The sequence below is a fragment of the Morganella sp. Je.2.23 genome, assembly GCF_051129855.1.
In the GTDB taxonomy this organism is placed as follows: Bacteria; Pseudomonadota; Gammaproteobacteria; order Enterobacterales; family Enterobacteriaceae; genus Morganella; species Morganella sibonii.
In genome coordinates this window covers 1-57,671 of record NZ_JBCPSQ010000007.1, presented here as the reverse complement: position 1 = coordinate 57,671, position 57,671 = coordinate 1, and the positions used below count along the sequence as shown (strand labels likewise).

Here is a 57,671-nt window from a genome sequence, read left to right as displayed (position 1 = left end):
GCAGTAACACCACCAAAGCCCGGATACCCAATCTGGGAATCGGGGAAGATTACCGCCTTGTGGATAATATGCAGTTCGATTGGCTTATTATTGACGACCCCGGCACCCATTTAACCCCGGAAAATCGTGATAATGCCCCCGCACTGAATAACAGTGATTACGCCTGGCGTCTGGCAGTAGGTACCCGTCAGGAAAATATGGATCTGTTACTGGCTTATGCCTATCGTGACCGGGGAAACTATTTTGCCGGTAAACGCCACAGCGAAAACTATAATGACGAAATGTCTGACAGCGATATCGGTATTCTGCAAACATCCGACAAAACCTATGACCCGTATATGCCGTTTGTGTCCCGTATTTATCGCAAAGGTAATGAAGTTCCCAATACATCGGCAAAAACGGAATCCTGGCTGATAAAAAATACCTGGTATCTGAATGATGACCACGCACTGCAACTCAGCTGGCGCGATACCCGCTCTGATTTCGGCGATATTATGCCTTCCCGGCTGGGCTGGATCCGCGCTGAGGATAATATTATTCCGCAGTGGCCGCTGGCTGACCTGCATGCACAGGCCGGCTATCTTCATCTGAAATCACAACCGGCACATCTTGCCTATATTGATGCAGATATCCGCCTGTGGACCACCCTGACCACCAGTAATACCAACTCCGGCGGCGGCTGGCCGCGCTACCCGAAAAATATGGACTACGGCTATAAACAGGGGGATATCAGCACCATCAACCCGGCAATCGATGGAACACTGATTAACACCGCTGCCCTGAATGTACAGAATCAGCGCTACGGGCTGGATTTCAGCAATAAGTTTGCTTTTACCCCGGAACTGTCGGTGACTCTGGCCGCCAATATGCAGTTTGAGCATCTGGACAGTAATACCAGCCTGGAAAACTATAAACTCTTTATGTTCGCTGTTCCCGCCCGTAAAGGCCGCCGCTTTGAATATCAGCAATCCGTCAGTCTGGACTGGCAGCCGGTCTCCTGGCTGTCACTCAGTGCCGGCGGCAGACAAACCGTATACTGGAGTGTCGATGATCTCTCCAATGAGTGTGCCGCCCGTAAAGACCCTTACTGTAAACAAGACTATGAAGTTACCGGTTATTACCTGAACTATTTCCGGAATATGACGGAAACAGAATCACAGGTTTATAAAAAACGGCAGCAGGGTATATGGCTCGAACTGACCCCGGAAGAAAGGGAAACAATACGGGGGAAAACGATTTGGCCAGTACGTTACAGAGATAACCCGGGTAATAAAGCAGGGCGCATGATGGTACACCAAAAAAAATTCTGGCCGGTAGATACCAGTGACGGACGCCTGAAACAGAAAGACCGGCCGGATATCGATACCGCATTGCGGGGTATTGATCCCTATACCGGGCAGGAAACCTATCTCTATGAATATGATAACCTCCCTATTTCGCACGGTGACAGAGAGGAACAACCCGTTACCCACACCTGGAAAGAAAAGCCCCGCCGCCAGGCCAGCGCCTGGACACCGATGCTGTCTGCCTCGGTTCATCTGACCGATGATCTGCGTCTGTATGGCCGCTATGCGGAAACCGTACGTATGCCGAGCCTGTTTGAGGATACTGTCGGGTTCTCCGGTTCCTCTGTCCCGCATATCGGTTACCGTTATAAACCGGAACATGCGGTAACCCGGGAATACGGTGTGGTTTTTAACGGAAAATCACTGCTCCGCGCCGGCCGTCATGCAGATATCCGGCTGAATTACTTCCATACAGATATCCTCAATGTGTTTGATCGTGATAACTATTTCCGTTTTTCACAGATGGATAAACAGATCCTGAAAGGGATTGAAATCCAGGCCCGCTATGATCATGGCTGGATCTTCAGTGATCTGGGTGTGACCTATAACCTCGCCAATAAAGTCTGTGATGAAACATCCCATGCCTTTATGGACCCGACAGGTCTGAAAGATATCCCGTCATGCATTGACGGAGGTTATCCGGGCGGGTTCCTGCGTACCCAAATTCAGCCGCATTATTCTGTAACCTTTAACCTCGGCGGGCGTTTATTGCAGGAGTCATTAGAAATCGGCAGCCGCTGGCTCTACCACAGTGCGGTGGAAAACAGCCAGGAGAAACGTCTGATGGGTATTGTTCCGGGAAAATACAGCGATTTTAATAACTACCCGATGCGCTGGAATTCGGTACTGACCGTGGATGCCTACGCCAAATATAAAATCACCCCGGATATTGCTCTGGAGTTGACGGCCACCAACCTGACCAATGAATATTATCTCGACCCGCTTACCCGTTCGATGATGCCGGCACCGGGCCGGGCCGTAAAATTCAATATCTCTGCGAGGTTCTGATTTATGTACGGCGTAACAACATTACCTCATCCGCCGTTCGTGTTTGACCGGAAAAAATGCGGAGCATGGCAGCAGACGACATCGTCTGCCGCAATCGGTATTTGTTTCTCCGTCGCCGGGCTGCTCATCATGAGCAGCCCCCGGGTGACCTCCCCGCAACTGCATCAGCTTGATAACCGGGGACAAACCCCGGTGGCTTCCATTGTCATTCAGATGAATGCAGCACCGGCATATCAGGAAACAGAACCGGAAGCGGAACAATTACCACCCCCGCAGGAATCACCGTCACAGGCAGAACTGGCAACCGCCCGCCGGAAAGCGCCGGTGAAAACAGCAAAGCCGCCGTCAGAAAGCCCGGCAGTAAAAGCGGTAAACAAAAAAACGGAGAAAACAGAAGCGGTCACTACAGAATCCACAGCAGATACCGGGGAGGATAAAGCAACACTTCAGCAATCCGGCGGACAGGCAGTATCCCCGACAAATTCTGCCACCGCAGGAGCCGATAACCGGAAAGCACAGGAGGATTACTTTAACCTGCTGCGGCAAAAAATTGAGGAGCAAAAACATTACCCCCGCCGGGCCCGCAGTGCCGGACAACGGGGGATCAGCACCATCTCATTTTCACTCGACGATAACGGAAAACCTTTTGCACCGGCGGTTACCTGCTCTTCCGGTTATGAATTACTGGATAACGCCGCAATGGATGCCGTCATCAGGGTTGCTGCTATTGGTGATCCTCCCCCGGGTGCAAAGCGGAGGGTGACATTTTCATTACGTTTCCAGCTGAACAAGGGTTTTTAGTGACAACGGCGTTTAACGGCTGAATATATTTACGGCAATGATTATTTCTTGTGCATATAAAGTTAATAGGTATACTGGTCTACCTACTATTAATTGCAAGAGATTTTCCGGATGAAAGACACCGACATAACACAGACCCGGCTCAGTGCCAGAGATCGCTTACTGGAAGCCGCAGGCATCTTGTTTTACAACGAGGGCATTGCGGCAACCGGTATTGATACGATCACCAAAAAGGCCGGTGTCGCCAAAAAAAGTCTGTATAACAATTTCAGCTCCAAAGCTGAGTTGGTGACCACTTACATCCGGCTGCGGCATGAGGAATGGCTGGCGTTATATGACACCCGCCGGCAACAGGCAACAACCCCGGAAGAGCGGATCCTCGCGGTATTTGATGCTTATCACGACCATGCTGAGTTTGCCTATGAACGGGGATTTCGGGGATGTGGCCTGCTGAACGCAGCCGCTGAGTTTCCGGCCGGTAGTGAGGAACGCCGCGAAGTGTGTGCTCACAAATCTGAAGTAGCTGATATTATCCGGAAAAATCTTTATCAGCTGCTGCCGGATGACACCGCGAAAGCAGAACAGCTGACAACACACCTGACATTCCTGCTGGAAGGTGCAATTGTGCTTGCCGGACTGGAAGAGCACGGTGAACGGGTATTACAGGCTGCTGCTATGGCAAAAACCATGCTGGAGGCACTGTGATTCAGACACCCAAAGGCCACTTTACCGGCATTGCCGTCATTATCCTGGCCTCCTTCCTATGGGGAACCACCGGGGTTTCTGCCACCTTCGCACCAGATGTCAGTGCTATTGCTATCGGTGCTGCCGCCATGGGTTTCGGCGGATTGCTCCAGGCCGCGATTGCCATCACACCGATCCGCCGCAGCCTCGGCGCTTTCCGGCAGCAGTGGCATTTATTGTTATTAGGTGCCGTTGCTGTTGCTGTTTATCCGCTCGCCTTTTATGGCTCAATGCGACTGGCCGGGGTGACTATCGGGACAGTGGTATCTATCGGAACAGCACCGGTTTTATCGGCAATCATTGAAATTATCATGGACGGTGCCCGCATGACACTGCGCTGGCTGAGCGGCGCCGTACTCGGTCTGACAGGTATTGCGCTTCTTTCTCTTTCCGGCGGCACGGAACAGATTGCCGCCGCAGACACATCCGCGACTCTGACCGGTGTCATACTGGGGTTACTCGCCGCCTTTACTTATGCCCTCTATTCCTGGGCCGCACGCCGCCTGATGCAGCGCAACATTCCGTCACGGGCAGCAATGGGCGGTATTTTCGGGATCGGGGGGTTACTGCTGATGCCGGTGTTGGCACTTTACGGCGCGCCATTCCTGGATTCGTGGCAAAACGCCGCGGTCGGCATTTATATGGCTTGCGTGCCGATGTTTATGGGTTATGTCTGTTTCGGCTATGCGCTGGCGCGTATTCCCGCCAGCACCGCCACCACAATTACACTACTGGAACCGGTTATCGCTGCCGTACTCGCCGCTCTGATTGTCGGCGAACAACTCACTGCCGCGGGTTGGGCCGGGGTTGCACTGATTTTCACCTGTCTGGTCTGTATTACACTGCCTGCACGACGTAAGGCACAGGCGGTGAATGTGGCAATCGTTAAACCGGATCAGTGTTAATTTTCAGCTTACTTCCCGATACAGAAACTCGAGAAAATACGCCCCAGCAGATCGTCGGAGGTGAATTCCCCGGTGATTTCGCTCAGTGCCTGCTGGGCGAGACGCAGTTCTTCTGCCAGTAATTCGCCGGAGCGGGCAACCACTAACTGCTCGTGGCCGGAGATCAGATGCTCTGCGGCGGTGTTCAATGCCTGTAAATGACGGCGGCGGGCGAGGAATCCGCCTTCGGTGTTGCCTTCAAATCCCATGGTGGTTTTCAGATGATCGCGCAGCAAATCAATACCGTGACCTTCGCGGGCAGAGAGTTTAATCAGCGTATCGCCGTTCCGCTCTGTGATACCGGTAGTTTCCCCGGTGATATCCGTTTTATTGCGGATAATGGTGACCGGAATACCGGCCGGTAAGCGGGACATAAATTCCGGCCAGATTTGCTCAGGCGTCTGTTCATCAACTGTGGTGCCGTCCACCATAAACAGGACACGGTCCGCCTGTGCAATTTCCTGCCAGGCACGTTCGATACCGATCCGCTCCACTTCATCCCCGGCTTCGCGCAGACCGGCAGTATCGATAATATGCAGCGGCATACCGTCGATATGAATATGTTCACGCAACACATCACGGGTGGTCCCGGCAATATCAGTCACAATCGCGGCTTCGCGTCCGGCCAGTGCATTCAGCAGACTGGATTTTCCGGCATTCGGCCGGCCGGCAATCACCACTTTCATCCCTTCACGCAACAGGCTGCCCTGACGTGCCTGAGAGCGTACCCGTTCCAGATCAGCAATCACAGTATCAAGTTTGGCTTCAATCACGCCATCAGAGAGAAAATCAATTTCCTCATCCGGGAAGTCGATCGCGGCTTCCACATAGATCCGCAGATTAGTGAGTGCTTCCACCATCTGATGCACCTCACCGGAGAAAGCGCCCTGCAATGAATTCATGGCAGAACGGGCGGCCTGTTCCGAACTGGCATCAATCAGGTCGGCGATGGCTTCCGCCTGCGCCAGATCCAGCTTGTCATTAAGGAATGCGCGCTCGGAAAACTCACCGGGATTGGCGATACGGATATTATTGATAAGAAGAATACGTTTTAACAATAAATCGAGGATAACCGGCCCGCCGTGCCCCTGGAGTTCCAGCACATCCTCACCGGTAAAGGAGTTCGGGCCGGGGAAGAAAATCGCAATCCCCTGATCCAGCACCTTGCCGGTTTCATCACGGAAAGGCAGATAATCGGCATAACGCGCTTTCGGGAGTTTCCCCAGTACAATCTGAGCCACCTGTGCCGCCTGCGGGCCGGACACACGCAGAATACCGACTCCGCCACGTCCCGGCGGGGTTGCCTGTGCCACAATGGTATCGGTGCTCTGGATTTCAGCGTTATTCATGACCATCTCTCTCTTTCTCACCGTGTGATAAACAATAAAGGCGGTCAATATGACCGCCTTTAAATAATACTATAAGACCGGCAGAGATTCCCCGCCGGTCACGGGCTTATTTTTTGTCGCGGCTGTGAAGACCGCGTTTTTCCAGACCGCGATAGATAATCTGCTGCTGGAGGATAGTCACCAGGTTACTGACGATATAGTACAGAACCAGACCTGACGGGAACCACAGGAAGAAGACTGTGAAGATCACCGGCATGAAAGTGAAAATCTTCTGCTGTAACGGGTCAGTGACCGCTGTCGGAGACAGTTTCTGGATCACAAACATCGTTGCACCCATCAGAATCGGCAGGATGTAGTACGGGTCCTGTGCGGATAAGTCATGGATCCAGCCGATAAACGGTGCGTGACGCAGTTCCACCGAGCCCATCAGCATGTAATACAGCGCCAGGAAGATAGGCATCTGGATAATCAGCGGTAAGCAGCCACCCAGCGGGTTCACTTTCTCTTCTTTGTACAGCGCCATCATTTCCTGACTCATGCGCTGTTTGTCATCACCGATACGCTCACGCATTGCTTTCAGCTTCGGCTGAAGCATACGCATTTTCGCCATAGAGGTGTATTGCGCACGGGTCAGCGGATACATGATACCGCGGACAATAAAGGTGATAACGATGATGGAGAAGCCCCAGTTACCGATGAAGCTGTGGATAAACTTCAGTAACTTGAACAGCGGCTGGGAAATAAACCATAACCAACCGTAATCCACGGTTAAGTCCAGGTGTGGTGCCACGGCTTCCATTTCGTTCTGCAGTTCCGGTCCGACCCACAGTGTTGCGTTATATTTCGCTTCGCTGTTTGCCCCGATACGGATTGCATCACTCTTATAACCGATAAATGCATCGCCGGTTTTAGCGCTGTACAGCGTATAGAAGTTATTGGTGGTCCCTTTCTCAGGAACCCACGCTGTCGCAAAATACTGCTGTAACATCGCCACCCAGCCAACATTGGTGTTGATGTTCAGTGGTTTATCTTCGATATCACTGAAGCTGTATTTTTTGTAGTTGGTTTCTTCGGATGAGTACGCCGCACCACGGTAGGTATGCAGCGCAAAGTTGCTGCTGCCGTTGTTAAGACGTTCCGGTAAATTCACAGACTGTTTTAACTGACCGAAAAACGCCATTTCCAGCGGAGCTGAGGTGTCGTTTTTGATGGTGTAATCAACACTGATGGCATAGTCTTTGCGCTTCAGGGTGTAGGTTTTCACATACGTGACACCATCCTGAACAAAAGTCAGAGGAACACGCAGTTCATCCTGACCTTCCGGCAGCACAAAAGTATCGCTTTCAGTGGTATACAGCGGGCGTTCTTTGTAATTATTCGGGTTATCCGGACCATTCGCACCGGTTAAACCACTGATTGCCTGGTAAGCAAATTCAGGAGTTGTTTCCAGTAAACGGAACGGATCTGCGGATTTTAAGGTTGCCGGGTAAGCCAAAAGGTCAGCTTCATCAATATCACCGCCGCGCAGATTGATGTTCAGTGACAGCACATCTGTTTTGACCGTAATATATTTGTTCTGCCCGCTGCTTTCACCACTTGGCGTTGTCGTCTGCTGCGTTGCCTGAACAGCCGCGTTAAGTGCTTGTGTCTTATCACTTTCCCACGTCTGCCATGCAAAGAAGGATACGAGTAGCAAAGCGATGAATAGAAGATTACGTTGCGAATCCATCGTTAATGTTCTCTGTTATCATCATTTTTAGGTGGGACAGGATCATCACCACCTTCGTGTAAAGGGTGGCATTTTAATACGCGTTTCACCGTTAACCAACCGCCTTTTATCATACCAAACCTGCGCAATGCCTCAATTCCGTATTGCGAACAGGTTGGTGTGAAGCGGCAACGTGGTCCCAGCAGCGGACTTATCACCAGCTGGTAACCTCTGATTAACAGGATCAGGAAGCGTGCGCCAAGCGACTGTGACGACGCCATAACTTACCCAATGCTTCCGTAATCTCGCGATTACTCAACTCCGATACCCCTTTTCTTACCAGAAGCACGAAATCCATATCGGGCAACTCATGTTGGTGCAGACGAAAGTATTCACGCGCTAACCGTTTAATGCGGTTGCGCTCATGAGCCCGTTTCACGTTTTTTTTAGCGACGGTAAGACCAATGCGGGGATGTTCCAGCTCATTACGGCGTCCCAGAAGTGTTATTTCAGGAGTACTTGCCCGTTGTGGTTGCCGGAAGACAAAGTTGAAATGCTTGGGAGTTAACAAACGTAACTCCCTCGGAAAAGCGAGCTTAACCACGTCAGATGGTTAGCTTTATTACTTAGAAACGGTCAGACGAGCGCGGCCTTTAGCACGACGGCGAGCCAGAACCTGACGACCATTTTTAGTGGCCATACGAGCGCGGAAACCATGGGAACGGTTACGCTTCAGTACGGACGGTTGAAAAGTGCGTTTCATAGCGGTTTCTACCTAAACTTTAAATTATTACTGATTCAGTAAACGCATCGGCAAACAGTAAATTCAGCGTCGGATTCACATCTTTCTGCTGAAAGGGCCATCACGGAAAGTGGCTGACCTCTGCGCCTTATCGCAACATCAATATGGAAAGATGCGAGATTGTAATAAAATCCGGGCCTGTCCGTCAATCAAAGATGGCGCGATAACACAGATTTCTGCACATAATTGCATTTACCCATAACCTGCCTGTACACATTACTGCATCAAGACACAGATAACACGCACAGGGTGCAAGATTATACGGACTCCCCGGCAAAGCGCAAGGATCGATCAGCGATCTGTGAATATTCGATCGATACCCCGATCCGGACCACTGATTTTCTGCCTGAGGATAATTCACCAAAACTTATCCCCAAACGGGATCTTCCCGCTGTATTCTCCCGCCGGGATTCGTTATACTCCGGCCTGAATCCCGCTCCGGACGGGCTGACAGCCCCTGTGGATAAAAACCCGGAAAACTGTGTAAAAGGATGAGGATCTTGTCCCGCTTTTGCGATATGATCCGTCGTCACGATCATTTTCACCCGTGCGGTGATCGCCGGTGCAGGGAATGATCGTCCATAACACAGCCTCATTTTTGTACACTGAAGTGTCCGTTGAAACATGCAGAGGACAATACGTCTGTATGTGCTGTGTCTGCGTGAAAAATCTTATTCTGTTTCTTTGACTGGTCTTGTTTAGGGGAGTTCACCGTGTCTCTTTCGCTTTGGCAGCAATGTCTTGCCCGTTTGCAGGATGAATTACCTGCCACAGAATTCAGTATGTGGATACGCCCCCTTCAGGCTGAGCTGAGTGATGACACTCTGGCGCTCTATGCCCCTAACCGGTTTGTGCTCGACTGGGTACGGGAGAAGTACATTAATAACATTAATGCGCTCCTATCTGATTTCTGCGGTAACGATATCCCGCAGCTGCGTTTTGAGGTCGGTAATAAACCGGTCAGCGCGATCAGCAGCACACCGGAAAGAAGTATTCCCCCGTCACGGACGATGAAACAGCCGCCTTCGCGGGAAAAAGCGCCCGCACTGCGCCCGAGCTGGCATGACAACAGCGCGGAGCCGGATGTGGCTTACCGTTCCAACGTTAACCCGAAACACACCTTTGACAGCTTTGTTGAAGGTAAATCAAACCAGCTGGCGCGCGCAGCCGCCCGTCAGGTGGCAGATAACCCGGGTGGCGCATATAACCCGCTGTTTTTATACGGCGGAACCGGTCTGGGTAAAACCCACTTATTACATGCCGTCGGCAACAGCATTATGGAAAATAAAGCCAACGCCAAAGTGGTCTATATGCACTCAGAACGTTTTGTGCAGGATATGGTCAAAGCCTTACAGAACAATGCGATTGAAGAGTTCAAACGCTACTACCGTTCTGTCGATGCCTTACTGATTGATGATATTCAGTTCTTTGCTAACAAAGAGCGTTCTCAGGAAGAATTTTTTCATACCTTCAATGCGTTACTCGAAGGTAATCAGCAGATAATCCTGACCTCCGACCGCTACCCGAAAGAAATTAACGGGGTGGAAGATCGCCTGAAGTCGCGGTTCGGCTGGGGATTAACCGTTGCTATTGAACCGCCGGAACTGGAAACGCGGGTCGCGATCCTGATGAAAAAAGCTGATGAAAACAACATCCGCCTGCCGGATGAAGTGGCTTTCTTTATCGCGAAACGTCTGCGCTCCAACGTCCGTGAACTGGAAGGTGCACTGAACCGGGTCATTGCCAACGCCAACTTTACCGGGCGGGCGATTACCATCGATTTTGTGCGTGAAGCGCTGCGCGATCTGCTGGCACTCCAGGAGAAACTGGTCACTATCGATAATATTCAGAAAACCGTTGCTGAGTATTATAAAATCAAAGTGGCTGATCTGCTCTCCAAACGCCGTTCGCGCTCTGTCGCCCGGCCGCGCCAGATGGCGATGGCTCTGGCAAAAGAGCTGACAAACCATAGTTTGCCAGAAATCGGGGATGCTTTTGGCGGCCGTGACCATACGACCGTTCTGCACGCCTGCCGTAAAATCGAGCAGCTGCGTGAGGAAAGCCACGACATCAAAGAAGATTTTTCTAACTTAATCCGGACATTATCATCATAGCGCTATGAAATTTATCATTGAACGTGAGCAATTGTTAAAACCCTTACAACAGGTCAGCAGTCCGTTGGGCGGTCGCCCGACCCTACCGATTCTGGGTAACTTACTGCTGAAAGTCTCTGATGGCGTACTGCATCTCACAGGGACAGACCTTGAGATGGAAATGATGGCAGCGGTTCCGCTGGATCAGCCGCATGAAAACGGTGAAACCACGGTACCGGCACGGAAGTTCCTGGATATCTGGCGGGGTCTGCCGGATGGCGCGCAAATCAGCGTCGAGCTGGATGGTGATCGTCTTCTGGTCCGTTCCGGCCGCAGCCGCTTCTCGCTGTCCACCTTACCGGCCTCGGATTTCCCGAATCTGGATGACTGGCAGAGTGATGTCACTTTCTCCCTGTCACAGGCGACATTAAAGCGCCTGATTGAATCCACACAGTTTTCCATGGCGCATCAGGATGTCCGCTATTACTTAAACGGTATGCTGTTTGAAACCAGCGGTTCAATTCTGCGCACCGTCGCCACTGACGGGCACCGCCTGGCGGTCTGCTCACTGGATATCGGGCAGGAACTGCCGGACCATTCGGTGATCGTACCGCGTAAAGGTGTTATCGAACTGATGCGTCTGCTGGACGGCGGCGATGCGCTGCTGAAACTGGAAATCGGCAGCAATAATATCCGCGCCCATGTCGGCGGGTTTATTTTCACCTCCAAACTGGTGGATGGCCGCTTCCCGGACTACCGCCGTGTCCTGCCGAAGAACCCGGACAAAACGCTGACGGCAAATTGTGATATGCTGAAGCAGGCTTTTTCGCGGGCGGCAATTTTGTCGAACGAGAAATTCCGCGGTGTGCGGATTTACCTGAACAACAATCAGCTCAGAATTACCGCCAATAACCCGGAACAGGAAGAAGCCGAAGAAATCGTGGATGTCACTTACGACGGAACGGATATGGAAATCGGTTTCAATGTCAGCTATGTCCTTGATGTTCTTAACACACTGAAATGTGAAGATGTCTCTGTGAAACTGACTGATGCCACATCCAGCGTACAGATTGAAGATGACGCCAGTGATGCAGCCGCTTACGTTGTGATGCCGATGCGCCTGTAACACGATGATCCTCTCGCGTTTACTTATCCGTGATTTTCGCAATATCGAAAATGCGGATTTACCGCTGGCTGCCGGGTTTAACTTTCTGGTCGGCCCGAACGGCAGCGGTAAAACCAGCGTTCTGGAAGCCATTTACACACTCGGCCACGGCCGGGCATTCCGTTCAGTGCAGGCGGGGCGTGTTATACGCCACGATAATGAAGAATTTATTCTGCACGGGAAACTCGGGCAGGAACAGACGGACCGGGCCACCAGCGTCGGCCTGAGTAAAAACCGCCAGGGTGACAGCAAGGTCCGAATTGACGGCACCGACGGCCATAAAATTGCCGAACTGGCAAAATTACTGCCGATGCAGCTTATCACCCCGGAAGGCTTTACACTGCTCAACGGCGGACCAAAATTCCGCCGCGCCTTTATTGACTGGGGCTGTTTCCACAATGAGCCGCAATTTTTTGCGATGTGGAGCGATTTAAAACGCCTGGTGAAACAACGCAATGCCGCGCTTCGCCAGGTATCGAATTATGGTCAGATCCGCCACTGGGATCAGCAGCTGATTCCGGTTGCTGAACAGATCAGTCAGTGGCGGGAGCATTACGTGACAGCGATTGCGCAGGATATTGAGCAAACCTGTCAGCAGTTTTTACCTGAATTTTCGCTGAGTGTCTCTTTCCAGCGCGGATGGGATAAAGAGACCGATTATTCAGAGCTTCTGCAGCGCCAGTTTGAACGGGATCGCGCACTGACCTACACCGCCTCCGGCCCGCATAAAGCGGATTTACGGATCAGGGCGGATGGGGTGCCGGTGGAAGATTTACTTTCACGTGGTCAGTTAAAACTGCTGATGTGCGCACTGCGGTTAGCACAGGGTGAATATTTCACCCGTCAGAGCGGGCAGCAATGCCTGTATCTGCTTGATGATTTTGCCTCCGAACTGGATGCCGGGCGCCGCCGTTTACTGGCTCACCGGCTGAAAGCCACACAGGCTCAGGTTTTTGTCAGTGCCATCACCCCTGAACAGGTCAGTGATATGACAGATGAAAACAGTCGCCTGTTTGTCGTGGAAAAAGGTAAAATACAGGTTCAATAATCAGGATTAGATGAGCGGGAAACGTTGATGTCGAATACCTATGACTCCTCAAGTATCAAAGTATTAAAAGGGCTGGACGCGGTGCGTAAACGCCCGGGAATGTACATTGGTGATACCGATGACGGAACCGGTTTACACCACATGGTCTTCGAGGTTGTTGACAACGCTATCGACGAAGCCCTCGCCGGTTACTGTAAAGACATCGTTGTGACCATTCACAATGACAATTCAGTCTCCGTACAGGATGACGGCCGCGGTATCCCGACCGGGATCCATGAAGAAGAAGGCGTCTCCGCCGCAGAAGTTATCATGACTGTTCTGCATGCCGGCGGGAAGTTCGATGATAACTCCTATAAAGTCTCGGGCGGCCTGCACGGCGTCGGGGTCTCTGTTGTTAACGCCCTGTCTGAAAAACTGGAACTGGTTATCCGCCGTGACGGCAAAGTCCACGAGCAGATCTACCGCCACGGTGAGCCTCAGGATCGCCTGACCATTGTCGGCGAAACCGATAAAACCGGGACACGCGTGCGTTTCTGGCCGAGCATGAACACCTTCAAAGGCGAGACTGAATTCCAGTACGATATTCTGGCAAAACGCCTGCGTGAACTCTCCTTCCTGAACTCCGGTGTGTCGATCCGTCTGGTCGACAAACGCGACGGCAAAGAAGACCATTTCCATTACGAAGGCGGTATCAAAGCATTCGTGGAATATTTAAGCCGCGCCAAAACCTCGATTCATAACAACGTTTTCTATTTCTCCACCGAGAAAGACGATATCGGCGTGGAAGTCTCCATGCAGTGGAATGACTCTTTCCAGGAAAACGTATACTGCTTCACCAACAACATTCCGCAGCGTGACGGTGGTGCTCACCTCGCCGGTTTCCGTGCTGCTATGACCCGTACTCTCAACAGTTATATTGAGAAAGAAGGGCTGAATAAAAAATCCAAAGTCAGCACGACCGGGGATGATGCGCGTGAAGGTCTGGTGGCGGTTATTTCCGTCAAAGTACCGGACCCGAAATTCTCCTCACAGACTAAAGACAAGCTGGTCTCTTCCGAAGTGAAAACCGCGGTTGAAACACTGATGAACGAAAAGCTGTCTGAATATCTGGATGAAAACCCGAACGACACCAAAATCATTGTCGGCAAAATTATTGATGCCGCGCGTGCCCGTGAAGCTGCACGCCGTGCCCGTGAAATGACCCGCCGTAAAGGCGCGCTGGATTTAGCCGGTCTGCCGGGTAAACTGGCGGACTGCCAGGAACGTGACCCTGCATTCTCCGAACTGTACTTAGTGGAAGGGGACTCAGCGGGCGGCTCTGCAAAACAGGGGCGTAACCGTAAGAACCAGGCCATCTTACCGCTGAAAGGTAAAATCCTGAACGTTGAGAAGGCGCGTTTTGATAAAATGCTGGCTTCTCAGGAAGTGGCCACCCTGATCACCGCGCTCGGCTGCGGTATCGGCCGTGACGAATACAACCCGGACAAACTGCGCTATCACAGCATCATCATCATGACCGATGCCGACGTCGATGGTTCACACATCCGAACCCTGTTACTGACCTTCTTCTACCGTCAGATGCCGGAAATCATTGAGCGCGGTTATGTGTATATCGCACAGCCGCCGCTGTATAAAGTGAAAAAAGGCAAGCAGGAACAGTATATTAAAGATGACGAAGCGATGGAGCAGTATCAGGTCTCTATCGCACTGGATGGCGCAGCACTGTATGTAAATGAAACCGCCGCACCGATTCAGGGCGAACATCTGGAAAAACTGCTGCACGAGTACAACGGCGCACATAAAATTATCCGCCGTTTAGAGCGTCTCTATCCGCTGCCGCTGTTAAACAGCCTGGTCTATCAGCCGAAACTGGAAGAATCCGCGCTGCTGAACAAAGATGAGGTGGAAGCCTGGGCGAAGAGCCTGACAGAGCGCCTGACCCGTCATGAAGAGCACGGCAGTACCTACAGCTATCACATTGCGGAAAACAAAGAGCGTCAGCTGTTTGAGCCGGTACTGACTATCCGTACTCACGGTGTTGATACTGACTACAACCTGGATTTCGATTTTGTTCACGGCAGCGAGTACGCCCGTATCTCCAAACTGGGTGAGCTGATCCGCGGTCTGATTGAAGAAGGTGCTTATGTTGTCCGTGGTGAGCGTCGTCAGAACGTCAGTAACTTTGAGCAGGCACTCGACTGGCTGATGAAAGAATCACGCCGTGGTCTGGCAGTACAGCGCTATAAAGGACTGGGTGAAATGAACCCGGATCAGCTGTGGGAAACCACCATGAACCCGGAAACCCGCCGTATGCTGCAGGTCACCGTTAAAGATGCGATTGCAACGGATCAGTTATTCACCACACTGATGGGTGATGATGTTGAACCGCGCCGCGCCTTTATCGAAGAGAATGCCCTGAAAGCGGCAAACATCGACGTATAATTTTTTCCTCTCTCTGAGACCTGATAAAGCCCGGATTTCCGGGCTTTATTTTTTCCGGCGATCCGCCCGCAGCCCCTCACCCCGCAAAGTCAGCGATATGCTTCAGGTTCGTGGTAATAATACCGACCATTCCCGAGACCAGTAACTGAATCGCCAGCGTGACCAGAATAATGCCGGAGATCCGCGCCAGTGTATCCATCACACCGGGAGATAAACGCCCGTGCAGCGGCCCTGTTGCCAGAAAAGTCAGGGCAATAGTGGGCAGCATCAGGAGGATCACTACGGAAAGCTGAATCAGGCCGGACAGTGAATCACTGTGTCCCGCCAGCGAAATCCCGACCGCTATTGTTCCGCCGCCCATCGAGAGCGGAAAAAGCAGCGGTACCATCGCCAGCCGCATGATATCTTTCGGCGGCGTGACACTGACCGGAATATCACTGTGCTCCTCTTTAACACCGCGGATAAGCATCGGCCATCCCTGCGCCAGCAACGCAATACCGCCGGTGACAGTCAGTGCATCCGCACTCAGCCCCAGCGCCGTCAGCAGCCAGTTCCCCAGCCAGATAACCACCAGCATGACCAGTGTGTATCCGGCCGCAATTTTCCAGGCAATTTGCCACAGTATCCCCCGATCAATCCGGCCGAGAATAATCGTGGCGGCGGTGATCGTCGCCGGGGGACTGAACAGCGATACAAACGTCACATAGTTAAGAAGAATATTGTCGAGCCATTCATTCATCTTTCCGGCTCCGTGTCCGCAGATAACCGGCAGCCAGACAAAGAACCAGCGCCGCGGCAATCACACTGACAGCGATCATCCCGCTGCTCAGCAGTGTCACAACAAAACCAGCCAGTACCGCGGTGACCAGGATAATCCCGGTCCCGGTAATGAATTTTGAAGCGCGGATAACACTGCTCTGACGCCACGCCACCACCAGTACCATCAGATAGCACAGGAGAAACGTAAAACTGGCGACATTTGCCAGGTCGCCGAGATTCAGGAACAACGCCAGCAACAGTGTCAGCAGAATAAGCAGGATATTCACAGTCGTTCCCTGACGGTATATTGTTTTGCCCCAGGCAGCCGGCAGAATTCCGGTACTGCACATTCTGTCAGTAATATTGAATGCGGAGAACAGCGTGGCATTTATCGCCGATGTTGTCGCCAGCAGTGCGGCGGCGGCAACAATCACAAAACCGGCTTTTCCCCATACAGGATAAGCCACCTGAGCCACCGCGGTATCGGCATAACGGACCAGCGCAGACGGAGAAAGGTTGCCGAGTAATACCAGTGCCAGGCTGATATAAAGCGCAATCGTGAACAGAATGGCTATCATAAATGCCTTCGGCATTACCCGGCCGGGATTTGCCACTTTGTCAGAGGCATTCGCCATCATACCGAACCCGGCATAGGCGAAAAAGGTCAGTCCGACGGCGGAAAAAAGCGTATCACCGGAGAACGGGGTTATATTCAGCAGTGTTGTGTCCACCGTAAATATTCCCGTTGCCACCAGTGCAATAATAATTACCAGTTTGGTGCCCACCAGAAGGACTTCAATTTTGCCGACAGCATGACTGCCGGTGATATTCATCAGGGCGACCACGATGATAATAAACGCCGTATACACTTCCGGTAATAAGGCAGATTCATTGCCCTGATGAAAAAGCTGAACAGCATAGGCCCCGAATGCTCTGGCCACCATTGCAACCGTCAGGATAAGCGTGACGAGATACAAAAAAGATAAAGCGATCGTCAGTACCGCAGGAAAAGACAGCCGGAAGAAATCAATAATGCCGCCCGGAGAGGGATAGCAGGCGGATAACCTGGCATACGCATAACCGGCAAATAACGCGACCACGCCGCCGCAGGCAAATGCAATCCATGTTGCAGACTGCATAATCAGCGCTGTCTGCCCCAGCAGAGCAAAAATCCCTGCTCCCACCATCGCGCCGATCCCCAGCGCAATAACCTGTAATAGTGTTAACGGTTTTTCTGATGATACTGACGTCATACCCTGCTCCCGAAACAAAACCCGTGCTGCCGCTGATATTTATTTATATCTGACAAAGCCCGGAAATCCGGGCTTTGTCGTTATCCGCGGGATCACCGGTAAAGGTTATATCCCAGCGCGGCGGCAACCGAGGCCACCATTTTCTGGCCTCTGACACTGTTTCCGTCATCATCCAGCGGCGGTGAAAATGCCGCGATTCCCATCACGCCCGGTACGACAGCCAGAATCCCGCCGCCGACACCACTTTTACCCGGCAATCCGACGGTGTATGCCCAGTCACCCGAGCGGCCGTACAGCCCTTCCATCGTCATTTCCGCCAGGATAAACGGCGTATGGGCCGGGTTCAGCACCTGCTCACCGGTTACCGGGTTTTTACCGTGTCCGGCCAGTGTCGCACCCATCGTGGCCAGCTCTTTGGTGGTCAGCAGCATAGAGCACTGGCGGGTATACACATCACACGCCTCCATCGGATCACAATAGAGATTTTGTGCCGCGTAAAGCAGCCAGGATATACCACGGTTATGGAAATTAGTGGTCTGCTCCGACTGATTCAGTTCATCCGACAATGCAATCGCATCTGATCCGAGGCGGCGCTGCATCGTCAGTATCCGCTGCCAGCGTTCTTCGGCCGATTTTGCGGTTACCGCACTGACAGTCGCGATTGCGCCGGCGTTCACCAGCGGCGACAACGGTTTGTCATTATGCAGCTCCAGCGCCATCACCGAGTTAAACGGCAGGCCGGTCGGGTCAGCACCGATCTGGTTCTGCACCGCCTCCGGACCAATATCCTCCAGCGCCAGCGCCAGTGTGCAGACTTTGGAAATCGACTCGATGGCAAAACGGTAATCAGCGTCACCACTGCTGATCACATCGCCCTGCACAGTGACTACCGCAACCGCTGCCAGGCCGGACGGGATATTTGCCAGAAACGGAATATAATCCGCATTAGCACCGCCGGGAGCCTGATGAAACTGCTGAAAGGCATTGGTTACCGCCTGTTTGATAGCTGTTAAATCCGTCATGATACTTTTCCTTTGTTTTCCCATGTAAACGGTGCGAAATCACTGTCCGGATCACGCCAGCCCGGTTTACGGATCTGATAAACAACAAACGGAAGAAGAACGAACAGAACGGTCAGTCCGATCAGCGCCCCCACATACACTTCCGGGCTGCCGACCGCAATCTGTGCCGGCGGGATAAAGCTGAACAGAAACGCCGTTAATGAACCGAGAAGCCCCATGCCGCCGAGAATAATCATCCCCGCATTACCGCCCGGGATACGGTACGGACGGGCACGCTGCGGCTGACTGAAGCGCAGATAAATCGCGGCACTGAACATCAGCATATACATAATCAGATAGAGAATGACGGTCAGCTGACTGAGGATCTGATAAGCCGCCTGTACGGACGGAAGCACCACAAACAGCACAGCCAGCAGAGAGACGAGCACCGCCTGCACCAGCAGGATATGTGTCGCCATCCCGTTCTTGTTAGTATGCTGGAACCAGTGCGGCAGATAGCCCGCTTTCGCCACTTCCAGAAGACCGGAAGACGGCCCGGCAACCCAGGTCACGACACTCGCCAGCACGCCGATAGCCAGCATGACGGCAACAATCGGCCCCATCCACGGAATATGCGCCCATTTGAACATATCATCGTAAGCCACCAGCAGGCTCTGGGTCAGACTGATATCTGACTGAGGAATGATAAAGGCGATCGCCAGTGTGCCGAGCACAAAGATAGCGACAGTACCCGCCGCTGCCAGAATAATGGCTTTCGGGTAGTTTTTGGTCGGGTTATCAATGTCTTTCACATGGATAGCGTTCATTTCCATCCCGGCGTAGAACAGGAAAATACTGGCCGCCAGCACAATATTATCGAAGTTTGAGAAATCCGGCAGAACCTGATCCCATGCCAGGTCAATCTGCGGCGTCTGGCCGCTGAACAGGTAGGAGAAACCGAGCACAATCAGAATGATCGCCGGAACAATCGTCCCGATAATGCCGCCCCATTTTGATACCCGGGCAAATGCGCCGACCCCTTTAAAAGCAATAAAGGTTGCCAGCCAGTAGATAAACAGCACAACACCAAGCACAAAGAATTTATTTGCCGCCAGCGCTTCATCAAATGCCTGATGAGGGTTGATAAAGGCGAGTGACACCGCCCCGAATGTCAGCCCGGTCGGGAACCAGACCGTCACCTCAATCCACAGCATCGCCATCGCCAGAAACGCCAGACGCGGCCCGAATGCTTCGCCGACCCAGCGGAACACCCCGCCCTTCTCTGACCAGCCGGTGGCCAGTTCAGCCGCGACCAGTGATACCGGGATCAGGAAGAACACTGCCGCAAACAGATAATAGAAAATCGCACTGAGACCGTATTCCGCTTCGGCAGGCAAACCGCGCAGACTCACCACCGCCACAATATTCATGACGATAAGTGTGCCGACAGTCAGTTTTGCTGCACCGGAAGACGGTTTTTTGGTTGAAGTATCAGTCATAAAGCACCCCGGAGGATAATGAGTGAGAGCCTCCGGCTGCGGATACCAGCCGGAGGTCGTTGTTAATTAACCGTGATGGAAGGTTGCTTTGGCCGTGGAATTCACCACCGGATTTTGTCTGAAATGATCGATAGCCCGCTTAATATCATCCAGCAGCAGTGCGGCCAGATCACGGCTGACACCGTGGCGGATCATAATACGCTGAACAACGGTTTTCTCTCTGTCCGCCGGGAGCGGATAAGAGGCTATCAGCCAGCCGCGTGTGCGGATGCGGTCGGAAAGATCGTACAGATTGAACTGCGTCACGCCAGGTTTCAGCTTGTAAGCCACCGCCGGCAGAGCGCCGCGGCCGTCATACACCAGATCGAAAATGCCCAGCTTGTTCAGTTCATCCGCAAGCCATTGCGCAGTATCTGCACACGCCTGCTGAATTTTGGTATAACCGGCGCGTCCCAGACGCAGGAAGTTATAATACTGTGCAATGATTTGCCCGCCGGGACGGGAAAAATTCAGTGCAAATGTCGGCATATTACCGCCGAGATAATCGACATTGAAAACCAGCTCTTCCGGCAGGTCTTCTTTGCTGCGCCAGACCACCCAGCCCACACCCAGTGGTGACAGACCGTATTTGTGACCGGAGCTGTTAATGGATTTCACCCGCTCAATCCGGAAATCCCACACCAGTTCCGGCTGAATGAACGGAGCAATAAACCCGCCGCTGGCACCGTCAACATGCAGAGGAATATCCAGACCGGTATCCCGCTGTATTGCATCCAGCTCTTTTGCCAGTTCCGCAACCGGTTCATAAATCCCGGTAAACGTCACACCCAGCGTCGCCACCACACCAATGGTATTTTCATCACAATACTTACGCAGATCAGACGGCTGCATACCAAGTGCATCGCCTTCCAGCGGGATTTGCCGGAGTTCCACGTCAAAATAACGGGCAAATTTTTCCCAGCATACCTGTACAGGGCCGGTCACCAGATTCGGCTTACCGGTATCTTTCCCCTGTTTTTCGCGGTTTTTACGCCAGCGCCATTTCATAGCCAGTCCGCCAAGCATCGCAGCTTCGCTGGAACCGGTGGTAGAGCAGCCGATAGTTTCCTGAGCCTGCGGGGAATTCCACAGGTCGGCAATAATATGCACACAACGGCTTTCAATTTCAGCCGTTTGCGGATATTCATCTTTGTCGATCATGTTTTTATCGACACTGTCCGTCATCAGCTGTTTGACTTCATCCTCAACCCAGGTTGTACAGAATGTCGCCAGGTTCTGACGGGAATTACCATCCAGCAGTAGTTCATCCCGGACCACGCTGTAAATAATTCGCGGGTCACTGCTGTCTTCCGGCATTTTGTATTTAGGGAGTTTTGCATCCGAGTCTGTTGATGCGTAAATATCAATAAATTCTGAACTATTATTACCTTTCACAGCATGAAGAGACATACAACCTCCTTCTCAGACTACTTATTGATAGTTAAAATAAACTAATGATGCTATACGGTTGTTCATGGCTGATTGCGGTAAAAAAAGATAATATCAGCTAAAACCATGTGATTACCGAAGCAACCTACGCATATTAGCTTATAAAACACACAACACTCAAATCCATAAAACAGGTCAGAAATTATAATTTCTTATATAATTCATTTTTATTATGATAAACACAAATAAATCACCCTGATAAAAAACACCACAAACACAGAAGAAATGTTTATTTATTTTGTTACCGTTTTGTGAAACACAGACGTGTATATATAAGAACTGAACAGGATAAAATTAACGGAAGAAGAATGAATGACAGGAAAAACCGGGCAGTGCGGAGGATCATAAATCGGTGTCTTTTTTTCTTACCCGAATCAAGCCATTTTTACATCACCGGAAACCACAGACAAAAAATCAGGAAAGGTACAGATACAGCGGGACATTTAAAACATACCGCTAAATATAAACGCTAAGTCAGGCGGTTTCTCTGATGACCCGAATATTAATTTTAAGAAAAAATAACTATCCGTGATAAAACGGTATCCGGCATATACAACAAATTATGTATACCGTTTTAACAATAAAATAAAAAAGGATCAGGAGCGGAATGTTACCGGATTATTTTATGCAAATAACAAACAATAAACCCGGATACACCACGAATCCCGGCAATATAGACCTGATGTATATTTTGCGGTCACAGGAAACACCGGTATCCCTCTGTTTAACCGGTTCAGGCAGTCAGAAGATACAGATACTGATAAAAAACCAAATTACAAACAAAAAAAATGACTCATGTGGAAAAATCAGCACATGAGTCCATTATTTTACATCTAACTAAAATATTATCGTTATTTCAATAAAATATTCAGCATTCTGCGTAATGGCTCTGCGGCTCCCCACAGAAGCTGATCACCCACAGTAAATGCCGAGATATAATCCGGCCCCATATTCAGTTTACGGATGCGCCCGACCGGCGTTTTCAGAGTGCCGGTAACCGCCGCCGGCGTCAGCTCACGCACGGAGATATCACGATCATTCGGTACAACCCGTACCCACTCGTTATGGGCAGCCAGTAAAGACTCAATCTCTGCAACCGGCAGATCTTTTTTCAGTTTCAGGGTGAATGCCTGGCTGTGGCAGCGCAGTGCCCCGATACGGACGCACAAACCATCCACCGGGATAATATTCTGACCGCGTGACAGGATTTTGTTGGTTTCCGCCTGACCTTTCCACTCTTCACGGCTCTGGCCGTTATCCAGCTGCTTATCAATCCACGGGATCAGGCTTCCGGCCAGCGGTACGCCGAACTGTTCCGCCGGTAATGCACCGCTGCGGGTAAATTCAGTCACTTTGCGTTCAATATCCAGGATTGCGGAAGCCGGGTCCTGCAACTCTTTCACCACATGCGCATTCAGTGCACCCATCTGTACCAGCAGCTCGCGCATATGACGGGCACCGGCACCGGATGCAGCCTGGTAGGTTGCCACAGAAGCCCACTCCACCAGATCCGCCTCAAACAAACCGCCCAGAGACATCAGCATCAGACTGACTGTACAGTTACCGCCGACAAATGTTTTAATGCCGCGGTTCAGTCCCTCTTCTATATGCTTACCGTTAACCGGGTCGAGAATAATAATAGCGTCATCATTCATCCGCAGTGCTGATGCCGCATCAATCCAGTAACCGTCCCAGCCGCTCTCACGCAGCTTAGGATAGACATCATTGGTGTAATCACCGCCCTGGCAGCTGATAATAATATCCAGTGCACGCAGAGCATCAATATCAAAAGCGTCCTGTAACGTACTGCGGTGTCCGCCGAATGACGGCGCTTCCCCGCCGCTCTGCGAGGTTGAGAAAAATACCGGACGGATACCGTCAAAATCCCGCTCTTCTGTCATGCGCTGCATCAGCACAGACCCCACCATCCCGCGCCAGCCGACAAATCCCACATTTTTCATCGTGATGTTTCCTTTTATTCTCATCTGAACTGCGTTTGCAATACTCTTAACCTGACAAAATATGAATAACGGTGCAAGTGAATTTATTGATGATCCCCCGCTGTTCAGAAGCCGGACTTATATCAGGCAGCGGGTTCTCATCCGACCGCCGGTGCTTTATGCTGGAGATAACACCACAATGATCAGAACAGGGCGGAATCATCATGTATTACGGTTTTGATATGGGCGGGACAAAAATTGAGCTTGCCGTTTTTAATGAAGCACTGGAGCCGGTCTGGCAAAAACGCATCGCGACTCCCAAAGAGAGCTATGCCGCGCTGCTTGAAGCATTCCGGCAACTGACAGAACAGGCGGATACCGAACTCAGCTGTAAAGGAAAAATCGGTATCGGTGTTCCGGGTATTGTGAATCATGAAAAAGGAACCGTATTTACCACCAATGTGCCCGCCGCGCAGTATCAGCCTCTGCGCCATGACCTGGAAACGATACTGCAGCGTCCGGTAAAAATTGAAAATGACGCCAACTGCTTTGCACTTTCCGAAGCCTGGGACCCGGCATTCCGCCACTACCCGACGGTGCTGGGTCTGATCCTCGGTACCGGTGTCGGCGGCGGCTTTGTGATTAACGGCACGGTGTTGCCGGGGAAAAATGGGATTGCTGGTGAAATCGGCCACATCAATATGACCCTGGAAGGGGATAAACTTCTCGGGCATCAGGTTCCGGAGACTCTCTGCGGCTGCGGAAAAACCGGTTGCTTTGAAACCTATCTTTCCGGCCCGGGATTTGAGCGGATTTTTACGGCATTTTACGGCGAAAAACTCAGTGCGGTTGATATTATCACCCGTTACTACGACGGTGATCATCATGCAAAACTGCACGTTGAACGCTACATGTCACTGCTCGCGCACTATCTGGGGAATGTACTGAGTGTTTTTGATCCTGATTTACTCGTGATCGGCGGCGGATTATCGCAATTTGAGGAAATTTACCGCCTGCTGCCGGAATACCTGCCGCAGTACCTCTACGGTGTTGCCTCACTGCCCGCCATTCATAAGGCCCGTTACGGGGATTCCGGCGGTGCCAGAGGAGCAGCCTGTCTGAATTTTTCCGGCTGACCGGCATATATTTACCGCCTGCGGATACAGGCGGTAAATATTAAAAATAATATAGGCTAACTCTTATCTTATTTATCCCGGAAAAAGGTTAGATTATCTGTATTAAAAGCCGGCTGAATCTGCAACGTACCGTATTTGTACATAGAATATCATTCTGTTTTCTCTGTATTATATCAGTCCGTGTTAAATTACGTATTCTTGTGATTATTATATATCATAGGTGAGTGGATAATGAATTTCATCAATCATACTATTTTTCCGGCACTGAATTTTGACTGTCATAACCCGCATCATGATAAATTTCATGTTGTTGCATCACGTATCACTTATGATATCCGGATAAATACCCGTAATGGTCAGAGTCAGCTTATTATTTCTCCCGAACAATCCCCGCTGAATTATACAGATATCAGCTACAGTGAAATGATTGATGCCAGCATTGAATATGAAAATGATTTGGCACCCTATAAACCAAAAACGGATATTGTCATTAACGCCACTGCGTTTGTGCCGGAAAATAATCCGGTTCCGGTTTTTGATGTGGGGATTCAGATAGGAAAATATCAGAAAGCCCTGCGTATATTCGGTCCCCGTAACTGGGTAAAAGAGGGCAATGAATGGTTTCTGACAGAGCCGGAGCCCATCAGTTATCTTAATATCCGCTATGAGCATGCCTCCGGTGGTACATACAGTACCGGTGATACTGTTTTTACTTCTCCGGCAAATCCGATTGGTATGGGCTGGTATCCGGCAGAATTTCTCGCGGGGAGTGATAAAACACAGTTACCGGCGCATCAGATAGAATCCCCGGATATCCCGGCACAGCATATCAGTCAGATACTCAGGCCGGACGGTTTCGGCTTTTTTGGCCGGACCTGGCAGGGGCGTGCGGAATACGCCGGCGATTACCATCAGAACCCGCCGTCACAGATGCCGGATAATATCAATTACTGGTGTGGCGCACACCCGACGCTGCAGATACCCCATCTTAAAGCCGGTAATAAACTCCCGCTGAAACTGTTTGGTCTGGTATCAGCGACCGAGATTGAGCGCCAGCATGTCCTGTTTTATGTTCCGGTGGAAAATCTGTTTGTTTTTATCGGCTCCGGCCTCGGGTTTTCTATCCCGAAAAATTTACAGCTCGACACCATTGTTGTGGATATGAACCTGAGAAAAGTGTTCTGCACTTACCGCATTGCCTTGCCGGACTCTCTGAACATCACAGAGGTGACGCTGCGCTACATTCCGGATCATCCGGCCATATGACCGGTACACATTGCACGTAAAAAGCGGCGCTATTGTCTCCGCTAAAAATTACGGTTAAGTAATGATTTTACATTTCCGAAACTGAGATTTATTTATATTAAAATCACCTATCAGATATAAACAACAAATAACATAAAACATGTTGCCACATCAATAAAAAAGAATAACCGTAATATTGATGCAACAATTAAGTATCTCTTAAATTATTTCATTTCAATGACAAAAAATAATTTTTAAAAATAAAAAGTCATATATTTCCCGGTCATTTGAGAATATATTACCGCAAAAATAAAATAACCTATTCCGTGCTGTCTTCTTACAGTGCGGAGGACTCTTTTTAATTGTTTCACATTATCCCGGGGTTATCATGAAAAACAACATGCCTGTCACACAGCATGAGTATTCGCTTAACGATAATGCAATATTAATGTCAACCACTGACACTCAAAGCCATATAACCTATGCAAACTCTGCATTTATTACAGCAAGCGGATTTGAGGAAGGGCAGCTTACCGGACAACCTCATAATATTATCCGTCATCCGGATATGCCACCGGCTGCCTTTGCTGATATGTGGTATACCCTGCAACAGGGTGACAGCTGGACAGGTATTATCAAGAACCGTTGTCGTAACGGCGACCATTACTGGGTAAGAGCAAATGTCACCCCGGTATGGCACGATAAAAAATTAACCGGCTATATTTCCGTCCGTACAGTACCATCCCGCGATGAAATAAAAAAAAGCGCATCACTTTACAGCCGGTTAAAGAATAATAAACTAAACGGATACCGTCTTTTTAAAGGCGTTATTATCCGCAAAGGCAAACTGGCATTTTTATCATTAATGAAATGGCTGCCGGTCGGAAAGCGGATCAATTATTCCTTATTAAGCGTCATGTTATTAACGCTGGCGCTGTTATTTTCACCGTTAAATCCGTTTATTCAGGCGGGTGGCGTAGTGACTCTGTTTATTCTGTTATCGCTTTACCTTCAGTCACACGTTTCTCAGCCGGTTAAATTACTGCTGTCACAGATGAAAAAAGTGGTTTCCGGCCGTAAACCGGCACCCGTACACATGGACAGAGTGGATGAAATCGGCCTGCTGATGCGCATGGTGAATCAGTCAGGGCTTAACCTGAATTCGCTGGTGGATGACGTCAGTACCCAGGTTGCCGGGATCAAAGCTATCAACCAGCGGGTTTCACAGGAAACCACCGCGCTGCATACCCGCTCAGAAGAAGCATCCGCCCATTTGCAGCAAACTGCCGTTGCTATTGAGGAGATCAGCAGTGCGGTGCAGCAGACGGCCGAAAGTGTCTATCTGACTATGAATATCGCCGGTAATGCGAGTAACAGTGCGACACAAAGCAACGAAACCATGCAGAAAACCATCGATATGATGCATACCATTTCTGCGGACAATAATCATATTGTCGATATCATCGGTGTGATTGACCGTATTGCTTTTCAGACTAATATTCTGGCTCTGAATGCCTCGGTGGAAGCCGCCCGTGCCGGAGATGCCGGACGGGGATTTTCTGTGGTGGCTGCAGAGGTACGCAACCTCGCACTGCATTCCGCCTCTGCCGCCAAAGAGATCAAAACCCTGATTGAGAAAAATGCGGCCAATGTCCGTACAGGTGTGACAATCGCAGAGCAGACTGAAACCCAGCTCGGGGAAATGGTCACCGATGTGCTGAAAATGTCATCCATGATCAATGAAATCGGCCTTGCCACCAAAGAACAGACTCAGGCGCTGGAGCTTATCAATGAATCTGTCGCCCGTATCGGCACCATGACCGGCAACAATACTGAAATGGTCAATAATGTTACCGGCGCCACCTCTGAACTGACGCGGCGGGCCTCACGGCTGCAGCAGGCAATACAGGTCTTCGGTAATCATGCCTGAGCAGATGCGGCAAACCGCGCTGCCCGTTTGCCGGTATTTAATACCGGTTTGCTGTGCGGCTGAGCAGAGGCATGATCTGTCAGGCGGAAATCCCGTGTCCGTGACTGTAAATCCGCAACCTGAACCTTAAGTGCATCAGAAGAACCGGCAAGCTCATCGGCGATCATCACACTGCCCTGAGTTGCCTGTTCCAGCTCGGAAAGGGCCGTTGCTATCTGCTCAATCCCCTGCTGCTGCTGCTGTGTGGAAACAGAGATCTGCGCCATCAGGCCGTTTACCCGCTCCGCCCCCTCAACAATCTTATTCATATTCACTTCGGCGCGGTGAACAATCTCCTCGCCCTGCTTCACATTATCTGTTGTTAATGAAATCAGTGATTTAATATTTTTTGCGGATTCCGAACTGCGGTGAGCCAGATTTCTGACTTCACCGGCAACCACAGTAAACCCTCTGCCGTGCTCACCGGCACGGGCCGCTTCCACTGCCGCATTCAGGGCCAGAATATTGGTCTGGAAGGCAATGGAATCAATAAGGGTGATGATTTCAGTCATCTTATTGGTGCACTCATTAATAGAATGCATATTGGTGGCAACTTCCTCCATCAGCTTGCCGCCATGTCCTGCAAACAGGGTTGCTTCCTGCGCGTGCTCACTGATCAGAACGGTATTTTCTGCATTGTTTTTTGTTCCGGCGGCAATTTCTTCCATATTGGCTGCTGTTTCCACCAGCATGGCTGATTGCTGCTCTGTCTTGGCGGACAGTTCAAAACTGCGCATTGCCAGTTGTTCAGATAACCCGGATGCCGAATCCGATGAGTTGCGGATCTCCCTGACCAGCAGAGAAAGGCTTTCCGCCAGCTGGTTCACCCCCGGGATCAGGCGTCCGGGACAGTTATTACCAAATACCGGTATCCGTACTGATAAGTTACCGGCATTGACCTCATCAATACTTTTTTTCACCGCATTGATCGGCATCACCAGATACTTCGTGATGTAAAGCCATGAGCAGACAAACGTAAAAACACTGACAATATTAAGCATCACTAATTTGATCAATGCTGACAGGGGTAACAGAAATATAATATTAATTGTAGTGAAATTACAGATAAGAAATACAATAATAACCGTTCTTACACTGATGTTTTTAAGCATAACTCACTCCATAATTTGAATTTTGCGATATTTTTAGTTAATGAATCTTAATTTACTTTTTGTTTTATCTTTCTATATAATTGATTATTAACAGGGTAAATTCAAATTTTATTACTGATAAGTAAGTGAACCTAATCACATTTAGTTTACAAATATGATTATTGGTCAAATAATGATGTTGTTTTTCTTAACAATGGAAATACCCGGGTAAAAAAAAGCCCGGAGTGCATCACAGCGATGCGCTCCGGGCCTGAATCTTTAATTCTCTGAAACTAAATCAGACTCCGGTTTATTCCACCGTCACTGATTTCGCCAGGTTACGCGGCTGATCCACATCGGTGCCTTTAATTAAGGCGACGTGATAGGAAAGCAGTTGTAACGGGATAGTGTAGAAGATTGGGGCAATAAGCTCTTCCACATACGGCAGCGGAATAATTTTCATATTTTCGCTGTCACTGAAACCGGCGTCTTTATCCGCGAAGACATACAGCAGACCACCACGGGCACGGACTTCTTCAATATTGGATTTCAGTTTTTCCAGCAGTTCGTTGTTCGGTGCCACAATAATAACCGGCATATCCGCATCAATCAGAGCCAGCGGGCCGTGTTTTAATTCACCGGCTGCATAGGCTTCTGCGTGGATATACGAGATCTCTTTGAGTTTCAGCGCGCCTTCCACGGCGATCGGGAACTGATCCCCGCGGCCCAGGAACAGTGCATGGCTCTTGTCGGAGAAATCTTCCGCCAGTTGCTCGATAACTTTGTCCTGGGACAGCATGCTTTCGATGCGGCTCGGCAGAGCATGCAGCGCAGTCACAATACGGTGTTCCAGTTCCTCACCTTTGCCTTTCAGACGACCGAGGTAAGCCACCAGCATCAGCAGAACAGTCAGCTGAGTGGTAAATGCCTTGGTGGAAGCCACACCGATTTCGGTTCCGGCTTTGGTCATCACGGCAAAATCAGATTCACGCACCAGCGATGAACCGGCAACGTTGCAGATAGCCAGGGAAGTCAGATACCCCAATTCTTTACCCAGACGCAGCGCAGCCAGGGTATCTGCGGTTTCACCGGATTGTGAAATCGTGATCAGCAGGCTGTTCTTGCGGCAGGCCGGTTTGCGGTAACGGAATTCAGAGGCGATTTCGACATCACACGGAATACCCGCCAGTGCTTCAAACCAGTAACGGGATACCATCCCGGCATTGAATGACGTACCACAGGCGACAATCTGGATATGCCCGATACCGGACAGCACATCACGGGCTTTTTCACCCAGTTCGCTGAACTCAACCGTGTCATTGCGCAGGCGCCCTTCCATCGTGTTTTTGATGGCCAGCGGCTGCTCATAGATCTCTTTCTGCATATAATGGCGGTAGATACCTTTATCACCGGCATCATACTGAACGTTAGATTCAATCACATCACGTTCTGCGGCATCACCATTGCAGTCAAAAATATGCACATGACGGCGGGTGATTTCGACGATATCCCCTTCTTCCAGGTAGATAAAGCGGCGGGTAACCGGCAGCAGAGCCAGTTGATCAGAGGCGAGGAAGTTTTCACCGACACCCAGACCAACCACCAGCGGACTGCCTGAACGGGCAGCAACCAGCAGTTCCGGTGTGCGGGAATCCATAATCACCGTACCGTAAGCACCGCGCAGCTGCGGAATAGCACGCTGCACAGCTTCACGCAGTGTACCGCCCTGAGAAAGCTCATGGTTTACCAGATGAGCGATAACTTCAGTGTCCGTGTCGGAAGTGAACTGATAGCCGCGGCCTTTCAGTATTTCCCGTAATTCACTGTAGTTTTCAATAATACCGTTATGAACAACGGCGATAGTCCCGGAAACATGCGGGTGCGCGTTACGTTCCAGCGGTTCGCCATGCGTTGCCCAGCGTGTGTGCGCGATACCGGTGCCGCCGGAAACCGGCGTTTTTTCTGCTTCTTCCGCCAGCATTTTTACTTTGCCGACTTCACGCAGACGTGTCAGATGTCCTTCGCTGTCCACAACCGCCATACCGGCAGAGTCATATCCGCGGTATTCCAGACGACGAAGCCCTTCTAACAGAATTTCAGCGATATCACGTTGTGCTACTGCACCAACAATTCCACACATAGTTGTAAATTCCTGATTTAACGATGTCCTGCCTGATTGTTTTTACGGCGTTGCCGTATCCCCGGGCTGTGTAGATATGGGGTTATTATTGTATTTACTTCTTCATTTTTACCGGACGTTTCCAGCCGGCAATCTGGGTTTGTCTGACCCGGCTTATCACCAGTTCATTCTCACCCACATCTTTGGTTACGGTCGTGCCGGCACCGACAGTCGCACCTTTCCCGATAGTGACAGGCGCCACCAGCTGGGTATCAGAGCCGACAAAAACATCATCGCCGATTACCGTTTTAAATTTGTTCGCACCATCATAATTACAGGTGATGGTTCCGGCACCGATATTCACATCATTGCCGATTTCCGCATCCCCCAGATAGCTGAGGTGCCCGGCTTTGGAGCCGATACCGAGTGTCGCTTTCTTCATTTCCACGAAGTTGCCGACATGGGCTTTATCCGCCAGCACAGAGCCGGGACGCAGACGGGCAAACGGCCCGACAGTACAGTCACGTGCCATTTCAGATGATTCAACCACGGTATACGGACTGAGCACAGAGCCGTCACCGATAACGCAGTCTTTCAGCACACAACCGGTGCCAATCACCACATTATTCCCGAGGGTCACATCCCCTTCGATAATAACATTCACGTCGATGATGACATCTTTACCGTGTGTCAGGGTGCCGCGCAGATCAAAACGTGCCGGATCGAGGATCATGACACCTTCGAGTAACAGACGATCCGCCTGTTCACGCTGATAAATACGCTCCAGCGCCGCGAGCTGAAGGCGGTTATTCACCCCTTCCATTTCACTCAGTTTTTCCGGATGAGCGGTCTCAATACGACGCCCTTCCTGATGCGCAATAGCAATAATATCGGTGATATAAAATTCACCCTGCGCATTATTGTTGTTCAGTTTTGCTAACCAGCGTTTGAGATCACCGCCGTTGGCCACCAGAATACCGGTGTTGATTTCGTTGATTTTCTGCTGTTCTTCAGAGGCATCTTTCTGTTCGATTATCCCGGTCACCTGACCGTTTTCGCGGATAATACGTCCGTAACCCGCCGGGTTATCCAGGATCACCGTCAGCAGACCAATCCCTCCTTCCGGTTTGACCGCCATCAGGCGCTCCAGGGTTTCAGCCGCAATCAGCGGAACATCGCCGTACAGCATCAGAATATCTTCGTCATCGGCAAAGTGAGGTGCAGCCTGCTGCATCGCATGCCCGGTTCCCAGCTGTTCAGCCTGTAACACCCAGTTCAGATTCTGATCCGACAGCGTATTCTGTAATAAATCACCGCCGTGTCCGTAAACCAGATGCACGTTCTGTGCGCCCAGCGAAAGGGCTGTATCAATCACATGCTGAACCATCGGTTTGCCTGCCAGGTGATGTAACACCTTCGGCAGCGCGGAGTACATCCGGGTACCTTTACCCGCAGCGAGAATTACCACACTTTTAGCATTCGTAGACATAAGAAATCTGATCGCTCCTCTTTTAGAGTGCCAAGTAAACCTGTTTACACACGAAAATACCACATATTTCGCAACGCAAAAAAGCCAGTCAGCAGATACTGACTGGCTTTTATATTTTAACTGCCTCGGTTACATCATCTTCTTGGCTAATTCGTCAATTACACGTAATTTTGCAATTGCTTTTGCCAGTTCGGCTGATGCCTGAGCATAATCCACGTCACCATGTGCTTTCCGGATGTTTTCTTCTGCGCGGCGTTTTGATTCCATCGCCAGTGCAGCATCCAGATCATTTGCACGGATAGCCGTGTCCGCAAGTACGATAACGCCGTTTGGCTGTACTTCGAGCATTCCGCCTGAAAGGTAGATCAGCTCTTCTTCACCAAATTGCTTAACAATCCGTACCATGCCCGGTTTTATGGCAGTCAGCAGCGGGGTATGCATCGGGTAAATACCCAGCTCACCTTCACTGCCTGTCACCTGAATCTTCTGGACTAAGCCCTTAAACAGTTGTTTCTCGGCACTTACTACCGTCAGGTGAAACGTCATTGCAGACATATCAGCCTCCTGTCAACCGGATTAAATCTTCTTCGCTTTTTCCACAGCTTCTTCGATGGTACCAACCATGTAGAACGCCTGCTCCGGCAGATGGTCGTAATCACCTTCCAGAATACCTTTAAAGCCACGGATTGTGTCTTTCAGGGAAACGAACTTACCCGGTGAACCGGTGAAGACTTCTGCCACGAAGAACGGCTGAGACAGGAAGCGCTGGATTTTACGGGCACGGGCAACAACCAGTTTATCTTCTTCTGACAGCTCATCCATCCCGAGGATTGCGATGATATCTTTCAGTTCCTGATAACGCTGGAGGATTGACTGTACGCCACGGGCAACATCGTAGTGCTCCTGACCAACAACGAGCGGGTCAAGCTGACGGCTGGTGGAATCCAGCGGGTCAACCGCAGGGTAAATACCCAGAGACGCAATCTGACGGCTCAGAACAACGGTCGCATCAAGGTGGGCGAACGTGGTTGCAGGAGATGGGTCAGTTAAGTCATCCGCAGGGACGTAAACGGCCTGTACAGACGTGATAGAGCCTGTTTTGGTCGATGTGATACGTTCCTGAAGCACACCCATTTCTTCCGCCAGTGTCGGCTGGTAACCTACCGCTGAAGGCATACGGCCTAACAGCGCGGATACTTCAGTACCGGCCAGGGTATAACGGTAGATGTTATCAACGAACAGCAGTACGTCACGGCCTTCATCACGGAATTTTTCCGCCATGGTCAGACCGGTCAGTGCAACGCGCAGACGGTTTCCCGGTGGCTCGTTCATCTGGCCGTACACGAGTGATACTTTGTCCAGAACGTTGGAGTCAGTCATTTCATGATAGAAGTCGTTACCTTCACGTGTACGCTCACCCACCCCTGCGAATACAGAGTAACCGGAGTGCTCGATCGCGATGTTACGGATCAGTTCCATCATGTTTACGGTTTTACCCACACCCGCACCACCGAACAGACCGACTTTACCACCCTTCGCGAACGGGCAGATCAGGTCCATTACTTTGATACCTGTTTCCAGCAGTTCCTGGGAGTTAGACAGTTCTTCGTATGTTGGTGCAGCACGGTGAATAGACCATTTTTCTTCTGCGCCGATGTCACCTTTCATATCGATCGGATCACCCAGAACGTTCATGATACGTCCTAAGGTTTTCACGCCGACAGGGACTTCGATCGGGTGGCCTAAATCGGTTACTTCCAGATTACGGCTCAGACCGTCAGATGTACCCATAGCGATACAACGGACAACCCCGCCGCCTAACTGCTGCTGAACTTCCAGCACCAGTTTTTCATTACCATTTTTTACCTCAAGCGCATCGTACACTTTCGGTACTGCATCCTGAGGAAATTCGACGTCCACAACGGCGCCGATAACCTGGATGATTTTTCCAGTAGCCATCTTGAATCCTCTACGTAATTCGTAAAACCCGGGTGTTAAACCGCGGCAGCACCGGACACAATCTCGGTGAGTTCTTGTGTAATGCTTGCCTGACGCGCTTTGTTGTAAACTAAATTCAGCTCTTTGATCATGTTACCGCCGTTATCAGTTGCAGCTTTCATTGCAACCATACGCGCGGCCTGCTCACTGGCCAGGTTTTCCACAACGCCCTGGTATACCAGCGCTTCGATGTAGCGCCGTAAAAGGGAATCCAGTAACGCTTTAGGATCAGGTTCGTATAAATAATCCCAGGTTTTCTTCTTCAGGTTTTCGTCATCGCTTGGCGGTAACGGCAGAACCTGAACAATGGTCGGAACCTGAGACATGGTATTCACAAACCGGTTAGTTACAATGTACAGCTTGTCAAGACGACCTTCGTCGTAGGCCTGAAGCATGACTTTTACCGAACCGATAAGGTCAGCCAGCGAAGGTTCATCACCCATGCCGTTAACCTGAGCAACCACATTACCGCCCACAGAGGCAAAGAATGACGCTGCTTTGGACCCGATAAGTGCCAGATCAATCTGAACACCTTTGTCAGACCAATCTTTCATTTCGACAATCAGCTTCTTGAACAGGTTAATGTTCAAGCCACCACACAAACCACGGTCGGTAGAAACAACCAGGTACCCGACACGCTTAACCTCGCGTTCTTCGAGGTATGGATGTTTATATTCCAGATTACCTAACGCAATGTGACCAATCACACTGCGGATGGTCTCTGCATAAGGACGGCTGGCCGCCATGCGGTCCTGCGTTTTACGCATTTTGGACGCCGCGACCATTTCCATCGCTTTAGTGATCTTCTGCGTATTTTGTACGCTGGCGATCTTAGAACGTATCTCTTTTGCGCCGGCCATTTGCTCTCCTCATGAACCAGACGGCCTGTACTGTTCACACAGGCCGTTTAGTATTACCAGGACTGAGTCGCCTTGAAGGTATCGAGCACGTTTTTCAACTTCGCTTCGATATCATCGTTATAGCTACCCGTCTGGTCGATTTCTTTCAGAAGATCAGCATGTTCACGAGTGGCATAGCCAATCAGAGCAGCTTCAAACGGCACGACTTTCGAAATTTCGATATCTTCCAGGTAACCACGCTCAGCTGCATACAGTGACAGAGACTGTTGTGCCACTGACATTGGTGCATACTGTTTCTGTTTCAGCAACTCGGTAACTTTCTGACCGTGGTCAAGTTGTTTACGGGTTGCATCATCAAGGTCAGATGCGAACTGTGAGAACGCCGCCAGTTCACGATACTGTGCCAGAGCGGTACGGATACCACCGGACAGTTTTTTCATGATCTTGGTCTGTGCTGCACCACCCACACGGGATACGGAGATCCCCGGGTTAACCGCAGGACGGATACCGGCGTTGAACAGCGCAGATTCCAGGAAGATCTGACCATCAGTGATGGAGATAACGTTTGTCGGAACGAACGCTGATACGTCCCCTGCCTGAGTTTCAATGATTGGCAGCGCGGTCAGAGAACCGGTTTTACCTTTCACTTCACCCTTGGTGAACGCTTCCACATATTCCGCGTTAACACGCGCAGCACGCTCCAGCAGACGGGAGTGCAGATAGAAAACGTCACCGGGATATGCTTCACGTCCCGGCGGACGACGGAGCAGCAGGGAGATCTGACGGTAAGCAACCGCTTGTTTTGACAGGTCATCATAAATGATTAACGCGTCTTCACCGCGGTCACGGAAGTATTCACCCATTGCACAACCGGAATACGGAGCCAGATATTGCAGTGCCGCAGATTCAGACGCACTCGCGACCACAACAATCGTGTTGGCCAGCGCATTGTGCTCTTCTAATTTACGGACAACGTTAGCAATAGTGGACGCTTTCTGACCAATTGCGACGTAAATACATTTGATGCCGGAATCGCGCTGGTTGATGATTGCATCGATTGCCAGTGCGGTTTTACCGGTCTGACGGTCACCGATGACCAGCTCACGCTGACCACGGCCGATTGGAATCATCGCATCGACAGACTTATAACCGGTCTGTACAGGCTGATCAACGGACTGACGGTCGATAACACCCGGTGCGATAACTTCGACAGGTGAGAAACCATCGTGCTCAACCTGGCCTTTACCATCGATAGGCTCACCCAGGGTGTTGACCACACGGCCTAACAGGCCACGGCCAACCGGCACTTCCAGAATACGGCCGGTACATTTTACTTTCATGCCTTCTGCCAGGTCGGCATAAGGACCCATCACAACCGCACCAACAGAGTCGCGCTCCAGGTTCAGTGCGATAGCATAACGGTTGCCCGGCAGAGAGATCATCTCACCCTGCATAACTTCGGCTAAACCGTGGATACGAATGATACCGTCGTTGACGGAAACAATCGTACCTTCGTTGTGAGCTTCACTCACGACATTGAACTGAGCAATGCGCTGCTTGATCAGTTCGCTGATTTCGGTGGAATTCAGTTGCATATGCTCCAGTCCCCTTAAGACTGCAAGACGTCGGTTAGACGCTCGAGTCGATTGCGAATGCTGTTGTCGATGACAAGGTCACCGGCGCGCAATACAAACCCCGCGATAACTGACTTATCAATTTTGCAATTCAGCTTAACTTTGCGTGACAGACGTTTTTCCATCGCTGCAGAAATTTTCGCCAGCTGCTGTTCATTGAGTTCGCCGGCTGAAGTGACTTCAACCTCAACAGTTGACTCCAGCGCAGCCCGCAATGTTGCGAACTGACGGCTAACTTCCGGCAGGGTCACTAAGCGACCATTCTCAGCCATGATACGAACCAGGTTCTGCACATGCTCGTCAATCTGCTCACCGCAAACAGTGATAAACGCCTGAGCCAGGGTTTCCGGAGCAAAAGAACCGGAAATCAGATCTTCGATCTGCTCATTGCGAGTCACTTCAGCGGTAAATGCCAGCATGTTCTGCCATTTTTCAACGGCCTGGTTTTCCACAGCAAAGTCAAAAGCTGCTTTGGCGTAGGGGCGAGCTACAGTAACGATTTCTGACATGCCCCATCCTCCTTACAGTTCAGCGACAAGTTTATCAACGATGTCGCTGTTAGCAGCTTCATCCACGGAACGTTCAATAATTTTCTCGGCACCCGCGACAGCTAAAATGGCGACCTGTTTACGTAACTCTTCGCGAGCACGTTTGCGTTCGGCGTCAATTTCCGCCTGCGCCTGTGCTACGATTTTGCTACGCTCAACTTCCGCTTCTGCTTTTGCCTCATCGATGATCTGAGCGCGTTGTTTATTCGCTTGATCGATCAGGGCAGATGCTTCCGCTTTCGCTTTTTTCATTTGGTCGGTCGCATTGGCTTGCGCTAAGTCCAGGTCCTTTTTAGCACGTTCTGCGGAAGATAAACCGTCAGCAATTTCTTTCTGACGTTTTTCAATGGCCGCCATGATCGGTGGCCATACATACTTCATACAGAACAAAACAAACAGGACAAACGCGATGGCCTGGCCGAGGATTGTTGCGTTAAGATTCACAGCACAATACCTCTTTATCTAATTGAGTTGATGTAAATATCCGGGAGTGGCCGTATCACTACGCAACCGCAAACATTACATACAAGCCCAGACCTACAGCGATCATCGGGATGGCGTCAACCAGACCCATTACGATGAAGAACTGAGTACGCAGCAGAGGGATTAAATCCGGCTGGCGTGCAGCGCCTTCTAAAAATTTCCCACCGAGGATGCCGATACCGATCGCAGCACCGATAGCCGCCAGGCCCATCATTACAGCGGCAGCCATGTACAGCAGATCCATATTCAGGTTTTCCATGACAGTCTCCAGTTTGTTTCAGTTAAATCACAGTTATTGATAATAAAATTAATGCTCTTCAGACGCCATCGACAGATAGACGATCGTCAGAACCATGAAAATAAAGGCTTGTAACGTAATAATCAGTATGTGGAAAATCGCCCACGGAAGGCTCAGTAACCATTGTGACCACCACGGTAGCAGACCTGCAATAAGAATGAAGATCAGCTCACCTGCATACATGTTCCCAAACAGTCGCAGACCGAGGGAAACAGGTTTTGACAGCAGGCTTACCCCTTCCAGAATCAGGTTGACAGGAATGAATAACGGATGGTTAAAAGGCTGTAATGTCAGCTCTTTTGCAAATCCTTTCACGCCTTTCATCTTGAAGCTGTAAAAGAGGATAAGAACGAATACACCAATCGCCATCGACAGTGTGATACTTACGTCTGCGGTCGGAACGATACGCAGCGCAGGTAAACCGAGGATGTGTTCACCGATATACGGAATGAAGTCGATTGGTAATAAGTCCAGTGCGTTCATCAGCAGCACCCACACGAACACAGTTAATGCGAGAGGTGCAATAACCTTGCTCTTGCCGTGATACATATCACGGACGTTGCTGTCAACGAAGCCGATAAGCATTTCTACCGCAGTCTGAAATTTCCCGGGAACGCCACTTGTCGCTTTCTTTGCCACCCTTCTGAAAAGCCATAAAAAGAAAATACCTAATACGACTGAGAAGAAAAGGGAGTCAATGTTCAGCGTCCAAAAAGATGGAGTCGCGTTCGCATGGGGATTGACCAACTCGAAAGTATTCAGGTCCAGCTGAAGGTTATTCAGATGGCCACCGATATACTCTTTTGTGGTTAAACTTTCTCCTGATGCAGACATGATGCCTCTTACCCTTTGTTGTTAAAACCGCTAACCGCTTAGCACGGCCGGTGCGATAATCTGCACGAAAAGCACCGCTAAATAGGTCAAGACCAGTGGTGCAACTGCCGCTTTAAACACTCCTAAAGCAATCATCAGTATCGCTATCGCGAAGATAACTTTAAACCCTTCCCCCACCACAAAAAACCATGCAATCCGGTACGACTGCGGTTCCTCATGCGCTTTCTGCCGGTTACTGATCAGCAAAAAAATCGCATTCGGTATCCATGCGGCAACTCCCCCGGCAAGCGCGGAAGCCCCCCATTCGATACTTTTTATGCAAAAAAGCGCACTAAGAACAACAAACGTCATAAACTGCAAAAACAACAGTTTTTTGGTCAATTTTCCGTTGAAAAGGGAGACAGACATGACATTTAGTTTCTCCGTGTGCACCTTCCGGGGTCAGGCTTACTGAATGATGTATAAAACTGCCTTTGAGCGAGAGTGTCAAGAGACAAAAACGTGCAAATTATACGGGCAGCCAGATTGTTTTCAATCAATAAGTAGCGAAAAAGTGAATAAAAATTTAATTTCTTTGCCGCCGCCACAAATCGTACAAAAAATAGAGTCTACCCTACCTCGGAATACGACGTGCAACTCATTTCTGAAACGTGACAAAAATCACATAACATAAAATACATTAGTTGAATTAACATTTTATAGCGATTAGCAGCTGTAAAAATAGCAATATCAATCAATCAGTTAATCAAAAAAATAAATATTTAACTGATATTTACAGATTAATTTTAAATAAAATAAATAATTTTGAAATAATACGTTATCCGTAAAAACGATTCGGCATAAAATTTTTCGCAGATAAACTTGCCGGAAAGTAACCAATCAGCCGTTGTTACTTTGTAACGGCCCGGTTACGCATTTTATTTTCGTCTCCGGAAAAACAAAGGGACGGTGCAGAAAATGCGCTGACTCCGTCCCCTTAAAAATATTTCTGTTTTTTGACGTACAGCAAACTCAGTTTGGCTTAAGAATCACCAGATGACGCTGTTCATCAAGTTGCGGCACGACCAGTTTTTCGACACTGACGAGAGAAATACCGGCCGGTAACCGGGTCAGTTCCTCTTCCGGCACACTGCCTTTCAGTGCAAAAAAGCGTCCGGTTCCGGATGCCGGCAGGTGATGACACCAGCTGAGCATATCGTCCAGTGATGCAAACGCACGACTGATAACCCCGTCAAATGGTTTGCCCTGATACTCTTCCACGCGGCTCTGAACCGGTTCGATATTTGTCAGCCCCAGTTCATGCTGAACCTGTTTCAGGAAGCGCACACGCTTGCCCAGGCTGTCGAGCAGGACAAAGTGAGACTCAGGCCGGACAATCGCCAGCGGCACGCCTGGAAGCCCGGGACCGGTTCCGACATCAATAAACCGGCTGCCGGTCAGATGCGGCTCCACCACAATGCTGTCCATGATATGACGCACCAGCATCTGCTCCGGCTGACGGACAGAGGTCAGGTTATAGGCCTTGTTCCATTTGTGAAGCATCTCCACATAACCGGTCAGCTGCTGTTTCTGCTGATCGGTCAGCCGGATGTCCGTACTGCGCAGCAATGCGGTAAGTTGTTGCTGTAAATCACTCATCCGTTATGCACTCCGGCGCAGGAGGCCCTGCTTTTTCAGCCAGACCAGCAGAATCGAAATGGCGGCCGGTGTGATACCGGAGATCCGCGATGCCTGACCGATCGATGTCGGTTTATGGTCGTTCAGTTTAGCCACCACTTCGTTGGAAAGCCCGCTCACCTGTTTGTAATCGAGATCAACAGGCAGTGTGGCGTTCTCATTACGCAGCTGGCGCTGAATTTCGTCCTGCTGGCGGGAGATATACCCCTCGTATTTCACCTGGATTTCCACCTGCTGTGCTGCGGCCGGTGAATCAACGCCCGGCGCGAAATCACTCAGGGTCATCAGGCGGTTATAGTCCATTTCCGGACGGCGGAGAAGATCCTCCCCGGTCGCTTCTTTGGAAAGAGGGGTATTCAGGATCGCGTTGATCTCTTTCACGCTTTCGGATTGCGGATGAACGCGGATGTCTCTCAGGCGCTGACGTTCTTTCTCGATCAGCTCCATTTTTTCGCTGAAGTGCGCCCAGCGGGCGTCATCCACCAGTCCGAGTTCACGGCCTTTTTCCGTCAGACGGGCATCTGCGTTGTCTTCACGCAGCATCAGACGGTATTCCGCCCGTGAGGTAAACATCCGGTACGGCTCTTTGGTGCCGAGTGTGCACAGGTCGTCCACCAGCACGCCGATATAAGCCTGATCACGGCGCGGGAACCAGCCTTCCTGATCAGCAGAATAGCGGGCGGCGTTCAGACCGGCCAGCAGCCCCTGAGCAGCAGCTTCCTCATAACCGGTGGTGCCGTTGATTTGTCCGGCAAAGAACAGGCCGTGCAGATATTTGCTTTCCAGGGTCTGTTTCAGGTCGCGCGGGTCAAAGAAATCATACTCGATAGCATAGCCCGGACGCATAATCCGTGCGTTTTCCATGCCTTTCATCGAGTGAACAATCTGCATCTGCACATCAAACGGTAAGCTGGTGGAGATACCGTTCGGATAAATTTCATGGCTGGTCAGCCCTTCCGGCTCCAGGAAGATCTGATGCTGGTTACGATCCGCAAAGCGCATCACTTTGTCTTCGATGGACGGGCAGTAACGCGGGCCGATCCCCTCGATCACACCGGCATACATCGGGCTGCGGTCAAGGTTATTGCGGATCACTTCATGGGTTTTTTCATTGGTGTAGGTGATGTGGCACGGCATCTGTTCAGGATGCTCATCCGCACTGCCCATGAAGGAGAATACCGGCATCGGGTTGTCACCAAATTGCGGTGTCAGTTGGGCAAAATCGATAGTCCGTGCATCAATACGCGGTGGTGTTCCTGTTTTCAGGCGTCCGACACGCAGCGGCAGTTCCCGCAGACGGTGTGAGAGTGAAACTGACGGCGGATCACCGGCACGGCCGCCGCTGTAGTTTTCCAGTCCGATATGAATTTTGCCGTCCAGGAATGTCCCGACAGTCAGTACCACCGATTTGGCTCTGAATTTCAGTCCCATCCGGGTTACCGCACCGGTAACAATATCGTTTTCAACGATAAGATCTTCAACCGGCTGCTGGAAGATCATCAGGTTAGGCTGGTTTTCCAGCGCAGTACGAACAGCCAGCCGGTAAAGCACACGGTCAGCCTGAGCACGGGTGGCATGGACTGCCGGCCCTTTGCTGGCGTTCAGGGTTCTGAACTGAATACCCGCACGGTCAGTGGCATGTGCCATTAATCCGCCGAGTGCATCGATCTCTTTAACCAGATGCCCTTTACCGATCCCACCGATAGCAGGGTTGCAGGACATCTGACCCAGAGTGTCGATATTGTGAGTCAGTAAAAGTGTTTGACGGCCCATACGTGCCGCTGCCATTGCAGCTTCAGTACCGGCGTGGCCACCGCCGATAACAATGACGTCAAAATGATCCGGATAAAACATGTTAAACCTTCATTACAAAATGCAGTAGTGCATCGGGGGAGAGAATATAACTCAACTCTTGCCGTCTGACCATGAGCGGTAAAGACGCAGGTAATTATATAAAGATCTTTTTATTTAAAGATCTCTTTATTAGATCTTTTATTAGGATCGCGATCCTCTGTGGATAAGTGATAAATCCCCATAAAGATCATAAAACTGTAAAGGATCATTTCCTGTGCAGTACCGTTGATCCTGTTCAGTATAAGCTGGGGTCAAAACGGGTACTTATTCACAGGGCCTGGCGGAGAGTGATCTTATACAGTGAATAACTACGGGTTGATCGCAAGTTGATCCCCGAGTTATCCACAGTTGATCGCTGTTTTTATCAGCAAATCAGAGTAAATTTTTCCATTCTTCGATCCAGATCTCAGCCGGATCTTCAGGAATATCGTGTTTCTGAATATCAATTTCGAGTGACTGACCGATTTTTTCCGCACCTAAAGAGGCAAGAAGGGTATCCAGTGTACGGACCGCACCGCAGAAAGTGTCATATTCACTGCTGCCGATCCCTATGGCACCGTAACGGACAGTGCTGAGATCAGGCTGCTGTTCACGCAGTGCATCGGCAAACGACTGTATATTTTCAGGGAGATCACCGGCACCGTGTGTGGAGGTGACTATTAACCAGGTACTGTTCTGCTGCGGCACGTCATCCGCTTCAGGCCCGTGCTGCACATCTGTGGTAAAACCGGCGTTTTCCAGTATTTCAGCAACATGTTCAGCGACATATTCTGCGCTGCCCATTGTACTGCCTGTGATGAGAGTAACTGTGGTCATGGTGATCCCCTGCTGTAAAGAGCGGCTATTGTACGCTGTGAAACAGCTGGGATCTACCTGTGGATAATGTGGTTATAAGAAATTTTTTTTACGGGCGGATCGTCCGTATGATCGGATTCTGTAAGGAGATCAGGGTTTCAGTGGACTGTATCTCATCAATACTCTGTATCTTGTTGATAAGTACGTCCTGCAAAGATTCTATTGTTTTGCACATCACCTTTATAAAAATGCTGTATTGCCCGGTGGTGTAATAGACTTCCACCACTTCATCCAGCTTATCGAGTTTTTTGAGGGCAGCGGGATAATCTTTGGCACTTTTCAGGATGATGCCGATAAAGCAGGTCACATCAAATCCCAGCTGCTTTTCACTGATATCCACCCGGGTACCGGTGATAATACCTGCCTGTTTCATTTTCTCGACCCGGACATGAATGGTGCCGGGACTGACGGCAAACTTTTTCGCCAGTTCGGCGTAAGGTGTGCGGGCATTCGCCATTAAAGCGTGAAGTATGTCACGGTCCAGATTGTCGATCTGATAAATTTCGGCCATTTTATGCCCCTTAAATTAACGAAAATTCATTTTTAGCATCATAAAAATGAATTTTATAAATAGCAAAGGGTATTTTTGCTAAAGGATATTGAATTTATACCCCATTCTGTTGCTTAATCTATTTCACAGGCAATACATGTTCCGCATATCAAGGATTATTATCATGGAAAAATCATTCATCCGACAGCAGCAGCAAATCAGCTTCGTGAAGTCATATTTCTCACGTCTGCTGGAAAAACAACTGGGCCTTATTGAAGTCCAGGGGCCAATCTTAAGCCGCGTGGGTGATGGTACTCAGGATAATTTATCCGGCAGCGAGAAAGCGGTTCAGGTGAAAGTTAAATCATTGCCGGGCTCAACCTTTGAAGTCGTGCATTCACTGGCTAAATGGAAACGCAAAACCTTAGGGCGTTTTGATTTTCTGCCGGGTCAGGGTCTGTACACCGACATGAAAGCGTTGCGTCCTGATGAGGATCGCTTAACCCCAATCCATTCTGTCTATGTTGATCAGTGGGACTGGGAAAAAGTGATGGCAGATGAGGAGCGTACGCTGCCTTATCTGAAGCAGACAGTGAGTAAAATATATCAGACAATAAAAGAAACAGAACTTGCAGTAAGTAAGGAATTTGGTCTGACACCGTTCCTGCCGGACCAAATTCATTTTATTCACTCTGAAGAGCTGCTTGCGCGTTATCCGGACCTGGATGCCAAAGGTCGTGAACGTGCCATCGCGAAAGAACTGGGTGCCGTATTCTTAATCGGTATCGGCGGTAAATTATCTCATGGTGAGTCCCATGATGTCCGTGCACCGGATTATGATGACTGGACCACTGAGAACAGTGACGGTTACAAAGGCCTGAACGGGGATATCCTCGTATGGAACCCGGTTTTACAGGATGCGTTTGAGTTATCCTCAATGGGTATCCGCGTCGACCCGGTCACCCTGGCGCGTCAGCTGGAGCTGACCGGCCAGCAGGTACGGATGGAGCTGGACTGGCACAAATCGCTGGCAGCCGGTGAAATGCCGCAGACTATCGGCGGCGGGATCGGCCAGTCACGTCTGGTGATGTTACTGCTCCAGCGCAGCCATATCGGCCAGGTGCAGTGCAGTGTGTGGGCACCGGAAGTACGTGAAACCATCTCTGATATGCTGTAATACTTTTGCTGTACGGTGAGCCCGGAGGCTCACCGCCTGAAACGGCGCAGCAGACGATTTTTTAAGCCGGTATCAAAACGCCAGATGTGATCAAAAATCCGCATGATACCGGGCTTTCCGTAATGGGACAGGGCTACCGCATGGAAGCGGTGTTTTCCCTGCTGCTGTGAACGTTTAACCTGCTTTACCACTTCATCCGGCAGCCGCTGGGCAATAAAATCAGATATCACCACCACATCCGCATCACGCCACTGCGGTGTCTCCAGCCGTTTTGCCGTTTCTGTCAGACAGGATGCCAGGTCTGTTCCGCCTTTAAAACTCTGCAGCAGAAAGCGGGTCATCTGTTCGATGCCGTCCTGACCGAGAAAATCATAATGTACCTGTTCGGTGGAAAAGAGCATGACATGGCACTGCCGGTTATCGGCCATGGCAATTTTGACCAGTGCAAGACAAAACGCTTTGGCGCAGCGTTCATTAAAGCCGCCCATCGAGCCGGAGGTATCGATACAGATAATGAAAGGACCGCGCGGCTGTTTTTCATCTTTATGATGAACGATCGGCCGCATCACCTGCCGCTCCTGCCAGTGATCGCCCTGTAACCGGTAGGTATACAGCTGTTTCTCGGCCAGCTTCCGGTAAAATTCCAGTTCCAGACCGCTGATGCCGAGTAATGCCAGCTCTGCGGGCAGAAGACGCAGCACATCATCACTCAGCCCGACCCCGCTGACCTCTTCCGGGGTCTGATCCGGCACCAGCTCAGTTATGATGACCGGTTCTGTCACCGCACTGTCCTGAGGAACGGATTTTGCTGTCTGGCTGCGCCCCAGCAGCGAGGCCAGTTTTTCCAGTTCCGGCTGGGATTTTAAGAACTCGCTGTAACGCAGCAGGAGATCATCCGCCGGTCCCGGGGATTTCAGTGATCCTTTGGCCAGATCCCATAACTTGCCGGAAGCCTGTTCATTTTCACTGATGATCGGATCAAGATTGCCGCTCAGCGCCAGATGCTGCTGAAGCTCGGCGAGGAGCTGTTCTTTTTCCTGCTCCAGAATCTCTTTGTGGTAAGCGGTGACCTGTAAAATCAGGCTGATGCGCCAGCGCTGATTGAATAATATCTGATGGGAGGTGGTTTCCTGCTCATCTCTGTGCAGGCGGTGGGCTTCCGGAGAGAACGGGGAGTTTATGTCCTCCAGCGCTTTGAGTATTTCCGGCAGCTGACGGTAAAATTCTGTCCGGTCTGCGGCTGTGCTTTTCTGGTAAAGACAGAATTCATCCGCCAGTGCCGCCGGAACCAGCGCTTCTCTGACCCGTTCTTCCAGTGATTTGCGCCACGACGGCAAATCGGTCAGCACCGCCCGGCGCAAACGCGGGTGTTTTTCAAAAAACCATGCCAGCTGCGGGGCGGCCAGCAGTGTCAGCAGGATCTCTTCAATCAGTTCCCCTTCATTGACGGCCAGCGCGACATCCAGTGCCGAAAGACTTAACACGGAGTGCCGCTCATCTGCTGAGTCAGTTTATCGAGACGCTCAGTCACCGGCAGGAAACTTTCCTCTATCTGCGCAATCCAGTCATCACTGACAAACAGCGCCGGCTGATGCTGTGCAAACAGCTGACGCTGCTGTACCAGGGTCTGACGGATTCCGGAAAGCTTATCCAGCCAGATTTGCGTTTGTGCTTCTGTCATCCGGCTGTCAGTATCCGCAGGGAACAGCGTGCTGCTGCGCAGGCTGACATCACGCAGTTCCAGCAGACCGTTATCATTCACGGCGGCAGAAACCGACTGAGTAAACCCGATACCATTGAGTTTTACCGCAATGTTCCCTCCTTTATCAAAGACGCCTTTATCAAAGAAGGTATCAAACGCACTGCGTTCAATAGTCACATGGGTAACTGTCATATCATGTAATGTCAGGGGATTATGTAGAAACAGCGTTACCGGGCCGGGCGGCAGGGTATCCGGTAACGCATAGCTGACTTTGCGCCCGAAACGGGCACTGCTGCGGATAACACTGAAGGCATCCTGCTGTTGCCGGGTCTGCGTTTCCAGTATCCATTCCTGATAGTATTTTTCCAGCTTCAGCAGCAGGCTGCGCTGCTGATAGGCCTGCTCACACACCAGTTGTGTCAGCAGCTGCGGAACAGATTTCAGTGACGCGGAATCATGCCACAGACAATCTTTCAGCAAAATCAGATCAAGCGGCGTGATACTGCTGTGGTCGTTGAAAAACGCACTGGCCTGTAACAGCCGCAGTGCTTTTTTCCAGCGCCGGTCTGAGATATACGGCGCGTTATCCAGCCGTTCAATCTGCTGACGCAGCTGATAAATCAGTTCAAATATCTGATCGGTCAGCACAACACGGTCAATTTCTTCCTGCCACTGATGATATTCCTCATCGGTTACCTGAAGATGCGCGGGGATCTGTTCATCTGATGCGCCGGGTGTGACGGTGAGCATGGCGCGGAAACTCTGTTTTTCCTGTAGTTTATCCAGCCATAAGCGGATCAGCATCCGGTCATAGAGGGCTTCCAGGCTGCTGTCGTTATCCGGCAGTTCGTTGGAGGCGGCCACCAGCAGCCGCATCGGGATAGCGCTTTCGCTGTCGCCGTTACGGTATTTGCGTTCGTTAATCGCAGTCAGCAGGGTATTAAGGATAGCGGGACCGGCTTTCCAGATTTCGTCGAGAAACACGATTTCCGCATCCGGCAGATATCCCTGCGTGATGCGCTGATATTTCCCTTCATCTTTCAGTGCCTGAATTGAGAGCGGGCCGAAGATCTCCTCCGGGGTGGAGAAGCGGGTCATCAGGTACTCAAAAGCACGGGCGTCACTGAAAACCAGTTTCATCCGCCGTGCAATCATACTTTTGGCGATCCCCGGCGGGCCGAGCAGAAAAACACTTTCCCCGCTGAGGGTTGCCAGTAAGCAGAGCCGGATGGCGTGCTGTCGTTCATACAGCCCGGATTCCAGATGTCGGCTCAGCCGGGCGATACGTTCAGAACGTTGCATGGGACTCCCGTGAATTTACTGATGCAGTTTCTGCGTTTATAAACTAAAAAAGCTACCGCGTTTACTGCGTAAAATCACGTTTCTTCTGCTTTTTGCGCAAATAGTGATAAAAAAATTGCCGGGGATACCGGCAATGCCGTTAATCAGTAAAACAGAACATCAGTTAAACCGGACATCAATCACCTGATAGAAACTGTTGGCGGTATCCGCGATTTCCCATACACCGTAAATAATCTGATAGCCGCTCCGTTCCGGAATGGTGCACTGATGTGTCACTGTCTGCGGCGGAACCTGATTTTTACCGTCATAACTACAGAATGGTTCGGATTCAAATGATGCCCGGGTCAGCGGGGCTCCGGGATGCCAGTCCGGCCTGGTGATGTAGTAACGCCAGTTACGGGTTTTGTGGGCAGCTGTTATTTTCCAGGTGAATATGGCGGTTCCCGGTTTTACCGTTATCTGATGCCAGTTATCACCGGGGGTATCGAGTGGCAGAAAACGCTCAATACCACCACTGGCAAGCCGGCCGTCCGGCGGGAATTTTCCGTCCGGAAATCCGGAGAATGTTTCAATACTTTGTGGTTCCCATTGGGCGGAGCCACACATAGCAGCGGGATTTTTACCGTCACGGCAATTTTCTGCCCGTGAGGCCGGTTCAGTGATATAGCCGTGAGCAAACGCCTGTGAAGTCAGTAAACAGAAAAGTATGCCGGCAAATGTCGTTTTTTTTACCATAAGAAGATCTCCGGTATGAGAGGGGGAAATCAACATAACAACACCGGGATATGTTCTGCGATGTCATAACTTATCAGTGGTGTAACAGAGTGATAAAAAATCCGGGATATCAGGGAGGAAAACCGGTGATTTCTGCGGGTAAGCTGCCGGATCACCGGCATTTTTCTGCCGGTATGATTGAATCCATTCAGCTATAACTCATTCAATCAGTTATATTTTTTATTTAACATATTCACAAGCGAAACGTTTCGATCACCATCACATTTTTCGGGAATGAATATTGAGTTTTCCCGTATTTTTTCTACCATAGTTTAAAAGCGAAACGTTTCGCTCAGGAGGATTTTATGAAGAAAGGGGCTTTACTGAACGGTGATGTTTCCGCAGTTATCGCACGTCTGGGTCATACCGACCATATTACTGTTGCTGATGCCGGGCTGCCGATCCCGCCCGCCACACCGCGTATTGATCTGGCATTAACACAGGGTGTGCCTGATTTTATGTCGGTGTTTAAAGTCATCACACAGGAGATGCAGGTGGAAGCCGCTCTGATGGCGGAAGATATCCAGACACATAACAGTGACCTGCATGATGCGATTGTGGCTCATCTGAAAGCACTGGAATTACAGCAGGGGAATGTGATTCAGATTCAGTATGTTACTCATGCTTCTTTCAAATTACAGACACAAAACAGCCGTGCCGTGATCCGGACCGGTGAGTGCACACCGTTTGCCAATGTGATGCTGTTCTCCGGCGTGACATTCTGAGGTGTCTATGGAACCGTTACTTGAACTCAAAGGTATCGATAAAGCTTTCCCGGGTGTGAAAGCCTTATCCGGTGCCGCCCTGCGGGTTTATCCCGGCAGAGTGATGGCGCTGGTCGGAGAGAACGGCGCCGGTAAATCCACCATGATGAAAGTACTGACCGGGATCTATAAAAAAGATGCCGGTCAGATTCTGTTTCTGGGGCAGGAGCGTCAGTTTACGGGGCCGAAATCGTCTCAGGAAGCCGGTATCGGGATTATCCATCAGGAACTGAACCTGATCCCGGAACTGACGATTGCAGAGAATATTTTCCTCGGCCGCGAATTTACCGGCCGTTTCGGCAATATCGACTGGAAAAAGATGTATGCCGAAGCGGATAAGTTACTGGACCGTCTGAATCTTTCTTACAGCAGTCACCGGCTGGTGGCGGAACTGTCTATCGGCGATCAGCAGATGGTGGAAATCGCCAAGGTGCTTAGCTTTGAGTCGAAAGTCATCATTATGGATGAACCGACGGACGCACTGACGGACACCGAAACCGAATCACTTTTCAGTGTGATCCGCGAATTGCGTGAGCAGGGCTGCGGGATTGTCTATATCTCTCACCGTCTGAAAGAGATTTTTGAGATTTGCGATGATGTGACGGTATTCCGCGACGGTCAGTTTATCGGTGAAAAACCGGTATCTGACCTGACAGAAGATACCCTGATTGAAATGATGGTCGGGCGCAAGCTGGAAGATCAGTATCCGCGTCTGAATCTGCCGCGCGGCAAAGAGAAGCTGGTGGTGAAAAACCTGTGCGGCCGCGATGTGCATGATGTCAGTTTCACGCTGCATGAAAACGAAATTCTCGGTGTTTCCGGGCTGATGGGCGCGGGACGTACTGAACTGATGAAAATCATTTACGGTGCGATGGCAAAAACCGGCGGTACTGTCGAAATGGACGGCAAAGCCTGTCAGATAAACTCGCCGAAAGCCGGACTGAATAACGGTATCGTGTATATCTCTGAAGACCGCAAACGTGATGGTCTGGTACTGGGGATGTCAGTAAAAGAGAACATGTCTCTGACCGCGCTGCCGTATTTCAGCAGTAAAACCGGACGCCTTAATCATAAAGAAGAGCATCTGACCGTCAGTGATTTTATTCAGCTGTTCAATATCAAAACTCCGGGTATGGATCAAATCATCGGATTTTTATCCGGCGGTAATCAGCAGAAAGTGGCGATCGCCCGCGGCCTGATGACCCGGCCGAAAGTCCTGATCCTCGATGAACCGACACGCGGTGTGGATGTCGGGGCGAAGAAAGAGATTTATCAGCTGATCAACAAATTTAAACAGGAAGGCCTGAGTATCATCCTTATTTCATCGGAAATGCCGGAAGTTATGGGGATGAGTGACCGGATTCTGGTCATGCACGAAGGGCGGATAAGCGGGGAGTTTGCCGCGGAAAACGTCACTCAGGAAGCATTAATGGCCGCCGCAGTCGGCAAACAATATGGCGCAGGGCAGGAGTAAGATATGCGTACAGATTCAACCCCGGCGTCAAAACGCTGGTTTTCCAAAGAATGGCTGCTTGAGCAGAAATCACTGATAGCACTGCTGATCCTGATTGTGATTGTCTCCATGATCAGCCCGAACTTTTTTACCCTGAATAACCTGTTCAACATCCTTCAGCAAACCTCTGTTAACGCCATTATGGCCGTGGGGATGACGCTGGTGATCCTGACTTCCGGGATTGACCTGTCTGTCGGCTCTCTGCTGGCACTGACCGGCGCGGTGGCAGCCTCCATGGTGGGAGCAGATGTTAACGCCATTGTTGCGGTTGCGGGTGCACTGGCACTGGGCGCGGCTATCGGCGGCGTGACCGGGGTGATTGTTGCCAAAGGGAAAGTGCAGGCCTTTATCGCCACGCTGGTGATGATGCTGTTATTGCGCGGTGTAACCCGTGTGTATACCGACGGCAGCCCGATCAGCACCGGATTCAGCGATAATGCGGATGTGTTCAACTGGTTTGGTATCGGCCGTTTGTTCGGTATTCCGGCACCGGTCTGGCTGATGATTGTTGTTTTTGCGGCGGCCTGGTATCTGCTGCATCACACCCGTCTGGGACGTTATATCTACGCGCTGGGCGGTAATGAATCCGCCACCCGCCTGTCCGGTATTAATGTCGATAAAATCAAAATCATTGTTTACGCACTTTGTGGTCTGCTGGCGGCGTTAGCCAGTGTGATTGAAGTGGCGCGTTTATCTTCCGCACAGCCGATGGCCGGTAACGGTTACGAGCTGGATGCGATTGCGGCGGTGGTTCTGGGCGGCACCAGTCTCGCCGGTGGTAAAGGCCGTATTATGGGCACCCTGATCGGGGCGCTGATTTTAGGTTTTCTGAACAACGCGCTGAATCTGCTGGGGATCTCCTCCAACTACCAGATGATTGTCAAAGCGGTTGTGATTTTGCTGGCTGTACTTGTTGATAATAAAAGCAGTAAATAATCCACTTACCCGAATCCTGCAAGGAACTGAAACATGAAACTGAAAAAGATTGCGACCCTTTTCTCCGTTGTTGCACTGAGCGCCACTATCAGCGCCAATGCACTGGCAAAAGAGTCCATTGCCCTGGTGATCTCCACACTGAATAACCCGTTCTTTGTCACCATGAAAGACAGTGCGCAGAAAGAAGCGGATAAACTCGGTTACGACCTGGTGGTTCTGGATTCCATGGATAACCCGGCAAAAGAACTGGCTAACGTGCAGGATCTGACCGTGAAAGGCACCAAACTGATGCTGATTAACCCGACAGACTCTGATGCCGTCGGTAACGCCGTGATCCTGGCCAACAAAGCTAATATCCCGGTAATCACCCTGGATCGCGTTGCAAGTAAAGGTGAAGTGGTCAGCCACGTTGCCTCTGATAACGTCCTCGGCGGCAAACTGGCCGGTGATTTTATCGCCCGTAAAACCGGCGCGGACGCCAAAGTTATCCAGCTGGAAGGTATCACCGGGACTTCAGCTTCCCGTGAGCGCGGCGAAGGTTTCAAACAGGCAGTTGCTGAGCATAAAATGAATGTGCTGGCCAGCCAGCCGGCAGATTTCGACCGTACCAAAGGTCTGAACGTCATGCAGAACCTGCTGACCGCACATCCGGCTGTTCAGGCGGTCTTCGCCCAGAACGATGAAATGGCATTAGGTGCGCAGCGTGCATTACAGACTGCCGGCCGTGATGATGTGCTGGTGGTTGGTTTCGACGGAACAGCTGACGGTATCAAAGCAGTGAAAGGCGGTAAACTGGGTGCAACAGTGGCACAGCGCCCTGACCAGATTGGGATCATCGGTATTCAGACAGCCGATAAAGTCCTGAAAGGTGAAAAAATCGATAAAACTATCCCGGTTGAGTTAGAACTGATTGTAAAAGACTAACGATATCAGCCTCCCCGGTACTGTGTGCCGGGGAGTATTGTCAGCAATAAGGAAATAAAGGTAATGACAACATCCCGTCTGACCGTTCTCGGCAGTATTAATGTCGACTATATAATGAATATTGCACAGTTTCCGGCACCGGGCGAAACGGTGATCGGTAAGCAATATCAGACAGCCTTCGGCGGCAAAGGTGCAAACCAGGCGGTAGCCTGCGGACGCAGCGGTGCTGATATTACCTTTATTGCCTGTGTGGGTGATGATGCCATCGGGGCGGAAATACTGGCGCAGTTACAGCGCGACCATATTCATACTGCCGCAATCAGTGTAGTACCGGAAGCGGCCACCGGCGTGGCGATGATTTTTGTGAATGAAGACGGTGAAAACGTCATCGGTATCAGTGCCGGTGCCAACGCTGCACTGACGCCGGAACATTTTGCACCTTATAAAGGGATTGTTGAGCAGTCCGATGCCCTGCTGATGCAGCTGGAATCTCCGCTGGAAACGGTGATAGCCGCCGCACAGGCAGCAAAACATCACCAGACCAAAGTGATCCTCAATCCGGCCCCGGCGCGGGAATTACCTGACAGCCTGCTGAAGCTGGTGGATGTTATCACCCCGAATGAAACGGAAGCAGAAAAGCTGACCGGTATTTCTGTCAGTGATGAAACCGGCGCAGCGAAAGCTGCGCAGGTACTGCATGATAAAGGCATTGAACAGGTGCTTATTACCCTGGGCAGCCGGGGTGTCTGGCTGAGTGTCAATGGTGAAGGCCGCCGTATTCCGGGATTTAAAGTCAATGCCGTAGATACTATTGCCGCCGGTGATACCTTTAATGGTGCGTATGTTACCGCGCTTCTGGAAGGCAAACCGGCAGATGATGCTGTGCGTTTTGCCCATGCCGCCGCCGCAATCGCCGTCACCCGCCGGGGTGCGCAGCCATCAGTACCGTGGCGCCGTGAAATTGATTCTTTCCTTGCGGAGCGTGGTTAATACTGTGGCGACGATGAAAGACGTGGCGCGGCTGGCGGGGGTATCCACCTCGACAGTTTCCCATGTCATCAACAATAACCGCTTTGTCAGTGACGGTGTGCGCAAGAAAGTGAATGATGCCATTGCCGAACTGAACTACGCACCGTCTGCACTTGCGCGCAGCCTGAAAATGAACCGGACAAACACCATCGGGATGCTGGTGACCACCAGTAATAACCCGTTTTATGCGGAAGTTGTCCGCGGGGTGGAGCGCAGTTGTTATGAACGCGGCTACAGCCTGATCCTCTGTAATACCGAGGGGGATCACAAACGGATGAACAGCAGCCTGGAAACACTGCTGCAAAAGCGGGTGGATGGCCTGCTGCTGATGTGCACCGAGATAAAAGGCCCGTCAGCGGAGGTGTTCAGCCGCTATCCCCGTCTGCCGATGGTCATGATGGACTGGTCGCCGTTCGCGTTCGGCGGGGATGTGATTCAGGACAATTCATTCCTCGGCGGTGAAATTGCCACCAATCACCTGATCGAAAACGGTTTTACCCGGATTGCCTGCATTGCCGGTCCGCTGGATAAATCACCGGCCAAATCCCGTCTGGACGGTTTTTACCGTGCAATGGCACAGGCCGGGCTGGATGTGCCGCCAGAGTATGTGCTGGAGAGTGATTTTGAATTTAGCGGTGGTTTCAGTGCCATGAATCAGCTGCTTTCCCTGCCTGTACCGCCGCAGGCAGTATTTGCCGGTAACGACGCGATGGCGGTCGGTGCGTATCAGGCTATCTGGCAGAAAGGATTACGTATCCCGCAGGATATTGCGGTCGTCGGTTACGATGATATCGATCTGGCGGCATTCCTCACGCCGCCGCTGACCACTATCCACCAGCCGAAAGATGAGCTGGGCAAACTGGCAGTGGATAAACTTCTGCGGCGCATGGATGATGCGGACGCACCTTCTGATCTGCTGGTACTGACCCCGGCACTGATAAACCGGGGTTCAGTTATCCGCCGTTAATGCGGGGCCGGGCTGTCTGAGGGGCGGGTTTTCTTCTTAATCATATTCCGCCCGTCAGTCCGGCTCAGGAACAGGAACACAAACGCCGACAGAATCGTCATCACCCCGACAGTCACAAAGGTCGCGTGGAAATTATCGACGATAGATCCCCAATCCTGAGATTCGAAATAGCGTAATACAGACGCACTCACCGCAATCCCGAAACTGATAGAAAGCTGCTGGGTCACGGCCAGCACACTGTTACCGGAACTGGCATTATGCTCGGTCAGATCCGCAAGGGTAATGGTATTCATCGCGGTGAACTGTGTGGACATCGCCATCCCGAGAATAAACAGCGGCAATACCAGCAGATAAATCGACATTCCCGGTGACTGGAAATAGAAGGATGAAATAATTGCGCCGATCACCAGTGTGACCGCAAACAGCGTCAGCCGGTAACCGTAGCGGCGCAGAATCTGAGTAACCGCTGATTTTGCCAGTATAGAACCGATTGCTGTCGGTGCCATCATCATCCCTGCCACCACGGCCGGATAACCAAAACCAACCTGTAACATCAGCGGCATCAGAAACGGAATGCAGCCTGTTCCCAGCCGTGTGGCCACGTTACCGGCGATCCCGACACTGAATGTCCGTGTACGGAACAGACTCAGCGGAATAATCGGCGCAGAAATACGGCGGGCGTGCAGGGCATAGAAGGTCAGCAGCGCAAAACCGCTGCCCATCACCAGGAACGGTGTCGCCGCCGCCAGCGCGTTATCCCCGAACAGATCCAGACTGACAGAAACAGACACCAGTCCGGCACCGAGCAGGGCAAAACCTAATGTATCAAACCGGCGTTTCGGCATGGTGAAATCAGGCATATGGCGGATGGCGTAGATAATCCCCAGAATCCCGATAGGAATATTAATGATAAAAATCCAGTGCCAGGTGGCATAGGTCACCAGTATCCCGCCGAGCAGCGGCCCCAGTACCGGGCCGACTAATCCCGGAATGGTGACAAAATTGAGGATCGGCAGCAGTTCGCTGCGCGGATAAGCCCGCAGCAGTGCCAGACGGGCCACCGGCATCATCATCGCCCCGCCTATCCCCTGAATAATCCGCGATACCACCAGAAACGGAAGGCTGGGGGAAAAGGCACATAATAAAGAACCGAGGGAAAACAGAACCACTGCGATAATAAATACCCTGCGGGTGCCGAAACGGTCGGCCAGCCAGCCGCTGACCGGGATCAGCAGCGCCACTGTCAGCGTATAACTGATAACAGCGGACTGCATCGCCAGCGGAGAGTGATTCAGGCTTCTGGCAATATCCGGCAGTGCGGTGTTCAGAATGGTGGCATCGAGCGCCTGCATAAAGAACGCCATTGCGGCAATCCACGGCAGACCCGCCATATTCCGGGCTGTTTTAAACATGTTTTCCCTTAATACATTATCTCTGAATAGTCAGTAGTGTAACTATTACATATTCACACTTTACTCAACAACACCTGACATGCCTGACGGGCACGTTCTCCGTTGCCGTCAATAATGGCATCCACAATCTCTTTATGGAGATCAATCTCAATAACCTGATTGGTGGTGATAGATTCAAAGAAGTTGTGATACACAAAATCGAATAAATTCGCGAAAGAAGCAAAAAACGGATTTCCGCACGCCTGATAGATAAGGTGGTGGAAGCGGTGATCAACGGCTATCCATTTATCCCGCTCAAAATGGGCGGATAATAATGTCATCTCTTTTAACAGAAAGGAGAGCGACTGCTTTTGTTCCTTTCCTGCATTGGCGGCAGCCAGGGCACAGGCCTGAGGTTCAATTGCGGCACGCAGCTCGCGGAAATATTTCAGTACCTGCCGGTGATCCCCGCTGCTCAGCCACCATTTAATAAAGTCATGATCGAGGAAATTCCAGCTTATCACCGGCATCACGCGGGTACCGATGCGCGGGCGCGGTAAGACCATCCCTTTCGCGGCCAGCATCTTTATCGCTTCACGGACGGCTGTCCGGCTTACCTCAAACTGCTCCGCCAACTCAATCTCCCCCGGCAGAATAGACTCCGGCGGATATTGGCCGGATAAAATCTGCTGCCCCAGTTTTTCAGCCAGAAGATAAGACAGGTTCTTTTGTGACGCATTGAGTTGTTCTGAAAACTGCATTCTGATTCCTTGGTGTAATGCATTAACAAAGCGGGATAATGATACAGAAGACGCATTATGGTGCATATTAATGACAAAACCGGCGAATAAAAGCTCAAATATACATGTTTTGTCTAAAAAAAACGCGAACAAACATTTTTTTGAAATAAACACTTGCGTGATCTCAGCGAGTGTCTATAATGCGCCACCACTGACACGGAACAACGCGATAACACGCGGTTCCGGCAGAAAGAGAAAAAGCGAAAAGTTGAAAAACAACGCTTGACTCGAAGGGGCTGGAAACGTAATATACGCAGCCTCGCAACAACGCAGAAGACCGGCAACGGCAGCGAAGGTTGCAACTGCTCTTTAACAATTTATCAGACAATCTGTGTGGGCACTCGCAGGACATATCACAAAAAATATTATTTTTGAGAAGTCTTGAAGAGTGACCAATACAGCAGCTTAGAAATAAGCAGCAG

The 57,671-nt window shown here is 50.7% G+C and carries 50 protein-coding genes (1 of these 50 running past the window's edge); 18 read left to right on the top strand and 32 right to left on the bottom strand.

The window, feature by feature from the left end; genetic code table 11:
- The 4 genes from AAZR23_RS17805 to AAZR23_RS17790 form a co-directional block, all read left to right on the top strand.
- Positions 1 to 2,354, top strand: partial view of a TonB-dependent receptor domain-containing protein gene (locus tag AAZR23_RS17805; protein WP_434694165.1) — the 3' portion only. It extends 580 nt beyond the left edge of the window; only the last 2,354 of its 2,934 coding nucleotides appear in the window; the start codon falls outside the window, past its left edge; the stop codon is at positions 2,352 to 2,354.
- 3 nt (positions 2,355 to 2,357) lie between these two features.
- The gene (locus tag AAZR23_RS17800; RefSeq protein WP_218453893.1) at positions 2,358 to 3,155 is read left to right on the top strand and encodes an energy transducer TonB; all 798 of its coding nucleotides are present in this window, start codon (positions 2,358 to 2,360) and stop codon (positions 3,153 to 3,155) included.
- Between the two features lie 111 nt (positions 3,156 to 3,266).
- The gene (locus AAZR23_RS17795) at positions 3,267 to 3,860 is read left to right on the top strand and encodes a TetR/AcrR family transcriptional regulator (protein WP_434694163.1); all 594 of its coding nucleotides are present in this window, start codon (positions 3,267 to 3,269) and stop codon (positions 3,858 to 3,860) included.
- A complete protein-coding gene (locus tag AAZR23_RS17790) occupies positions 3,857 to 4,804 on the top strand; it encodes an EamA family transporter (RefSeq protein WP_166708890.1) in 948 nt (315 codons plus the stop codon). The genes AAZR23_RS17795 and AAZR23_RS17790 overlap by 4 nt, the downstream gene beginning before the upstream one ends.
- An 8-nt stretch (positions 4,805 to 4,812) precedes the next feature.
- Here AAZR23_RS17790 and mnmE read toward each other — a convergent pair whose 3' ends face one another.
- The 5 genes from mnmE to rpmH form a co-directional block, all read right to left on the bottom strand.
- On the bottom strand, positions 4,813 to 6,177 hold the full coding sequence (mnmE, locus tag AAZR23_RS17785; protein ID WP_434694262.1) for a tRNA uridine-5-carboxymethylaminomethyl(34) synthesis GTPase MnmE: 1,365 nt from the start codon (positions 6,175 to 6,177) through the stop codon (positions 4,813 to 4,815).
- 121 nt (positions 6,178 to 6,298) lie between these two features.
- Positions 6,299 to 7,921: a membrane protein insertase YidC gene (gene yidC / locus AAZR23_RS17780; RefSeq protein ID WP_046892837.1), complete on the bottom strand. Its 1,623-nt coding sequence runs from the start codon at positions 7,919 to 7,921 to the stop codon at positions 6,299 to 6,301.
- Between the two features lie 2 nt (positions 7,922 to 7,923).
- Positions 7,924 to 8,181 carry a membrane protein insertion efficiency factor YidD gene (gene yidD, locus AAZR23_RS17775; RefSeq protein ID WP_015422368.1) on the bottom strand — a complete coding sequence of 86 codons (258 nt, stop codon included), beginning with the start codon at positions 8,179 to 8,181 and terminating at the stop codon, positions 7,924 to 7,926.
- Entirely contained in the window at positions 8,145 to 8,504 is a 360-nt protein-coding gene (rnpA, locus tag AAZR23_RS17770; RefSeq protein WP_434694161.1) for a ribonuclease P protein component, read from the bottom strand. Before rnpA ends, yidD begins: the two co-directional genes overlap by 37 nt.
- 18 nt (positions 8,505 to 8,522) lie before the next feature.
- Entirely contained in the window at positions 8,523 to 8,663 is a 141-nt protein-coding gene (gene rpmH / locus AAZR23_RS17765; protein ID WP_000831330.1) for a 50S ribosomal protein L34, read from the bottom strand.
- A 752-nt stretch (positions 8,664 to 9,415) separates the two neighbouring features.
- Between rpmH and dnaA the strand changes: the two genes are divergently transcribed.
- From dnaA to gyrB, 4 genes are read left to right on the top strand one after another with little or no spacing between them, the layout of a single operon-like run.
- Positions 9,416 to 10,816, top strand: a complete 1,401-nt coding sequence (gene dnaA / locus AAZR23_RS17760) for a chromosomal replication initiator protein DnaA (protein WP_046892836.1) — start codon at positions 9,416 to 9,418, stop codon at positions 10,814 to 10,816.
- A 4-nt stretch (positions 10,817 to 10,820) separates the two neighbouring features.
- Complete coding sequence (gene dnaN / locus AAZR23_RS17755; protein WP_166706740.1) at positions 10,821 to 11,921, top strand: DNA polymerase III subunit beta; 1,101 nt, start codon at positions 10,821 to 10,823, stop codon at positions 11,919 to 11,921.
- Between the two features lie 4 nt (positions 11,922 to 11,925).
- Positions 11,926 to 13,008, top strand: a complete 1,083-nt coding sequence (gene recF, locus AAZR23_RS17750; protein ID WP_046892834.1) for a DNA replication/repair protein RecF — start codon at positions 11,926 to 11,928, stop codon at positions 13,006 to 13,008.
- A gap of 27 nt (positions 13,009 to 13,035) precedes the next feature.
- On the top strand, positions 13,036 to 15,450 hold the full coding sequence (gene gyrB / locus AAZR23_RS17745; protein ID WP_166706741.1) for a DNA topoisomerase (ATP-hydrolyzing) subunit B: 2,415 nt from the start codon (positions 13,036 to 13,038) through the stop codon (positions 15,448 to 15,450).
- A 76-nt stretch (positions 15,451 to 15,526) separates the two neighbouring features.
- On the opposite strand, the gene AAZR23_RS17740 is transcribed toward gyrB, so the two are convergent.
- The 6 genes from AAZR23_RS17740 to asd all read right to left on the bottom strand — a co-directional run bounded on the left by AAZR23_RS17740 (position 15,527) and on the right by asd (position 23,411).
- Positions 15,527 to 16,189 (bottom strand): MarC family protein, encoded by a 663-nt coding sequence (locus AAZR23_RS17740; RefSeq protein ID WP_052926473.1) that lies wholly within the window; start codon positions 16,187 to 16,189, stop codon positions 15,527 to 15,529.
- Entirely contained in the window at positions 16,182 to 17,462 is a 1,281-nt protein-coding gene (locus AAZR23_RS17735; RefSeq protein ID WP_046892831.1) for an APC family permease, read from the bottom strand. The genes AAZR23_RS17740 and AAZR23_RS17735 overlap by 8 nt, the downstream gene beginning before the upstream one ends.
- Before the next feature lie 92 nt (positions 17,463 to 17,554).
- Positions 17,555 to 18,484 (bottom strand): glutaminase A, encoded by a 930-nt coding sequence (gene glsA, locus AAZR23_RS17730; protein ID WP_434694134.1) that lies wholly within the window; start codon positions 18,482 to 18,484, stop codon positions 17,555 to 17,557.
- Complete coding sequence (gadC, locus tag AAZR23_RS17725; protein ID WP_046892829.1) at positions 18,481 to 19,962, bottom strand: putative glutamine/gamma-aminobutyrate antiporter GadC; 1,482 nt, start codon at positions 19,960 to 19,962, stop codon at positions 18,481 to 18,483. The genes glsA and gadC overlap by 4 nt, the downstream gene beginning before the upstream one ends.
- Positions 19,963 to 20,028: 66 nt before the next feature.
- Positions 20,029 to 21,411: a glutamate decarboxylase gene (locus tag AAZR23_RS17720; protein ID WP_046892828.1), complete on the bottom strand. Its 1,383-nt coding sequence runs from the start codon at positions 21,409 to 21,411 to the stop codon at positions 20,029 to 20,031.
- 890 nt (positions 21,412 to 22,301) lie between these two features.
- A complete protein-coding gene (gene asd, locus AAZR23_RS17715; RefSeq protein ID WP_046892826.1) occupies positions 22,302 to 23,411 on the bottom strand; it encodes an aspartate-semialdehyde dehydrogenase in 1,110 nt (369 codons plus the stop codon).
- A 203-nt stretch (positions 23,412 to 23,614) separates the two neighbouring features.
- Here asd and nagK point away from each other — a divergent pair, with 203 nt between their 5' ends.
- The 3 genes from nagK to AAZR23_RS17700 all read left to right on the top strand — a co-directional run bounded on the left by nagK (position 23,615) and on the right by AAZR23_RS17700 (position 27,701).
- Positions 23,615 to 24,526 carry an N-acetylglucosamine kinase gene (gene nagK / locus AAZR23_RS17710; protein ID WP_434694130.1) on the top strand — a complete coding sequence of 304 codons (912 nt, stop codon included), beginning with the start codon at positions 23,615 to 23,617 and terminating at the stop codon, positions 24,524 to 24,526.
- Positions 24,527 to 24,757: 231 nt separating this feature from the next.
- On the top strand, positions 24,758 to 25,792 hold the full coding sequence (locus AAZR23_RS17705; protein WP_434694127.1) for a DUF2169 family type VI secretion system accessory protein: 1,035 nt from the start codon (positions 24,758 to 24,760) through the stop codon (positions 25,790 to 25,792).
- Between the two features lie 367 nt (positions 25,793 to 26,159).
- Positions 26,160 to 27,701, top strand: coding sequence for a methyl-accepting chemotaxis protein (locus tag AAZR23_RS17700; RefSeq protein WP_107679592.1), 1,542 nt, complete (start codon positions 26,160 to 26,162; stop codon positions 27,699 to 27,701).
- Here the strand turns inward: AAZR23_RS17700 and AAZR23_RS17695 are convergent.
- The 16 genes from AAZR23_RS17695 to asnC form a co-directional block, all read right to left on the bottom strand.
- Positions 27,692 to 28,852, bottom strand: coding sequence for a methyl-accepting chemotaxis protein (locus tag AAZR23_RS17695; RefSeq protein WP_434694123.1), 1,161 nt, complete (start codon positions 28,850 to 28,852; stop codon positions 27,692 to 27,694). The two genes, AAZR23_RS17700 and AAZR23_RS17695, sit on opposite strands and share 10 nt — an antisense overlap.
- Positions 28,853 to 29,141: 289 nt before the next feature.
- Positions 29,142 to 30,971, bottom strand: a complete 1,830-nt coding sequence (gene glmS, locus AAZR23_RS17690) for a glutamine--fructose-6-phosphate transaminase (isomerizing) (RefSeq protein WP_052926466.1) — start codon at positions 30,969 to 30,971, stop codon at positions 29,142 to 29,144.
- 94 nt (positions 30,972 to 31,065) lie between these two features.
- On the bottom strand, positions 31,066 to 32,439 hold the full coding sequence (gene glmU / locus AAZR23_RS17685) for a bifunctional UDP-N-acetylglucosamine diphosphorylase/glucosamine-1-phosphate N-acetyltransferase GlmU (protein WP_434694121.1): 1,374 nt from the start codon (positions 32,437 to 32,439) through the stop codon (positions 31,066 to 31,068).
- A gap of 129 nt (positions 32,440 to 32,568) precedes the next feature.
- Positions 32,569 to 32,994 carry a F0F1 ATP synthase subunit epsilon gene (locus tag AAZR23_RS17680; protein WP_004236731.1) on the bottom strand — a complete coding sequence of 142 codons (426 nt, stop codon included), beginning with the start codon at positions 32,992 to 32,994 and terminating at the stop codon, positions 32,569 to 32,571.
- Between the two features lie 21 nt (positions 32,995 to 33,015).
- Positions 33,016 to 34,398 (bottom strand): F0F1 ATP synthase subunit beta, encoded by a 1,383-nt coding sequence (gene atpD / locus AAZR23_RS17675; RefSeq protein ID WP_024473722.1) that lies wholly within the window; start codon positions 34,396 to 34,398, stop codon positions 33,016 to 33,018.
- Positions 34,399 to 34,433: 35 nt separating this feature from the next.
- Positions 34,434 to 35,297 (bottom strand): F0F1 ATP synthase subunit gamma, encoded by an 864-nt coding sequence (atpG, locus tag AAZR23_RS17670; RefSeq protein ID WP_046892821.1) that lies wholly within the window; start codon positions 35,295 to 35,297, stop codon positions 34,434 to 34,436.
- A gap of 53 nt (positions 35,298 to 35,350) precedes the next feature.
- Positions 35,351 to 36,892 (bottom strand): F0F1 ATP synthase subunit alpha, encoded by a 1,542-nt coding sequence (atpA, locus tag AAZR23_RS17665; RefSeq protein WP_025153702.1) that lies wholly within the window; start codon positions 36,890 to 36,892, stop codon positions 35,351 to 35,353.
- A 14-nt stretch (positions 36,893 to 36,906) separates the two neighbouring features.
- Positions 36,907 to 37,440 carry a F0F1 ATP synthase subunit delta gene (gene atpH / locus AAZR23_RS17660; RefSeq protein ID WP_025153703.1) on the bottom strand — a complete coding sequence of 178 codons (534 nt, stop codon included), beginning with the start codon at positions 37,438 to 37,440 and terminating at the stop codon, positions 36,907 to 36,909.
- 12 nt (positions 37,441 to 37,452) lie between these two features.
- Complete coding sequence (gene atpF, locus AAZR23_RS17655) at positions 37,453 to 37,923, bottom strand: F0F1 ATP synthase subunit B (protein WP_024473723.1); 471 nt, start codon at positions 37,921 to 37,923, stop codon at positions 37,453 to 37,455.
- A gap of 58 nt (positions 37,924 to 37,981) precedes the next feature.
- On the bottom strand, positions 37,982 to 38,221 hold the full coding sequence (gene atpE / locus AAZR23_RS17650; protein WP_000429386.1) for a F0F1 ATP synthase subunit C: 240 nt from the start codon (positions 38,219 to 38,221) through the stop codon (positions 37,982 to 37,984).
- A gap of 48 nt (positions 38,222 to 38,269) precedes the next feature.
- On the bottom strand, positions 38,270 to 39,094 hold the full coding sequence (gene atpB, locus AAZR23_RS17645; RefSeq protein WP_004236738.1) for a F0F1 ATP synthase subunit A: 825 nt from the start codon (positions 39,092 to 39,094) through the stop codon (positions 38,270 to 38,272).
- A 30-nt stretch (positions 39,095 to 39,124) separates the two neighbouring features.
- Positions 39,125 to 39,502, bottom strand: coding sequence for a F0F1 ATP synthase subunit I (gene atpI, locus AAZR23_RS17640; RefSeq protein ID WP_004236739.1), 378 nt, complete (start codon positions 39,500 to 39,502; stop codon positions 39,125 to 39,127).
- A gap of 603 nt (positions 39,503 to 40,105) precedes the next feature.
- On the bottom strand, positions 40,106 to 40,732 hold the full coding sequence (rsmG, locus tag AAZR23_RS17635) for a 16S rRNA (guanine(527)-N(7))-methyltransferase RsmG (RefSeq protein ID WP_218427068.1): 627 nt from the start codon (positions 40,730 to 40,732) through the stop codon (positions 40,106 to 40,108).
- A 3-nt stretch (positions 40,733 to 40,735) separates the two neighbouring features.
- On the bottom strand, positions 40,736 to 42,625 hold the full coding sequence (mnmG, locus tag AAZR23_RS17630) for a tRNA uridine-5-carboxymethylaminomethyl(34) synthesis enzyme MnmG (protein ID WP_046892819.1): 1,890 nt from the start codon (positions 42,623 to 42,625) through the stop codon (positions 40,736 to 40,738).
- 372 nt (positions 42,626 to 42,997) lie between these two features.
- Positions 42,998 to 43,441, bottom strand: a complete 444-nt coding sequence (gene mioC, locus AAZR23_RS17625) for an FMN-binding protein MioC (protein WP_052927981.1) — start codon at positions 43,439 to 43,441, stop codon at positions 42,998 to 43,000.
- 88 nt (positions 43,442 to 43,529) lie between these two features.
- Positions 43,530 to 43,991, bottom strand: a complete 462-nt coding sequence (gene asnC / locus AAZR23_RS17620) for a transcriptional regulator AsnC (RefSeq protein ID WP_004240216.1) — start codon at positions 43,989 to 43,991, stop codon at positions 43,530 to 43,532.
- Positions 43,992 to 44,154: 163 nt separating this feature from the next.
- Here asnC and asnA point away from each other — a divergent pair, with 163 nt between their 5' ends.
- Positions 44,155 to 45,147: an aspartate--ammonia ligase gene (asnA, locus tag AAZR23_RS17615; RefSeq protein WP_046892817.1), complete on the top strand. Its 993-nt coding sequence runs from the start codon at positions 44,155 to 44,157 to the stop codon at positions 45,145 to 45,147.
- 29 nt (positions 45,148 to 45,176) lie between these two features.
- Here asnA and viaA read toward each other — a convergent pair whose 3' ends face one another.
- The 3 genes from viaA to AAZR23_RS17600 all read right to left on the bottom strand — a co-directional run bounded on the left by viaA (position 45,177) and on the right by AAZR23_RS17600 (position 48,886).
- Positions 45,177 to 46,631, bottom strand: coding sequence for an ATPase RavA stimulator ViaA (gene viaA / locus AAZR23_RS17610; RefSeq protein WP_434694095.1), 1,455 nt, complete (start codon positions 46,629 to 46,631; stop codon positions 45,177 to 45,179).
- The gene (gene ravA, locus AAZR23_RS17605; protein WP_434694094.1) at positions 46,625 to 48,151 is read right to left on the bottom strand and encodes an ATPase RavA; all 1,527 of its coding nucleotides are present in this window, start codon (positions 48,149 to 48,151) and stop codon (positions 46,625 to 46,627) included. The genes viaA and ravA overlap by 7 nt, the downstream gene beginning before the upstream one ends.
- A 159-nt stretch (positions 48,152 to 48,310) precedes the next feature.
- Entirely contained in the window at positions 48,311 to 48,886 is a 576-nt protein-coding gene (locus AAZR23_RS17600; RefSeq protein WP_434694092.1) for a lytic polysaccharide monooxygenase, read from the bottom strand.
- A gap of 344 nt (positions 48,887 to 49,230) precedes the next feature.
- On the opposite strand from AAZR23_RS17600, the gene rbsD reads away from it, so the two are divergent.
- From rbsD to rbsR, 6 genes are all read left to right on the top strand, one after another.
- Positions 49,231 to 49,650: a D-ribose pyranase gene (gene rbsD, locus AAZR23_RS17595; RefSeq protein WP_046892813.1), complete on the top strand. Its 420-nt coding sequence runs from the start codon at positions 49,231 to 49,233 to the stop codon at positions 49,648 to 49,650.
- Positions 49,651 to 49,657: 7 nt separating this feature from the next.
- Positions 49,658 to 51,163 carry a ribose ABC transporter ATP-binding protein RbsA gene (rbsA, locus tag AAZR23_RS17590; RefSeq protein ID WP_434694088.1) on the top strand — a complete coding sequence of 502 codons (1,506 nt, stop codon included), beginning with the start codon at positions 49,658 to 49,660 and terminating at the stop codon, positions 51,161 to 51,163.
- 3 nt (positions 51,164 to 51,166) lie between these two features.
- On the top strand, positions 51,167 to 52,138 hold the full coding sequence (gene rbsC, locus AAZR23_RS17585) for a ribose ABC transporter permease (RefSeq protein ID WP_166706757.1): 972 nt from the start codon (positions 51,167 to 51,169) through the stop codon (positions 52,136 to 52,138).
- Positions 52,139 to 52,171: 33 nt separating this feature from the next.
- Positions 52,172 to 53,062 carry a ribose ABC transporter substrate-binding protein RbsB gene (rbsB, locus tag AAZR23_RS17580; protein WP_046892811.1) on the top strand — a complete coding sequence of 297 codons (891 nt, stop codon included), beginning with the start codon at positions 52,172 to 52,174 and terminating at the stop codon, positions 53,060 to 53,062.
- Between the two features lie 63 nt (positions 53,063 to 53,125).
- The gene (gene rbsK / locus AAZR23_RS17575) at positions 53,126 to 54,052 is read left to right on the top strand and encodes a ribokinase (protein WP_434694085.1); all 927 of its coding nucleotides are present in this window, start codon (positions 53,126 to 53,128) and stop codon (positions 54,050 to 54,052) included.
- Between the two features lie 4 nt (positions 54,053 to 54,056).
- The gene (rbsR, locus tag AAZR23_RS17570) at positions 54,057 to 55,058 is read left to right on the top strand and encodes a ribose operon transcriptional repressor RbsR (RefSeq protein WP_369442747.1); all 1,002 of its coding nucleotides are present in this window, start codon (positions 54,057 to 54,059) and stop codon (positions 55,056 to 55,058) included.
- Here rbsR and mdtD read toward each other — a convergent pair.
- Positions 55,055 to 56,470, bottom strand: a complete 1,416-nt coding sequence (mdtD, locus tag AAZR23_RS17565; protein ID WP_046892808.1) for a multidrug transporter subunit MdtD — start codon at positions 56,468 to 56,470, stop codon at positions 55,055 to 55,057. The two genes, rbsR and mdtD, sit on opposite strands and share 4 nt — an antisense overlap.
- Before the next feature lie 53 nt (positions 56,471 to 56,523).
- On the bottom strand, positions 56,524 to 57,210 hold the full coding sequence (locus tag AAZR23_RS17560) for a FadR/GntR family transcriptional regulator (protein WP_046892807.1): 687 nt from the start codon (positions 57,208 to 57,210) through the stop codon (positions 56,524 to 56,526).
- Positions 57,211 to 57,671 lie beyond the last annotated feature (461 nt).

Coding starts and splice junctions, on each gene's coding strand:
- AAZR23_RS17800 (WP_218453893.1), top strand. CDS start 2,358: ATGTACGGCGTAACAACATTACCTCATCCGCCGTTCGTGTTTGACCGG.
- AAZR23_RS17795 (WP_434694163.1), top strand. CDS start 3,267: ATGAAAGACACCGACATAACACAGACCCGGCTCAGTGCCAGAGATCGC.
- yidC (WP_046892837.1), bottom strand. CDS start 7,921: ATGGATTCGCAACGTAATCTTCTATTCATCGCTTTGCTACTCGTATCC.
- yidD (WP_015422368.1), bottom strand. CDS start 8,181: ATGGCGTCGTCACAGTCGCTTGGCGCACGCTTCCTGATCCTGTTAATC.
- rpmH (WP_000831330.1), bottom strand. CDS start 8,663: ATGAAACGCACTTTTCAACCGTCCGTACTGAAGCGTAACCGTTCCCAT.
- dnaN (WP_166706740.1), top strand. CDS start 10,821: ATGAAATTTATCATTGAACGTGAGCAATTGTTAAAACCCTTACAACAG.
- recF (WP_046892834.1), top strand. CDS start 11,926: ATGATCCTCTCGCGTTTACTTATCCGTGATTTTCGCAATATCGAAAAT.
- gyrB (WP_166706741.1), top strand. CDS start 13,036: ATGTCGAATACCTATGACTCCTCAAGTATCAAAGTATTAAAAGGGCTG.
- AAZR23_RS17740 (WP_052926473.1), bottom strand. CDS start 16,189: ATGAATGAATGGCTCGACAATATTCTTCTTAACTATGTGACGTTTGTA.
- AAZR23_RS17735 (WP_046892831.1), bottom strand. CDS start 17,462: ATGACGTCAGTATCATCAGAAAAACCGTTAACACTATTACAGGTTATT.
- glsA (WP_434694134.1), bottom strand. CDS start 18,484: ATGACGGATTTAACAGCTATCAAACAGGCGGTAACCAATGCCTTTCAG.
- gadC (WP_046892829.1), bottom strand. CDS start 19,962: ATGACTGATACTTCAACCAAAAAACCGTCTTCCGGTGCAGCAAAACTG.
- AAZR23_RS17720 (WP_046892828.1), bottom strand. CDS start 21,411: ATGTCTCTTCATGCTGTGAAAGGTAATAATAGTTCAGAATTTATTGAT.
- asd (WP_046892826.1), bottom strand. CDS start 23,411: ATGAAAAATGTGGGATTTGTCGGCTGGCGCGGGATGGTGGGGTCTGTG.
- nagK (WP_434694130.1), top strand. CDS start 23,615: ATGTATTACGGTTTTGATATGGGCGGGACAAAAATTGAGCTTGCCGTT.
- AAZR23_RS17705 (WP_434694127.1), top strand. CDS start 24,758: ATGAATTTCATCAATCATACTATTTTTCCGGCACTGAATTTTGACTGT.
- AAZR23_RS17700 (WP_107679592.1), top strand. CDS start 26,160: ATGAAAAACAACATGCCTGTCACACAGCATGAGTATTCGCTTAACGAT.
- AAZR23_RS17695 (WP_434694123.1), bottom strand. CDS start 28,852: ATGCTTAAAAACATCAGTGTAAGAACGGTTATTATTGTATTTCTTATC.
- glmS (WP_052926466.1), bottom strand. CDS start 30,971: ATGTGTGGAATTGTTGGTGCAGTAGCACAACGTGATATCGCTGAAATT.
- glmU (WP_434694121.1), bottom strand. CDS start 32,439: ATGTCTACGAATGCTAAAAGTGTGGTAATTCTCGCTGCGGGTAAAGGT.
- AAZR23_RS17680 (WP_004236731.1), bottom strand. CDS start 32,994: ATGTCTGCAATGACGTTTCACCTGACGGTAGTAAGTGCCGAGAAACAA.
- atpD (WP_024473722.1), bottom strand. CDS start 34,398: ATGGCTACTGGAAAAATCATCCAGGTTATCGGCGCCGTTGTGGACGTC.
- atpG (WP_046892821.1), bottom strand. CDS start 35,297: ATGGCCGGCGCAAAAGAGATACGTTCTAAGATCGCCAGCGTACAAAAT.
- atpA (WP_025153702.1), bottom strand. CDS start 36,892: ATGCAACTGAATTCCACCGAAATCAGCGAACTGATCAAGCAGCGCATT.
- atpH (WP_025153703.1), bottom strand. CDS start 37,440: ATGTCAGAAATCGTTACTGTAGCTCGCCCCTACGCCAAAGCAGCTTTT.
- atpE (WP_000429386.1), bottom strand. CDS start 38,221: ATGGAAAACCTGAATATGGATCTGCTGTACATGGCTGCCGCTGTAATG.
- atpB (WP_004236738.1), bottom strand. CDS start 39,094: ATGTCTGCATCAGGAGAAAGTTTAACCACAAAAGAGTATATCGGTGGC.
- atpI (WP_004236739.1), bottom strand. CDS start 39,502: ATGTCTGTCTCCCTTTTCAACGGAAAATTGACCAAAAAACTGTTGTTT.
- rsmG (WP_218427068.1), bottom strand. CDS start 40,732: ATGAGTGATTTACAGCAACAACTTACCGCATTGCTGCGCAGTACGGAC.
- mnmG (WP_046892819.1), bottom strand. CDS start 42,625: ATGTTTTATCCGGATCATTTTGACGTCATTGTTATCGGCGGTGGCCAC.
- mioC (WP_052927981.1), bottom strand. CDS start 43,441: ATGACCACAGTTACTCTCATCACAGGCAGTACAATGGGCAGCGCAGAA.
- asnC (WP_004240216.1), bottom strand. CDS start 43,991: ATGGCCGAAATTTATCAGATCGACAATCTGGACCGTGACATACTTCAC.
- asnA (WP_046892817.1), top strand. CDS start 44,155: ATGGAAAAATCATTCATCCGACAGCAGCAGCAAATCAGCTTCGTGAAG.
- ravA (WP_434694094.1), bottom strand. CDS start 48,151: ATGCAACGTTCTGAACGTATCGCCCGGCTGAGCCGACATCTGGAATCC.
- AAZR23_RS17600 (WP_434694092.1), bottom strand. CDS start 48,886: ATGGTAAAAAAAACGACATTTGCCGGCATACTTTTCTGTTTACTGACT.
- rbsD (WP_046892813.1), top strand. CDS start 49,231: ATGAAGAAAGGGGCTTTACTGAACGGTGATGTTTCCGCAGTTATCGCA.
- rbsA (WP_434694088.1), top strand. CDS start 49,658: ATGGAACCGTTACTTGAACTCAAAGGTATCGATAAAGCTTTCCCGGGT.
- rbsC (WP_166706757.1), top strand. CDS start 51,167: ATGCGTACAGATTCAACCCCGGCGTCAAAACGCTGGTTTTCCAAAGAA.
- rbsB (WP_046892811.1), top strand. CDS start 52,172: ATGAAACTGAAAAAGATTGCGACCCTTTTCTCCGTTGTTGCACTGAGC.
- rbsK (WP_434694085.1), top strand. CDS start 53,126: ATGACAACATCCCGTCTGACCGTTCTCGGCAGTATTAATGTCGACTAT.
- mdtD (WP_046892808.1), bottom strand. CDS start 56,470: ATGTTTAAAACAGCCCGGAATATGGCGGGTCTGCCGTGGATTGCCGCA.
- AAZR23_RS17560 (WP_046892807.1), bottom strand. CDS start 57,210: ATGCAGTTTTCAGAACAACTCAATGCGTCACAAAAGAACCTGTCTTAT.